Source organism: Evansella tamaricis (genome assembly GCF_019042215.1).
Lineage (GTDB): Bacteria > Bacillota > Bacilli > Bacillales > Salisediminibacteriaceae > Evansella > Evansella tamaricis.
Genome location: NZ_JAHQCS010000095.1, coordinates 1 through 57,469, shown reverse-complemented (window position 1 = coordinate 57,469; position 57,469 = coordinate 1). Strand labels below are relative to the sequence as shown.

The window sequence follows — 57,469 nt, the reverse complement described above, 5'->3', positions numbered from 1 at the left end:
TTCTGTTGCTAGTTTTGCTTTTAATGAGCATGTTTCTGCAGGAGCCAGTGGTGCAATATTCGGTTGTTTTGGTGCCTTATTATATTTTGGAGTTGTACACCGCAGGCTTTTCTTCCGGACGATGGGGATGAATGTCATTGTCATTCTACTAATTAATTTAGCGTTTGGTTTTGCAGTACCAATGGTAGATAATGGTGCACACATCGGTGGATTAATTGGTGGGTTCGCCGCATCAGCAATTGTAAGCCTACCTAAAAATAATTATTTCTTTAGACAACTTGGGGTATTGGTGGTAACGATTATTGGTATCTTCGGTCTCATAACATACGGGTATTCCCAAGAACTAACAGGACAATCATACGCCGTCTACTTTCAGGTGGGACGTGAGCATATTGAAAGAGACGACCTAGAAGGGGGAAAAACGTATTTTGAAAAAATCATTGACTCCACGAAAGACGTGTCTATGGACGATGAAATTGTTACGGGAAGTTATTTTACATTAGCTTATATTCAAGCAAATATAGGTGATCTTCATGAGGCGGAAGAAAATCTGTTAATTACAATCGAACGGGATCCAAATCTCCACGAAGCACTCTATAATCTATCATTAATATACTTAGAGAAGGGTAACTTGGAGGAAGCATATTACTATGTGGATAAAGCCCTTGAACTTCAACCCAACTCTGAAGACTATCAGAATTTGGAAAAGGAATTGAAAAGTGGGTTAGACCATTAATCGGACTTTGTTACTGGAGGAATTTGCTGCAAAAGCTGTTGGCTCGTCTGATCCGCCGTTTCGTATAATACGATTAAATGGGATGACCCTTTGTGTAATAGTATTAAAGGTAATGAGTTTCCCACAGGATCATAATCCTTATCGTTGAATGTATTTATACCTAAAATATAGTGTCGATACAGACCTTCCCATAATTTTCCAATGATCTCAGATGATTGTTCTTTGGAAAGCATAGGTAGTGGTTCATGAAGATAAGTCTCTAAACGGTTGAATGGAATCTTAATATATTGATCTGGATCAATGTTGTATTCCTCCATTAATCCATCCCACACATAAGTCAATTGTTGGTCAATAATCGAATCTAATAACTCTTTGTTTTTTCTTTCAATGGTGCTTGTTGCCTCTCGGAAGGTTTGTAATGGTGAAAGTGGTGAATCAATGACATATAAAATGTCAGAACTCATCGCTTTTTTACTTTTGATAATATCATTTGGATAATGAACTTCTCCATAGTGAAAGGTGATCGCTTCATGCCTGCCACTGTCATCTCCGTGATAAACACCATCCCCCTTCAAATGATCTGTATGCTGTTCCTGAATTTTTTGTTGGTCCACAAGTCTTCCATTTTCAAACAAGAGCGAAATATCCTGCCGTAAATAAACGGAGGAGTCAGTCGTTGATTGATAATCCCATGATAAATAGTATTCGTTTTCATCTTTAATTTCTAAAAGGTTAATCTTCGTTTCATACTGAGTAAAAGAAAGTTGGTCATCTTCTGGGAAATACACGAACGTTTCACTCATGGGAGAAGAAGAAAACCATGGTGTGTAGGAAAATAATACAATGGCAAATAACAATCCAGATGTAGTAATCAAGATAAATAGACGGTTTCTCCCGAAATGCATTTTTTTCACTCCTTCCCGCCATAGACAAGCGTTTATCTATTAGGTTATATGTTTGTTGTTAAGAACGTATGCTACTGAATTTTTTATGCATCGAATTCCTTAAAACGTGAACAATAACGTTTGAAGGGGGAATCACATTGGCGGAAATGGTAAAAAAACCTGCTTCAACAGAATTGGATAAAAACATCTCCTATCTAAAAGAGGAATTAGCAGTTGATAAAAGCTTTGATCTTATATACATAGATTTAGAATATGATGAAGTAAAAATGGCTTTATTTGCTGTGGATGCTTTCGCAAAGGATCAAGCGTTAACACAGATTCAAAGGGAATTAATCCAATTTAAGAAGGAAAAGGTGAAGGGGAATTTAATTCAACGGTTAACGAAAACAAGGATTCCTTTTATTGAAATTGAGAACACAACAGATTTGGATAATGCGATAGATCAAGTGTTAGCAGGACAAACCATATTTGTGGTGGATGGATATGAAGATATCATTCTAGTGGATACTCGGGAGTATCCCGTTAGGGGACCGGAAGAACCGGATACGGAGCAAGTGATTCGCGGCTCTAAGGACGGATTTGTAGAGACTCTCGTCTTTAATGCAGGTTTAATTCGCCGAAGGGTTCGGGACAGGACGCTTCGAAACGAGTATATTCAAGTGGGACGCAGGTCAAAAACAGATATTTGTGTCACATACATTGAGGACATTGCAGATCCAGATTCCGTGAACTATATAAAAGATAATTTAGAAAAAATTGATACTGACGGCTTACCGATGGGCGATAAGACACTAGAAGAATATATTTTCGGACAGCATCTCAATCCATATCCCCTCGTTAGGTATACAGAACGGCCTGATGTGGCCGCCTCTCACTTGTTGGAAGGTCATGTTCTAGTCCTGGTGGATGGTTCTCCAAGTGTCATTATAACCCCCACATCTTTCTGGCATCATCTACAACATGCGGAAGAATATCGGCAAAAACCGGTGGTGGGAACCGCCCTTCGTTTTGTCCGATTCGCTGCAGTGTGGGCATCAGTTTTTTTATTACCATTATGGTATTTGTTTGCCATGAATCCGGACATGCTTCCTTACGGGTTATCGTATATTGGTCCAAATGATGTTGGGCAAGTTCCTCTTATCGCTCAATTTATTCTGGCGGAGGCTGGTATAGAAATGTTACGGATGGCTGCGATCCACACCCCGTCTGCTTTGGCTACCGCATTAGGTTTGGTGGCGGCTATTTTAATAGGGGAAGTGGCCATCGAAGTGGGATTGTTTTCCCATGAGGTCGTTCTTTACTTGGCTATTGCTGCCGTAGGCTCCTTTGCAACTCCAAGTTATGAGATGAGTTTAGCAAACAGGATTGTACGAATCCTTCTTTTGATCGTGGTGTCCATTTTTCATGTGCCTGGTTATATGGTGGGCACTTTTGTCTTGATTTTGTTACTATCTGCAATGAAAGCTTATGAAACCCCTTATTTTTGGCCATTTCTCCCCTTTAATTATCGGGGATTAAGAGATGTTCTGCTAAGGGCGCCAATGCCACTAAAGAACCGACGTCCACGTGCTATTCATCCGATGGACCCTGACCGATAATTTAAATAAAAGGCTGGAACATAACTAAAGTGTTTTATTAAAAATCCGAACAATACACAACGATATCGAAGTATAATTCCGTAGCTAATGATTACATTAACTATCATTATTTCGTTCGGATTTTCATTGATTAAAACACTTTTGTTCCAGCCTCTTTCTATTTCAATTTAAAGTCCTCATCTTTAATAAAAAGCTCTCCTTGTTTGTCAAGTGCCTTGGAAGTAGACAGGACAATGCCGATGGGGGAGTCTTGATTATCACTTACGATAGTAAAGGGAACGGAATGTTTATTTGCAAATTGCACATAATTTGAATAACTTGGGTAATTTAAAGTACCGTTGATATACATATGAACGTCACGATTATTCCTCATAATTTCTTCCGCCTCTTTATATATTCCCTGTTTCCTGATTTGATTCGTCGTTAGTGCTAAATAAACTCGTTCTGAAATGGTCCCTAAAAACAATCTCCTCTCTTCAGGTAATGTTTCTGGTGTCCCGTATATTCCCCTATGGAGAATTTCCTCTAATTTGTTTTCAGACATTTGAGTCCCTCATTTCATGCTCTTTTAATCATTTTTGAATATTAAGAGTATACCAAACGAAAAACATCCACTTCAAATAAAATTCTTGTCCTAATCAGAATTTCCTTTCATAAAATCTAGTGGGGAGGTAGGTTTTGATGATGACTTTTTTTACAATACTCTTGTTTATTGCTGTTGCAGGTTTAGCAATGGGAACGTTGGCTGCTGTAAAAGTATGGTACTCCCTCACAACTTTATTTATATTACTTGTTTCCCTTTGTTTCAGTTCCCTTTGGTTTGGAATTATACTAGGGGGAATGCTTTTTGGTTGGTTACCCTTATTATTCACCAAAATAGTCATAGTATTGTGTTGTCTTGGATTAGCTTGGTTTTTCTTAAATAAATTTCACCCTTCCTATGGATACTTTCCCTATCGTGGGTGGATCCATTGGATATTCCTTGGAGCTTTTTTTCTGTTAATAGGAATTGACTATGCAAATTTAGGGATATCATCCTGGTTCCTCTTGTTGTTACTGCCTGTTTTTGCTGCCATGCTCTTTGCTGGAACGTTCATTATGTGGAAAATTAAATCCATGTTAAGGGGTGGCCCAGTATTTATTTACTTGCCACTTGTATTATTAGTATTCTTAGGTTTGATTAAACTGATATAATATAAAAAGTGAATTCGAATAATAGGTGGAATAAGAAATGACGTTCTTTGAATTACAACAATTCTTGAAAAGGCATGGTACGATTATCTATACTGGAGACCGCTTAGGGGATCTGGACCTGATGGCAGAAGAGTGGAAGGAATTGTATCAGTTAGGTTTACTGGAAAATGAATTATATATGGATGGACGTTTACTTCTTAAAAAAGAGAGTGAACTGGAAAAGACAAAGAGAAACAATGTCACAAAAAATCCGATTGATTTTCCAGAGTCATGATACAATAATGGAGTAGTAGAACTAGAAAAAAATGAGGTAGATAGCATGGAGAAAAAAATACTCGTAGGAATCGATGTTGGTGGAACCACAGTTAAGTTAGCTTTTATTGATGAAGATGGGGAAATTATAACTAAATGGGAGATTCCAACCAATAAATCAGAATCTGGAAGGTACATTGTAACGGATATTGGAGCAACCATCGTTAATAAATTGGAAGAAGAAAAAATTTCTATGTCGAATGTGAAAGCTGTCGGTATAGGTGCCCCAGGATTTATTGATGTGGAAAATGGTCTGATTTTTGAAGCTGTTAATTTAGGTTGGAAGAATTTTGAATTAAAAAAAGAGCTGGAATCGATTCTACATATTCCTACTTTCGTGGATAATGATGCAAATCTGGCTGCGGTAGGAGAAATGTGGAAAGGTGCAGGGAATGGATCCAAAAATGTGGTCTGTGTTACTTTAGGTACTGGTGTTGGTGGGGGAATCATTGCTGGCGGGGAAATTATTCATGGAGAAAGTGGAATGGCAGGCGAAATTGGTCATATTGCATCTGTTGTAGAAGGTGGGGCACCATGTAATTGTGGGAAGACAGGTTGTTTAGAAACTGTATCATCCGCAACTGGAATTGCAAGGCTAGGAATGGAAGCAGTAGAAAGTAACCCTACAGGAATTCTGAAAGAAAAGTGGGAAGCGAATGGTGTGTTAACTTCAAGGGATATTTTTGATGCAGCAATAGAAGGTGACTCATTGGCAGAATCTGTTGTGGAAACATCTACATATTATCTCGGGTTTGCCTTGGCGAATATGTCCAATACACTAAATCCAGAAACGATCGTTATTGGAGGCGGAGTTTCAAAAGCAGGGTCTTATCTTGTGGATTTAGTCCGTAAATCATTTAACCAATTTGCTATTCCGAAAGTGGCAAAGGAAACAAACATCCGAATTGCCACATTGGGAAATGATGCAGGTGTAATCGGAGCGGCTTGGTTGGGTAAGCAGCGAAGTCAATAATAGTGATCCTATTTGGAGTCTCAGGTTTCGGAGTGTAAACCGATAATGGGACTCCTTTATATTGTTTCTTTAATTAGCTGATAATAGACAGTATTAAGTAGTGGCAAAGTGAATATTTGGTCAGTGGTTAGTTGCAATAAAGGAGAGGTTGGGTTTATATGAAAGGGAAAACCATATTGTGCTTCTTTACCGCTTCCGGTTATGATTGTATTATATCAGTCAGTCCGGAGAGGAAGTTTTGATCATATTATTGATCATTCAAAGGATAGAAGTGTTTCCATAGGGGGAATCGTTTATGGTAAGGGGGATGTCGTTTCAGAAGGGGATTGTCTTTATTGGGAGAAAGCATGTTGCTTGTGCTTACAATGATAAAGGGGTTCAAAAAACATGGTTAAAGCCATTAAAGCCCAAAGTATTATTTGAAATTGCAAAACTGGTTTATACTTCTATGCCATGGTGGTTCCATGTTTTTTTCTTCATTTGGGTTACTCTAATCGTTTTACCCCTGCTTTTAAATCAATTAGGTTACAATGACGTCAAGGGATTACCACTTTTCACACTAATCTATTTCTTTTTTGGAACACACTTTTGGTTTCCGAAAGAATTGAAAAAGTATCATGGAGCAGAACATAAAGTCTTTAGTTATAAGGGTATTATCTCCATTACAAAACGTAATGGGATAAAAAAGGCAGAGATTACAAATCGCTACTGTTCCACGAACGGGATTCTCCTTTATTTTTTGACCGTATTATTCCTGTGGGCAGCGTTTCTTATTTATAATAGGAATTCTTGGCTTTTAAGTTTAGAGATGGCAACACTTATTTCTGTTCTTCTCTGGCCAATGTTGACTTACTGGTTAAATAGAATGAAAATGACATTTATTCAACGATGGATACTAAGTGGTTCTTACTGGCTACAAAAATATGTAACCACCAAGGAACCGGATGACTTACATATACGAACAGCTATTCGTTCCTATCGGCGACTGGCTTTAAAAGAATTTCCAGCGAAAGCACGAGTGGTTGTGCCTAGAAGGGAGAGGATATATTTGGCAATTGCAGATATTACCGTAATTCCGATTGGGTCTGAGAAGACAAGTGTTTCTCCTGTTGTGGCAGAAATTCACAAACTTCTACAGACAACGGATAAGAAAATTCAGTTTGAGTTAACACCAATGAGTACAATAATCGAAGGGGAAGTACCTGTGCTATATGATATTTTACAGGAGATTCATGAAGTTCCATTTCAATTAGGTTATAAGCGGGTAGCAATTAATGTTAGGATCGATGACCGTAGAGATAAGGAAAGCACAATGGAAGGAAAACGAAATGCTGTTCGGTCACGGTTGAACGGACAGAATAGTGATGAACAGTCTGAAGAGAGCCAAACACATGGACAAAATAGCGAATAAAAAAGAGTAAGAAAAAAGGAACGGAAATTTTTCCGTTCCTTTTTGATCTTTTAATCGATCGTTAGAATAAATTCCAGTTGGTCATCATCACAGCTTGAATGAAATGAAGTGCTTCATCTGTATTCGGGAATATTGTCTTCCAAATGGTCATTACTGAAAACCATCCTAATACGGTGACCGTAACGAACGCAAATCCAACTGCAAAGAAGTTTTTTCGCTTTAATTCCTGAACCAAACCAATTGCCGCTAAGATTGAAATTAAAAGTGTCATAATTGCTAATACCATATTAAAAATCCTCCTTTGAACCATTTATGTACTGGAATTTAACCAGTTCACTGCTTGTATGAACCGTTCATTCGTTCCAAAACTACCTGTTTATTATGTCCATAAAATACATATATTATTTTACTGGGTTTTCCCATGTTTGTCGAGAGAAACTCCTAAAAACAAGTGAATTCACTTTATACTCATAGTACAATAGTAAAATAAGCATTTTCATAGCTGTCAGGAGGAAGATTACATGAATTGGAAACAAATTGCTCTCGGTCCGTTACAGACGAACGGATATGTTCTTTATGGTGATAATAAGGAAGGGGTAATGATCGACCCGGGTGGAGATGCAAAAAGGTTACTTACCTTCATAGGGGAACAGGAAATTACGATAAAGGGAATCTTGTTAACCCATGCCCACTTTGATCATATTGGAGCAGTTGATGCAATCAGAAGGGCATTCCATGCACCTGTTTATTTACATACTAAAGAAAAGGACTGGCTGACAGATCCACTTTTAAATGGTTCAGGTCTTTTCGAGGGAATTCCTGAAATAAAAACAGACTCTGCTGATATCTTTATCTCTGATGAAACTCCAATAAAAATTGGTTCGATGGAATTTACGGTTTATGAAACACCTGGACATTCTCCAGGAAGTGTTTCTTTTTATGTTCCTGACGAGAATGTCATTTTTTCAGGGGACGTTTTGTTTCATGGAGGAGTTGGGCGTACCGATCTGCCTGGAGGAGATCAAGACACGTTATTGAATTCCATACACGAGAAACTGCTTACACTTCCTGATGAGACGATTGTGGCAAATGGACATGGACCGGTTACAACAATAGGGAAAGAAAAAGAAATTAATCCATTCATAAATGGGTTTGGTTGGTAAAAAAATGGCCTCCTATGGGGAACATAGGAGGCCGTTTGGGGAGTTAATCAAGTATCAATGAACTTTTGAGGGGGGAGGGGGAACTCCCGAAGATCATTGTTCTACTGACAAGTTCATTATAATTCTACATTAACACTATGTCAATGATGTTATCCTATTTTTTCACCGTGTAGATCTTATAGAAAAAGTTACAATTCCAATCCATAATATTGCTGCGAGAGGGGATTATTTACTAATGGGAGTTATTGAAAAACTTAAAAAGAAATCAGCATCACCTTGGAGTTTTTCCTTATATATGGAGACAGCATTATATGATCCCGAATATGGATACTATAAGAAAGATCACATTAAACTTGGCAAAGAAGGGGATTTTTACACGAGCAATCATGTTCACCCCGTTTTTGCAAAGACATTTGCCCGGTTCTTTTCCGATGTGATTAAGAAAGAAGGTTTATTTCCAGTAATTTGTGAGTGGGGAGCAGGTGACGGAAGATTTGCAAGGAATGTGTTGTCTTGTTTAAAGGAAAATGATGGAGATCTCTTTGAAAAAGTTCAATATTTAATCGTTGAAACAAGTCCTTACCATCAAAGGGGAATACAAGAGACGGTGGGGGAGTTATATGACAAGATCCAGATGTTTCAAGATTTTGAAGAAGTAAGACAAAAGTTGCCTTCCTTTAACGGAATTATTTTTTCCAATGAATTGATAGATGCCTTTCCAGTGGATGTTGTTGAAAAAACGGAATCTGGGTACTTGGAAGTGAAAGTGGACTTAGTAGAGGGGACATTAAAAGAAAAATTGGTTCCTTGTTCGAACAAGGATATAATACATTGGCTTGATCATTACGGACCAGAACTTCCATTACAACATCGAACGGAAATTAACTTATCGATGAAAGAGTGGCTAAGACAGGTGGCTTCATGGGTAAACCATGGAATCATCGTCACAGTGGATTATGGATATTCAAATAATGAGCTTATCGCACCAGAGAGGCGTGATGGATCATTAAGGGGATATTATCAGCATCAAATGATCAACAACCCTTTACAGTATCCTGGAGAAATGGACCTCACCTCCCACATTCAATGGGATGCATTTAGAAAAATATTACGGGAAAATAACTTTTCAGAGATTTTCCACGAGCGGCAGGATAAGTTTCTTTTAAAAGCAGGATTATTTACATTTTTAGAAGAGGTCAAGGATTATCACCCATTTAGTGAAACATTTAAGCTTAATCGGGCAATTCAAACTCTCGTGCAGCCTGGAGGAATCAGTTCGTCGTTTCAAGTGAACATTCAAGGGAAAAACGTAGTGCACTCGGAAAACTATGGTTTGTTCAATGAAGACCCTTACCAGATTAATAAATAAAAAAGTACAACATAAAAACCCCTTGGCTCGGAAACGCCAAGGGGTTTATTATAGGTGAATTGTTTTACATCACAGACTGTGAGTAAGAAGCTTTCACCTCAGTATTAGTGACCACCAATACCAGGTTGAAGAATAAATGTTGCATAGTAAGTAAATCCGACGAAGAATAATGTTAAATAGGCTCCAAAAATGTACATATATGCCCTTTCGGATAGTTTCAAATAGCTAAGTGCAACAAAAGCACCAGTTTGTCCGAAGAACAGGATTGACATTTCATGCATGTCACCTACCATAAATAAAACGGCCATTATTCCAGTCCAGAAGCCGCAAACACGGAACATACGATCCACGATGCTTCCCTCCTTTTATGTAACTGCATCTCTTTATAATATGTCATAAACAGTTCACTTTATTATAAAACGAAATACAGTTCAATGCAAAAGATAATTTATGTTTATGGTTGTGATAACACGACAGTAGTATACGTACAAGCCATTTCGTTCTTCTCAAGCATACTGGATTCCTGTTCTAAAACCGTACAATCAAAGAAATAATTAATGATACCTTGAATGAGGGCATGATGCATTCCACAGATGGCACGATTATTCATAACTAGTTCTTTATACGTACAATTATATATTCGAAATGTCATTTCGTTTTTTTCTTCATCATAAAATATTTCTGGATTTAGTCCTTGATTCAATGCGATCTTTTCGATATATTTTACCTTCTCTTTCGGGGAGAGTTGATCAATATTTTGGTCAAGGGATCCAACAAAGTCTCTCGCTGATTCCCGTCCAAATGTTTCTCCCGTTTCCACCAGAGCTTTTGCCCCTGCTTCTCCAAGGGAACAGAGCGTTTTAATTGCAATTTCTGATAAACGCTGATAGTCTCGGTATGGGAACTGTAAACTGACAACTTCCTGAGATAAGTTGTAATAACGACTGGGTCTCCCGCCCTTTCCTGTCTTTTTCGTATCAGATATAAGCATATTAACGTCTTCTAATTTTGTTAAATGGAGACGGGCCACATTTGCATGGATCTTGAACGTGTCCGCAATTTCCTGAACGGTAATATCCCGATGCTGACGGGCTACATATTGGTAAATGGAAAACCGCGTTGGATCCGAAAGTACCCCTGTAATCTTTAATGTTTGTTGTTCCATCATGATTCACTCCTCACGATAAGCTAATCCCATTATAGTATAGGACAAGTCAGAAATAAATGTATTTTCAATTTAGTTAAGTGGTAAAACTACTTAATTGGCGGTATTTAAGGGGACCTGGTCCCGCACAATTTTGTGAACATTAATTTAAATAGGTACATGTACAAAAAAATAGTGGTTTATAAGTACGGAAAAAGAGGGAATAGAAACAAATAATTAAAGGCATTTCAAAAGGAAATTAGGAGGTAGTAGAATGAGTAAAATGGATACGAAAGACTTTATTATTGGTGCTATTATCGGTGGTGTAATTGGAGCAACATCTGCCATGTTATTTGCACCAAAAGCTGGGAAAGAATTACGTAGTGATATTAATGAAAAGGCTACAGTTGCTAAAGATAAAACGATTGAGTTCACGAATGTTGCCAAGGAAAAAGGGACAGAGTACGGACAGTTAGCGAAGGATAAGTCAAGCGAATGGACAAGGGTTGCCAAAGATCAGTGGGATCGTCTCGCAGAGAAAACAGAAGAAGTCAGCAAAAAAGCGTCGGACTCAGGTAAAGAATTATTAAATGATGTAAAAGATACAATTGATTCCGAAAAAGAAGAAGGCAAAAAACTTGCTCAGAAGGTTGTAAGTGAAATTGAAGATACACGGGAGAAATTAAAAGAAGATGTGGAAGAACTGCGTACGAAATAAGAAATAATGAAAGTGCCCCAACTACTGATCAGTGGTTGGGGCATTTTATGTATGGCTGGGATGGCAGGATTCGAACCTACGCGTCACGAAGTCAAAGTCCGTTGCCTTACCGCTTGGCTACATCCCAATATGCTATAACTTTAAGGTTCCACAATGTTAACAAAATATACACATTTGACCGTGAAAAAGAAATGATTTTTTCGATAGAAAATGGAATAATGAAATTGCTAGAAAAAACCAAAGTATGGAAAGTTGGTGATAAATGACATGGAAGTTGAACGGAAAATGAAAGATATTTTACTCAGAGCAGTAGCTTTTCGCGCCTCAGATATTCACTTTGTCCCGATGGAGAAAATGGCTTCCATCCGATTTCGAATTGACGGTCAATTAGTGGAAATAGAAACTCTACCCGTTTTAACGATGACAAAAATTATTGGACATTTGAAATTCATCTCAGGTATGGATGTAGGTGAACGGCGAAGACCTCAAAACAGCGCACTGGAAATCCCCCTTACCACAAGAAGGTATTCCATTCGGTTATCCACATTCCCTTCCTCTTTTCATGAGACGTTAGTAATTCGATTATTTCCACATGATAACCACCAAACGATTCAACACCTTTCTTTATTCCCTTCTCAATCACGTCTATTACTTCAATTAACCCAACAATCCCATGGACTTGTTATTATTTGTGGCCCCACTGGATCAGGAAAAACATCCACTATCTATTCATTACTCCACAACAGTTTTCACAAGATGAAAAGGAATATTATTACCCTCGAAGACCCAATTGAACAAAAGTATGACGAATTTTTACAGATGGAGATTAATGAACGGGCTGGAATTACTTATGCCACAGGACTAAAAAGTTTATTGCGTCATGATCCAGACCTGATTATGATTGGAGAAATACGTGATAAGGAAACGGCAGAAATGGCTGTAAGAACCGCCATGACGGGGCACCTGGTCCTTTCCACGCTTCACTGTAACTCCACTATAAATGCTGTCAGAAGACTTCAGGAATTAGGAATTAACCCTGCAGATATAAAGGAGACAGTACGGGGAATCGTTGCTCAGCAATTAGTTGATATCGTTTGCCCACACTGCGGTTCAGCTTGTGAGCCCAATTGTAGAAAACAAAGGTCCAGAAGAAGAGGTGCTATTTATGAGATTCTCACAGGGGATAAGTTAGACGCAGTAACTTCAAGTTTAAGCAAGGGGGAAGTACCAGCAGTAAACATAATTACTTTATCTAAAATGATATTAAAAGGGATCGCTTTAGGTTATCTGAGTGAAGAGGAATTCCGTAAAATCGGTGGGAAAGGTGGTATTGAATGGAGTGGGAAAAAGAGTTTTTAGAAATAACTTAGCTAGGAGTGATTGGCTCCTCCAACTACATTCTTTATTTGATGAAGGATATAGTTTATCAGAGTCTTTGCAACTATTAATGGAATTTGAGAAAGGCAAACGTAAAGATTGGTGCAGGAATTTGTATTTGGCTTTAGAAGCTGGCGATGATTTGGCACCACAATTATCGGCGGGGGGATTCTCAAAAGAAGTAATAAACATTATCCATTTGTCGGAGAGATACGGAGATTTAAAAAAGGGATTAATGAATGGATCTTCTATCTTAAAAAAAAAGCATGAATTGTCCCATAAGGGCAAGAAAGTGTTAAGTTATCCGTTATTTTTGTTCGTGGGCTTAATCATAATGGGGAGCATTCTATCTGAAGGTGTATTTCCTCACTTTTTGGCTTTTTTTGAATCCGTGGACCAAGAATTACCGGTCATGACAAAACTTGTTATAGTCCTGTTGTCCATCTTTAAGTTACCGGTTTTATTAGTCCTCCTAGGAATAATCTTCTTAGTTATTATTTGGTTCCGTAGAAAAAGTGTTTATGAACAGATTCATTTTTGTATGAAAATTCCATTCATCCGTCCTGTAATGAAAACAATTTTAACGTATTACCTTGCCTCACAACTTGCTCCTTTATTGGTGAATGGTTTTTCTCTCCATCGTGCTTTAGTCATTTTACAAGAAGATTCCCAATTACCTTTTTTTCAAATAGAAGCAACAAGTATTATGCAGGACTTAATAAACGGAGATTTATTGTCTGAAAGTATAGAGAAACGTACGTATTTTGAAGGGCAATTGTCATCTATTATTGCCTTGGGAGAGGCTAAAGGGAGCATCGGGAAGGAATTGGAGAAGTATGCTAATTTCCTATTTCGAACAACATTTGATCGGATACAGCATGGTATGACAGTATTGCAACCTATGTTAATTGGTCTGATTGGAATTGTGGTTATGTTCCTTTTTTTATCGATGATGTTACCAATATTCCATATAGTAGATGGATGGTAGGTTAATAAAAAATTAAAACCCCTTTAGCAATGGACTAAAGAGGCGGAATAACAATATAATTATAGTTTTGTTTCCAGTGTTATTCCATTTAGACGGAATTCCTTGTAGCTAATCCAACGCAATAATTCTTTTTCTTCTGTAGTGAGCGACCTTTGTAAACCATTGTAAAAATCCTCTTTAAGTAATTCATAAAGCTGTTGATCTAGCAACAAAATTACCCCCATTTGATTAACATTTGGCACTGTTATCGTTCCATGCTGATGTGATGTATACTTCAATCACATTTCTGCTGTTTGAATGGAACCTTTAACAAAAGCGTAACAATTAATAGACATGTCCATTATATCGAAAGGTAGGCATTTATGATAGATTTTTTTACAAAGCTTATCGGATTAACCTTTAAAGGAGTATAGAAAATGAGGAAAATAAAAATGAGATATTTAAAAAATAGAAAGGGATTTACCCTAATTGAAATGATGATCGTTCTTGTGATCATTTCAGTCTTACTTTTAATTGCAGTTCCTAATTTAGGAAAAAATCAGGAAATGGCAAGGAGTAAGGGATGTGAAGCCACCATTGACCTTGTAAGTGCACAAATGATTGCTTATGAGATAGAAAAAGGACAGAAGGTAACGGATTTAAGTGTTCTAAAACCAGATTACGTGGATACACTTCAATGTCCAGATGGAACCGGATTAAAACTTTCCAATGGTAAAATCGTGAAAGATGAATCATAAAGGGAGAAGGATTAATGAAGAGTGGGGATATACATTGACCGAAACGTGTATGGTCTTATTTTTAATTACGACGATCCTCCTCATATCGTCACCTCAATTTAACGGCGTGGCACAAACAAATGATCTGGACTACTTCTTTGAACAATTGGAAAAAGATTTGTATGAAGCACAAATGACTGCTATTTCAAAAGGGATGCTTGTAAGTGTAGCGTTTTTCCCAACAACCAATGAGTACATTGTCCGCCATGGAACTACAGTGTTTGTAAGACGATCATTGCCCAAGGGATTAAGAGTAACGAAAGGATCCTTAGATATGGATAATATTCGCTACCTAACGAGTGGAAATTTACATTCAACTGGAACGATTCATTTTTACTATTCCGGAAAAAAGTATACCTTAGTTTTTCAGTTTGTCAGGGGGCGTTTTTACTTTGATAAATAATAAAGGGTTTTCGTATATTGAAGTAATGTGTGCTTTGCTCCTTTTTTCTATTGCTGTTTCAACGATTCTTCCAGCACTTGTGACAGTGCAACAGGAAAGGTTGACTATAAGGCAAGAACGGTATATCGAAGAATTCTTAAATAAGGAAATCTACGACCTCAAATCCAATGGGAATGTGGAAGAAGAACTCTCCATTGTCAATGATGGAGTGGAATATCAAATCCATTCCGTTTTCAGTAATGGTAGAACTGTCATTTGTGCTTACTGGGAAGGGGGAAATGGACGTTATTATGAAAGGTGCTTACTTGGTAAAAAAGAAAGAGGATGGAATGACTCTTATTGAGGTAATTATTAGTTTCTCTATCCTGCTAATTATTATCTCGGTTTTTCCACTTACCTTTGGTGTATTAAGTAAAGAAAATATTGAAACGATCCGACATGAAGAAAGAGTCTTATTTTTCTCGCAGCTTCAAATGGATTTTCGAAGAAGTGCCAATTATTGGACAAACCCTCAGCAAACGGTGCTGTTCTATGATAGACCAGAAGATGGTGCTACCATCCAATTTGAATTGTATGAAGATAAGGTTCGAAGAAGAGTTAACAGAACAGGCCATGAAGTGTTTTTGCAAAACGTTAAACAGTTCCAAGTGGAAGTGGTGGGGAATGGGATTAAACTAACGATTATTGGGATAGGTGATGAATGTTATGTTCGTAACATACCGCACCCTGATAGGAATCGAGGGAAATGGGATGACTAATGAACGGGGAATGGCATTGTTAGTTGCTGTTTTTATGTTGTTTCTCTTATCTCTAGTTTTTATCCACTATCTTAGTGTATACGAAAGTGAGAAACGTTTTTTACAATTGGAAAAGGAATGGAATACACTAGATAATTTGTTAATGACTAGCTTAGAGGATCTTCTTCATCAGTTATCACAGGAAGAAGAAAATGGTAGTTTAGTGGCTGGAAAAATTCAATATGAAACGGGAAGTGTAAATTATAAAGTAACTAAAGTAAAAGACGGGGAGCTAATTTTACTGGAAGCCTTCTCATCAATTGGAAAAGTACGCCGAGCAAAGTTCCACTTTAATAAAGACACCGGAGAAATATCTCTATGGATGGAAGGGGTAAATATCCAGTATTAAACTGGGTATAAGAATATATAATGGTGGAAATCCTTATAGTAGATTGGAAAAGTGGGTGTGAGGCTAATGAAAACAAATGATTATGTAAAGTTCATGACACAACAGTTTGTAACGTATACTAACCAACCAAAAGAAGAGCGGAAGGCGAAACGAGAAGAAAGAAAAAGTGTTCAACCGCCGAGAAGTCACCGCTGGTTTGGGTTGGTCCCATTTGCTATTTCACAATCTTTCCGTCGCACGAAAAAATAATTTTCCTTGAGGCTGGGACAAAAGTGTTTTGATAAAAGGAGAAATATGAACAAAATGATGATAGTTGATGCAATCATTAGCTATGAAATATACTTCGCTAAGGTTGTGTGTTGTTCGTATTTTTGATTAAACACTTTATTTATGTCCTAGCCTCTTATTGTTTGGAATGAACAGCTCTCCGTCCCATAGAAGTGGGAATCGGAGAACAAATCTTAATGAAAGGAATGTCCTTGGTGATGGTGCGGGTGATTGAAAAAATAAAATAACCCGCCATTAATGATTGAAATATTGATCGAAGGTTCATACTGAGATTTGATTGCTTTCTTCTCATCGTAATATGAATCCCCCTTCTCCTCTTGACCTTCATAAAAAGCTTCTAGAAGCTGTTCGTCTTGCTTTTGGCGATTTCGTGCATTTTCCGCCCACTGATGATCCTGTTGTTCGAGATCTTCTATTAACAACCGCTTTATTCGCTCAATTCCGGAAATTGGTCTGATGATTGGGGTCATTGTAAAACAGTAATTAGGGATTTGTTCTTGCAAATTTTTTGCTTTAATGAGTTCGTGGAAATCATGGATGACTTCCCCGGTTATGAGGCTTAGACCAATAGAAAAAAAATAGTCCTTCTTATGATCACAACAGTAGGAAACTGCCCCATTTAAGACGATCCATGGTTTTAATGGTACCGTGGATCCATTAGTATTTACTGATTCATAAAGGAGGGAATGGCTCCCCAATTGTTTTGCGGTTTGAAAGATCTGGTGTAGTCTAGGGGATCCAAAATGTATTTTTTCCCCCTTCATGTCTTCAGGCACTTTAGAAGAGTCCGTTATTAAATTCAATTGCATTGGATTTGGTACTCCCCCCATTTTTTCCACATAGTGCCAGTAAAATGGACGGTTCATTAATGCTTTATCCATTTCAACCGATAATTGAATGAACAAATGACCATCTGATTCTTCTGTTATCGTGCTTTCATTTTCAATAAAAAAATTTTTAATATACTGATGAATCTCTTGTTGTTGCATTAGAATCTCCTTTCTATCTTGCAAGAATGGAAGTGAGATTATCCAATTTCACTCGAATTTCCCCTTCTGATTCAGAGTCGAGAATAATTTTTGAAACATGATCCTCAAACTGGTTTTCCGAGAATTTCTCAAGGATATCATCCAATTCCCCGATAATCCCTTCAAATAAGCCGATTTTTTTATATAGGAGTTGCAAGATATGATCTTCCACGGTTCCCTTTACCGCAAAATTGTAGATTTTCACATCATGTTCTTGTCCTAGACGGTGAATTCTCCCAATTCGTTGTTCAATTCTCATGGGATTCCACGGGAGATCATAGTTAATCATTTTACTGCAAAATTGTAAGTTAATTCCTTCACCACCTGCTTCTGTTGCTATTAAAACTTGGGCATGGTCACGGAATAACTGCTTCATCCAATCCTTTTTTCCCCGTTTAAATCCTCCTCGAAATGGCACAGAACGGATACCATTTTGAGCGAGATACCATTGCAAATATAATTGTGTGGCACGATATTCTGTGAAAATGATAACTTTTTCATCAGACTCTTGAATAATAGATAAGGCTCTTTCCGCCTTTGAATTGGTTGTCACTTCATTGATTTGCTCTGCAATTTTATTCAATTCTTCCATGACATTAGGGTTCTCACCATATTGCTCCATGAGATTTTTAAGCGTCATAAAGACAGCTTCCCGACTGGAACACGCTTCCCTCTGCAAAGTTAAGGTCGTAAATGCTAACCCTTGGGCTTCTACACTGTTTGACCATCGGTGTTTCATTTCACTAACCAAGTCATAGAGATTTTTCTCCCCTTCAGAAAAAGAAATCGGAACTGTCTGTACGATTCTTTTGGGCCAATCCATCCCAGAGTCCGAACGGCGATTTCGTATCATCACCTTTTGGATTAATTGGTTTAACTGATCATGATCATTTCCTTCTTTATACTTTTGTTCAAAGCTAGTCTCATCCCCTAAATGGCCTGGTTTCAAAAGGGAAATCAGATGAAACACTTCACTCAAACGATTTTGAACTGGTGTGGCAGTTAATAGCAAGCAAAATTTCTTCTTTAAACTTCTGGCAAATTGATAGTTTTTTGTGTGTTTATTTTTTAGTTTATGTGCTTCATCAATAATGATAAAATCATAATCAATTTCTTTTATGACAGATGCATGTGGTTCCCTCTTGGCAGTATCAATGGAAGTAACCGTCACATCTATTTGCTCCCATGCCGGATTTTTGCGTTGTTCAATGGCAGGGATATAAAACTTTTCATTTAATTCCCGACACCACTGGGTAACGAGCGACGCTGGCACGAGAATCAGTACCTTTTTAACAAGCCCACGAATCATATATTCTTTTAATACTAAGCCTGCTTCGATGGTTTTCCCTAAACCAACTTCATCGGCCAAAATAGCTTTCCCATTCATTTTTTCAATAACAGCCTCCGCCGTTTCATATTGGTGAGGGTAAATATTTAATGTGGGCAAATATTTTGGCGCAACTAACCCTTGGAAATCACTCACAAGGCTCTGTTTTCCAGCTGTTAAAGCCATTTTGTATTTGGTCCAGTTCCCCCACCCTTTGTTGTTTTCAAGTGAATTTTCAAACTGATCTACCCATTCTTGGTCAAAGTGAATTTTAGGAATCACTATCGTTCTCTCCTTTCTTGAAAACGAAGTTACGTTTCTTGAAAAAAATGAATCTAGGTTACAGAAAAAAATCTTTATTGAATTTTAATTAAGTGGTACCATAATAACGTAGTTAAAAACCATTACTAATTGAAACGATAAAGATGACTGTTTCTTAGTATGAACGATTCCGTCACATTTCATAAGTATGGGATTACTAATAATGCAAATAAGCGAATGATAGCAAGGGGAGAGATCTTCATCAATCCATTTTTAAAAAGGGAATGATGAGGACGCCGAAGGAGCAAACTGTAATAATACCAGTGAATCTCTCAGGCAAAAAGACTCTTGTTGGACGCACCTCTGGAAAGATCCTGAAACCATTCGGGACACCCAAGGGGAAACCTTTACGGTTGTATTGGATGAGATGAAATGTCTCCCAATAGTCAACTTAAAAGGGAAACTCTCAGGTAATGACGACAGAGACATGCTCATTAAAGGGCACGTCTCTGTCTTTTTTCATGCCTTTTTTGAAAGGTAAGAATTTATAAGTTTTGCACCTTCGGGCATTGTCTAGTTCAATCGCCAACTCGCAAGGGAACTGAAAAAGTGGTGCTTTTCCACTTTTACAGTCCATTCCTACTCGCTACGGGGCACTTCGGAAGTGACAACTGAAGTCAAAGAGCGGACTTCTAGTTGTCATTCCTCCACTGCCCTACGTTCGTGACCATAGGCGCTTGCGCTTTTCTTACAGTAATCATTGTATTTTGATTAGCTTGGCAAAGTATGAAGGGTTGTAATCTTATAAACATTAATAGTATTTTATAGAAATCGGAGGTGGAAGCATTGTCAGGGAATAGAACACCGTTGTATGAAGTTTATGGGGAGCACAATGGAAAGACAATCGATTTTGGTGGTTGGGACCTTCCAGTGCAATTTACGAGTATTAAAGGGGAACATGAGGCAGTTCGTAAAAAAGCAGGCCTTTTTGATGTCTCCCATATGGGAGAAATAGAAGTGAAGGGTAAAGGTGCCCTACCATATCTTCAAAAAATGCTCACGAATAATGTTGGTAAGTTAAAGGACGGGGCTTGTCAGTATAATGCCATGTGTTATGAAACTGGTGGAACAGTGGATGACCTTGTTTTATACAAAAGGGGAGATCAAGATTTTCTCCTAGTTGTAAATGCATCTAATATTACAAAAGATTATGAGTGGCTTTTAAAGCATATGTCAGGATTTGATGTGGAAGTAACTAATGTATCAGATCAGTATGCCCAGCTTGCTGTTCAAGGACCGTTAGCAGAAAAAATTACACAACAATTAACAAAGACTGACCTTTCAGAGATCACATTCTTTAAGTTTCGGGAAGGGGTTGAACTCTCTGGAAAAGAAGTTCTTATTTCAAGAACAGGCTATACAGGGGAAGACGGATTTGAAATCTACTGTAAACCGGAAGATGCCGTTTCATTATGGAAATCCATTCTAGAAATTGGTCACGGGGACGGAATTCTACCATGCGGTCTTGGTGCAAGGGATACATTACGATTTGAAGCCCGTCTAGCTTTATATGGCCAAGAACTTTCAAAAGATATCTCCCCACTGGAGGCAGGAATTGGATTTGCTGTTAAAACGGATAAAGAAGAGGACTTCATTGGGAAAGAAGTATTGAAGAAGCAAAAGGAAGAGGGTCCCCCAAGAAAACTCGTTGGAATTGAAATGATTGATAAGGGCATTCCTAGAACTGATTATGAAGTTTTTAAAGATGGTGAGAAAATAGGTTTTGTCACAACAGGAACACAATCTCCCACGTTAAAAAAGAATGTTGGTCTTGCGTTAGTGGACCAACAATATAAAGCATTGAATACAGAAGTGGAAGTTCAAGTGCGTAAGAAACGTTTAAAAGCAAAAATTGTAGCAACACCATTTTATAAGCGAGCATAGTCAGCTAAGGGGGATGAAAAAATGAAATTTCGCTATTTACCAATGACAGAACAGGATCAAAGAGCGATGATGGAGACTATTGGGATTGATTCCATCGAGGAACTTTTTGCAGATATACCAAAGGAAATCCGATATAATGGTCAGTTAAAAATAGAAAAGGAACTAAATGAAACAAAACTTGTTAAAGAAATGTCCCGTCTTGCAGAAAAAAACATAAATGTTAAACAATACACTTCCTTTTTGGGAGCAGGAGTATATGAACATTATATCCCTTCTGTTGTAAACCATATGTTGTTACGTTCTGAATTTTATACGGCATATACACCATATCAACCGGAAATTTCCCAAGGGGAATTGCAGGCTATCTTTGAATTCCAAACGATGGTTTGTGAATTGACTGGGATGGACATTGCCAATTCTTCCATGTATGACGGGCCAACTGCACTAGCAGAAGCGGCAATGATGAGTGCCGGGCAGACGAAGAAAAAAACGATTCTTGTTTCAAAAACTGTTCACCCTGAGTCCCGTGAAGTTCTTAAGTCCAATGCAAAAGGTCAAAATTTAACTGTGGTGGAAGTGGATGAAAAAGATGGGGTAACAGATTTAGAAGATCTGGCGACAAAACACAATGGTGATATTGCGAGTGTCATTGTTCAATACCCAAACTTTTTAGGGAATATAGAAGATCTGGCTGCGATTGAAAAAATTGCCCATCAAGGGAAAGGTCTGTTTATTGTTTCTTCTAATCCATTGAGTTTAGGGATTATGCAGCCACCTGGGAAGTTTGGTGCTGATGTGGTTGTTGGCGATGTTCAGCCATTTGGTATTCCAATGCAGCTAGGTGGACCACACTGCGGTTATTTTGCCGTAACGAAAAAATTGATGCGTAAAGTTCCTGGAAGACTAGTGGGGCAAACGACGGATCAGCATGGAGCAAGGGGATTTGTCCTTACTCTTCAAGCGAGGGAACAACATATTCGTCGTGATAAAGCTACAAGTAATATTTGTTCTAATCAGGCATTGAACGCCTTAGGAGCTTCCATTACTATGACTGCACTTGGGAAACAAGGTGTAAAAGAAATGGCAGTACAAAACGTTCAAAAGGCAAATTATGCTAAGGAAGCATTAAGAAATAATGGAGTAGAGATCGTTTATGACAAACCATTCTTTAATGAGTTTGTGATACGTCTTCCGAAAAGTGTTACAGAGGTAAATAAGGAGTTGTTAAACCATAGTGTATTAGGTGGTTATGATCTTTCCCGTGATTACCCTGAAAAAGAGAATCTGATGCTCGTTGCTGTAACAGAGCTTCGTACAAAGGAAGAAATCGATCATTTCGCATCTGTATTGGGGGGAATCAAATGAAGTCACAAGATCAGTCGTTAATTTTTGAAGTGAGCCAAGAGGGAAGAATCGGACATAGTTTACCGGAATTAGATATTCCTGAGGTGGATATAAATGAATTAATTCCAGAAGAGTATCAGCGAGAAAAGGAAGCAGAACTTCCTGAAGTTTCTGAACTACAGTTGGTAAGACATTACACAGCATTATCAAGAAGAAACCATGGTGTGGATTCTGGTTTTTATCCATTGGGATCTTGTACGATGAAATACAACCCTAAAATTAATGAAGACGTTGCCCGTTATCCTGGGTTTGCTCACCTTCATCCATATCAGTCAGAAGAGACGATTCAAGGGGCACTGGAACTCATGTATAAATTACAGGAATCTCTTGGGGAAATCACAGGGATGGACCAAGTGACCTTACAGCCTGCAGCTGGTGCTCATGGAGAATGGACTGGGTTAATGTTGATTCGTGCTTACCATGAGGCAAATGGAGATTATCAACGGACGAAAGTCATTGTTCCCGACTCGGCACACGGTACAAATCCGGCGTCAGCTACTGTGGCAGGATTTGATTCTGTCACCGTAAGGTCCAATGAGAAAGGTCTCGTGGATTTAGATCATTTACGGGAAGTGGTTGGTGATGATACGGCTGCTCTCATGTTAACGAATCCGAATACATTAGGATTATTTGAAGAACAGATTGTGGAGATGGCAAAAATTGTCCATAAAGCAGGTGGAAAACTTTATTATGATGGAGCCAATTCCAACGCCATCTTAGGAATTACCCGTCCTGGGGATATGGGATTTGACGTCGTTCATTTGAATTTGCATAAAACATTCACCACACCACATGGAGGCGGAGGTCCTGGTTCAGGTCCTGTTGGCGTAAAAAAAGATCTCATTCCATACTTGCCGAAGCCATTGGTTGCCAAAGATGGAGATTGGTACTATTTCGACTATGATATTCCTGAATCCATCGGTCGAGTGAAGCCTTACTATGGAAATTTTGGAATTAACGTAAGGGCGTACACGTATATCCGTACGATGGGACCAGAAGGTCTTAAGAAAGTATCTGAATATGCCGTTCTAAATGCTAATTATATGTTCCGACGCTTAGAGCCATATTTTGATGCACCGTATACAAAACACTGTAAACATGAATTTGTTCTTTCTGGAAGAAGGCAGAAAAAACTTGGTGTTCGTACGTTGGATATTGCAAAGCGTCTTCTTGATTTCGGGTACCATCCGCCAACAATATACTTCCCCCTAAATGTGGAAGAGTGTTTAATGATTGAACCAACAGAAACAGAGTCGAAGGAGACGTTAGATGAGTTTGTGGATGCGATGATTCAGATCGCGAAAGAAGCGGAGGAAAATCCCGAGATCGTTCAGGAAGCTCCACACCATACCGTGATTGATCGCTTAGATGAAACAACTGCTGCCAGAAAACCAATTTTACGATATACAAAGGAAATCAACGGAGTAATTTAATAGAAGATACAAAAGGCTGTTGAGACTTTCTCAACAGCCTGAATCATGTCCCGCAGGACATCTTATTTCACATATAAAAAAAGCCGTTTTAGAGTTATTAGATATCCTACTCAAAAACGACTTTTACCTTTTTCCGGTTATTTTTTAACCTTACCAGACCATTTACGGAATCCGCCTTTAAGCATGATGACTTCCTCCACACCGCGCTTTTTTCGGAGAAGTTTCGCTGCCTGGATACAACGTGTTCCATTTTGACAATAAAGATAAACAGGCTTGTCCGGACGTATTTCAGTGGCTCGGTGGCGCATTTGAGAAAGTGGAATGTTTCTCGCACCTAAAATATAGCCAGTTTTAAATTCCCTTTCTTCCCTTATATCAATCAATTGCGCTTTTCGGTAGTCCTTTTTAAAATCTTCTTGAACTAAAGGTTTTAAATAGCTAGGCTTTTTTAAGCGGATAACGATGAAAATAATTAAAACGATTGTTGTAGCAATTAACAACCAAGGCATGTAGCTTCCCACTCCTTTTTTCTCTATCTATTCTCTTTCTTCCATATTAAATGATATACGGAAAAATCAAAACGTGCAACGCCAATAAATCCCTTTCTTGAAAATTAAGCAAGTGATTTGGAGGATTATCTTTTTTTTTGTATGATAGAAGTTGTTCAAACATTTTGATGATGATGTCACACGGAATAAAAAAGCATTACGCTGACGAGTATAGACTGATCATCCTAAAATTTATTAACTGTATTAAAAATCGTATCACGTGCGCTTAAGATAATTTAAATTTTGAAATTATAATCCATTTTTCCGGTGGATGGATACGAACAGCTTTATCACAATTTCAGGAGGAAATACATAATGGAAACTTGGTATTACTTAGATTCCGGTCTGAAGGGACCAGCGTATAATATGGCTTTAGACGAGAAATTGATGGATTGGCACCGCGAGAAAAAAATTCCACCTGTGGTAAGGTTTTATGGATGGGATCCGGCAACATTGTCCGTCGGTTATTTTCAAAAAGTTGAGAAGGAAATTGACTTGTCAGCCGTGGAAAAACACGGGTTAGGTTTTGTTCGGCGACCAACAGGGGGGAGAGGTGTACTCCACGATGATGAATTAACTTATAGCGTCATTGTGGAAGAAGGACATCCTAAAATGCCTGGAACGGTGACCGAGGCATACAGGGTCATCTCGGAAGGCTTACTTGAGGGGTTTCGACTACTTGGTCTTCAGGCAGAGTTCTCAATTCCAAGAACAGAGGAGGAAAAGGATCGCTTAAAGCGTCCACGTTCAGCCGTATGCTTTGATGCACCGTCATGGTATGAGCTGGTGGTGGAAGGAAGGAAGATTGCAGGAAGTGCACAAACAAGACAAAAGGGTATAATACTTCAGCATGGTTCCATTATCCTTTCTCTTAATGAAGATAAACTCTTTGATGTCTTTCAATATCCGAGCCAAAAAGTTCGGGAAAGAATGCAACGAGCTTTTAAATCAAAGGCTGTTGCTATAAACGAATTAACCGATAAACATATTCATCTGGAAGAAATGAAGCAGGCAATGAAAAAAGGTTTTGAGAAAGGACTGGATATTCAACTGGAACCAATCCGCTTAACCGAGGACCAGGAAAAGGAAGTATCTCAACTTGTGGAAACGAAGTATGGTACAGATAGATGGAATTTTAAAACTTAACCTATAACATGCCGTAAATACGGCATGTTTTCATTTGGAAAAATGAGACTTTTTTCCTGTGCAGACTTGTTGAAATTTAGGAATTTTTGATTTGATTTTTAATGGTTTTTTGTTATTTTAATCTAGTAATCTATTATATGATAACTGAGTTGGGATAGAACCTTCCTCACTTAGGTCAAAGAAATCCAAGTATATCAACGTTCGACTATTTTTTATTAAAAATGACAAAAACGGTCATAACTTCAAAGGAATCGGTCATTATCTTAAAATATCTCGTTTATTCATGGAATTAACTGTACATATAGTAGTTGACAAAACAAGTAACACATCACCATTTATCAATATATAGTATTTTTTAATCTAATATACACACTATATATTGATGAACACATCGAATTTATGCTATAGTAAAACAAGCAAACTAAGAAGTTGGTATATGTTGCCAATACATCTATAGATTGATCTACGACAACTAGATTTAGAGATAAAATCTCAAAGTTGAGGTGCTAAAACGACATTTTTTTTATGGAAGGGGACGTATGCCTATGACTACGTTTATGTCTGAAAAGACGATCAACGTAGCGGAACTGAACCGTGATATTGAACAGTTTCCGCAAGTATTTCCGATTACTCCTGATATGAAGTTGAAACAAAGTGGAGTATCACGATTGGTCATGTTAGACCGCTATACGTTTAAAGACACCGAGAAGAAAACCTTAAAGGAAGGGGACTTTGTTGTTTTAACTGTTAAACCAGATCCAAAGTTTCCCGCCCGTGGATATGGGTTTGTCGTTGAGTTGGATTGGGAGGAAAACCGGGCAAAGATTGCTGTGGAGGAAGAATTCCTTGGTGTTTTAGAAGATCCAGAAGAGAAAAAAACTGGAATGGTCTATCGTTCCCTTGACACAATCGACAAACCTCTTGAAATCTATTACGAACAAATCGCAAAGAGAAATGCCCGAGGATTAGCTGAGGTTGAAACGAACCGTGAAAAACGGGAAGAATCCTTTGAAAAATTCTATCATGAGCTTGTAAACATGAACTTTGTTCCAGCAGGAAGGGTTTTATACGGAGCAGGAGCAGAAACGGACGTGACGTATTTTAATTGTTATGTGATGCCGTTTGTTGCAGATTCCAGAGAAGGAATCTCGGAGCACCGGAAGCAAGTTATGGAAATCATGAGCCGCGGTGGTGGAGTAGGAACAAATGGTTCTACGCTAAGACCACGAAATACATTGGCACGTGGGGTCAATGGTAAATCTTCCGGTTCCGTGTCATGGTTAGATGATATTGCGAAGCTTACTCATTTAGTGGAACAGGGTGGAAGCAGACGTGGAGCTCAAATGATTATGCTGGCCGATTGGCATCCTGACATTTTAGAATTTATCATCTCTAAAATGCAGAATCCGAGAATTTTACGATACTTACTTGAAAATACAGAAGATAATCATATTCAACGCCTCATTAAGGAGAAATTGAAATTTACTCCATTAACGGAGCTTGAAGAAGCCATGTATCAAAGTATTCTTAACTATAAGCACATCCCCGGAAACGGTGGCTTTGATGCGAAAGTTATTCATGAGGCGGAGGAAAAACTCCGAACTGGTGGTACTTATACAGTAAACAACTCCGAATTTTTAACAGGTGCAAATATCTCTGTTTGTATCACAAAAGATTTTATGGAAGCTGTGGAAAAGGATGAAGAATATGCCCTCCGTTTCCCTGATGTGGAAAACTACAATAAAGAGGAAATGGAAGCCTACAATCGCGAATGGCATGAATATGGTGATGTTCGTGAGTGGCAAGCTTTAGGGTTTGGTGTCCGGACATATCGGAAAATAAAAGCGAAAGAACTTTGGAATCTCATTAATATATGTGCTACGTATTCAGCTGAGCCAGGGATCTTCTTTATTGATAATGCAAATGAAATGACCAATGCAAAAGCTTATGGTCAAAAGGTTGTTGCAACTAATCCTTGTGGAGAGCAGCCACTTGCCCCTTATTCTGTCTGTAATTTAGCAGCTGTAAACTTAGCTGAAATGGCAGATCGGGAGAAAAGGATAGTAGATTACAAGAAACTGGAACAAACTGTTGCAACTGGGGTGCGTCTTCAAGACAACGTTATTGATGCAACTCCTTATTTCCTTGAGGATAACACGAAACAGGCAAAGGGAGAGAGACGTGTTGGTCTTGGTGTAATGGGCTTACATGACCTTTTGATACACACAGAAACGGTATATGGTTCTGAGGAAGGTAATGAGCTTGTGGATAAGATTTTTGAAACGATTGCTACAACAGCTTATCGTACAAGCATAGAACTGGCGAAGGAAAAGGGGAGTTTCCCATTCCTCGTTGGAAGTAATGATCAGGAAACTCAACATCTTAGAATGAAATATATTAATACCGGATATATGAAAAAGATGCCAGAGGATATTAGGCAGGGAATCTTGAAATATGGGATTCGAAATTCTCACTTACTAACTGTGGCACCTACTGGAAGCACAGGAACCATGGTTGGTGTATCCACAGGACTTGAGCCTTACTTTTCTTTTTCCTATTTCAGAAGTGGTCGTTTAGGAAAATTTATTGAAGTAAAGGCTGAAATTTTACAGCAATATCTTGAAAAATATCCAGAAACGGACCCAAATAATCTACCAGAATGGTTCGTATCAAGTATGGAACTCTCACCAGAAGCACACGCAGATGTTCAATGTGTGATCCAACGGTGGGTCGATAGTTCATTAAGTAAAACAGTAAATGCCCCACGTGGATATACAGTAGACCAGGTTAAGAAGGTTTACGAGCGACTTTATAATGGAGGAGCAAAAGGTGGTACAGTTTATGTGGACGGTAGCCGTGATTCCCAAGTATTGACTTTGAAAGCGGAAGAGAATGATATGTATGCTGTGGAACTTGCCGGTGATCCAATTGAGGATACAAAAGGAACAAAGAAACCAGTTGTCCTTGTGGAAACGATCTCTGACTTAAGAAGTACTTCGGTTACTTACGGAAGCGAAGTTGGGGACACATGTCCTGTTTGCCGTAAAGGAACAGTGGAAGACATTGGTGGTTGTAATACATGCACAAACTGTAACGCCCAATTAAAGTGTGGTTTATAAACGGATAAAGGGATGTCCTTCATGGACATCCCTTTATTGTCTTACGATAACGTTTCAATACTTCTTAACAACGCCTATTCTGCCAAAATAGGCAACAAATTTCCCATGTTAGTAGTAACGTATCTTTATTTATAGTATAATTTTCACTAGACAAGCAACATTTTTGCAATCCGTTGGAATTTTGGAGGGAATAACATGCCTACACCAAGCATGGAGGATTATTTGGAACGAATCTATTCATTAATTGAAGATAAAGGGTACGCGAGAGTTTCAGATATAGCAGAAGCATTAGAAGTTCATCCATCTTCTGTTACAAAGATGGTACAGAAGTTAGATAAAAACCAGTACCTTGTGTATGAAAAATATCGGGGACTTGTGTTGACACCTAAAGGAAAAAAAATTGGTAAGCGTTTGGTATACCGTCACGAATTGCTTGAAGAGTTTATGAAGATTATAGGTGTAAATGACGAGAATATTTATGTAGATGTGGAAGGGATTGAGCATCATTTAAGTTGGGATGCCATTGACCGGATTGGCGATCTCGTTCAATATTTTGAAGAAATTCCAAATCGATTGGAAGAACTCCGTGAAGTACAAAAGAAAAACGAACAACTGGAAGAGCAATCCTAATCATACAGATTAGGTTGTTTTTTTTAAAAGGAAAGTATAAGTTTTTGCACCTTCGGGCAAGTTGTCTAGCTCCAGCGCCTACTCGCTGCGGGGCACTTCGGAAGTGACAACTGAAGTCATAAAGCGGACTTCTGTTGTCATTCCTCCACTGCCCTACGCTCGTGACCAAAGGCGCTTACGCTTTTCTTAGAAAAAAAAGTTTATTCAATTAAGTAAAGCAAGTCGTTTCTTCAACGGACAGGACGTCCTAATATCGGGCATGCCACAGGACGTGGCGTTGTGCCCGATGAACGGACAGGACGTCCTAATATCGGGCATGCCACAGGACGTGGCGTTGTGCCCGATGAACGGATAGGACGTCCTAATATCGGGCATGCCACAGGACGTGGCGTTGTGCCCGATGAACGGATAAACAACGGAGCGTTATCTAGTAGAGAAAGTGGCAGCACGGCTGCGGGGAACTTTGGTAGGTCAACCGAACACGAGTGCAAATGAGCAAGGAATTGTCAGGCTGGATTGGGGAACTGATGTGGAATTCAAAGTAAAATTCATGAAATATCATTACCATAAGCATGAATGACAATATACAACACTAAGATATATTGTAGGAGGGGAAATCATGCTTAAAGTAGATGGAGTTTTTGCAGGTGGAGGTATAAAAGCATTTGCATTCGTTGGTGCAATACAGGCCTTAGATCGGCGGAACATAACCTTTGACAGGATTGCGGGAACAAGTGCAGGGGCTATTACTGCTTCATTAGTAAAAGCTGGATATAAGAGTTATGAAATAGCCCAATTATTTGAAGAATTAGAATTACCCTCACTCTTAGATAAAAACACATTTCAATTTTTTTACCCATTTTACCGTTGGCTAAGATTATACCGTAAAATGGGGCTGTATCAGGGAGAAGCTTTGGAAGAGTGGCTCCAGAAAAGACTTCAGGCAAAGGGAGTCAATACTTTTAGGGATTTACCACCTGACTCTCTAAAGATGGTTGCCTCTGATTTGACAAATGGCAGTTTGGTAGTTATTCCGGACGATTTGCCTAAGTATGGAATTATTCCTGAGAACTTCTCTGTCGCAAGGGCGATAAGGATGAGCTGTAGTTTACCCTTTTTCTTCGAACCTGTGAAACTGAAGAATAAAGTTGGGAAAGAATCGATTATTGTGGATGGTGGAGTACTGAGCAACTTTCCAATTTGGTTATTTGCAAGCAGGTATAAAAGAATGAAACGTCCTGTATTAGGTTTTCGCCTTGCACCAACACAATCTAAACTAGAACCAAAGGAAATAAATAACGCATTAACAATGCTTACGTCCATGGTGGAAACAATGAGAACAGCACATGATCAACGATATATATCAAAACATGATGCGAAAAATATTGTTTTTATTCCAGCCCAGCATGTTTCAACAACAAAGTTCTCCATTGGGGAAGATGAAAAAAAGGAGCTAATAGATGTGGGGGAGAATAGTACAGAGACTTTTTTAAGGACCTGGACTTACTAGGAAAACTTAGTGAACTACTCAGCACTTCATTTCTACGAAAATTTGAAGGGGGAGCTTCTTAGTTCCTTGACGAATGCAACCTTTCCTCTCCCCTTATCGTCGCTGTAATTACACCTTCACAAGCTTGAAAAGGGAGAATTATTTTAAAGGAAGGAAAAAAGTCGAGTTATACAAACACTCGACTTCTTCCTTCCTTTTGATAGAGTTTTAAACCTGTTAAGAGTAAAGGTACAATAAAACTAATCCAGAGACCGAGGAATAAGCCACTAGCCATATGAGGAATTGGAATCCAAGGATAAATTAGTTGATCCAATCCATAAAATAACATTAAACCTGTTCCTCCTACTAATAGTGCAATCACTTTTTTATAAGAATGCTCTTCGGGGACACTCATCCTCACTTTAAAAGCTTCCCAGGCTGCACCAATTCCTGTACCTAATAAGATTCCAGGATAGATGAGATACGTTTCAGAAGGATAGATCAGTGCTGCCAAAAATACTGGTATTATGATGGAAAAAGTAATCAAGTATGGTTCAGGCATGGAACCGATCCAATCTAATGTCCGGTAGAAGGTATAGATAATAAAACCTCCGAGGAATATACTCCCAACAATGGAAAACACAGGTGTTCCCCAAAAAACCACTAAACTTAAGCTCATGGCCACAGGTGGTACTAGACAAAAGAAAATTTGAAGACGATTTCGGGTCAAAGGGATAAAAAAAGCAAAGAAAGTCATCGTAACTTGAACTTGAGGATGGATTACAGGTAATAGAGCATCTACTGTATAAAGATAGGGGAAGTACAGGATGATCACATGGGCCAAGGATATGGATAAAAGGGTTAGATAAAGGAGCTGAAATCCTATTCGTTTATCATAATTCCAATAAATTGCACCAATAAAAATAAGGAAGAAAAACACAAGCCATGCAGTAGGAATGGCAGATACGACGATTCCTTGATACCCCTCCATCTTTGATCAACTCCTTTATTTACCTATAGCCTAAAACCCATGTTTGTAAACAAAAGAACCAAGCATTAAAATAAAGCTCGGTTCTTCTTTTTGTTCTTTTTTCCCTCAATGACAGTAAGTTTAACATTAGATTGTCGCTTCACAAGTGGTCTAGTAATTCTCTTTTTCTTATCTTTTTTCTTTCCGGGGAAAGGTACAGGTCGTTTGCTGGAGTTGGCAGCATGCGATTTCTGTGCATACATACCATTCTGCTGCAACCCACTTTGTCTTCTCATAATCCATGGAATCAGAAATCGCTTAAAGAGAATTATCATGACAGCTACTATACCAATTGTAATTAAGATTTGGGTTATAAAAGCCCCAGGTCGAGAGATGAAACTTACCCCTATCCCAAGTATAGCTAATCCTATAATTGTAAGTACGAGGGGGTGGTATGAATGACGAAGCATTTTCGAACACCTCCTACCAATAATTTTTTAAACCGACTTTTTGGTAATTAAATGTATAAATAGTGGCCACTGAAAAAGTATCTTACAACTTTTTCAGTTCCTTTTATTTGTATGGCAATGGTTAGCTCCACCGACTACTCGATGCGGAGCACTTCGGAAGTGACAACTGAAGTCAAAGAGCGGACTTCTGTTATCATTCCTGCACTGCCCTACGCTCGTGAGCCTAGGCGCTTGCGCTTTTCTTCTGTCCTCTATAATACGTGGTTTTTTTATCTAGTGGAATGAAAATCTTTTATGGAATATGCCTCTGATACAAAGCTTTAAAGGTAACTGCATTGAAGCATCTGTTTGTTTATTTATTCTATTCTACATTAAAGTAGATATTCCCTCCATCAAAAGCACTTATTTGTAAATTGATATTCATACATTTATTATTCCCTATTTATTAGTAATCTAACACAGTTATATATCAAAATATTTAAAGTTATTAAGTTTTCTTTTCTTTATAGTACGGTAGATTCTGGACATACTACCTTTTGAGGTGATGTAAAGTGAAACAAGAACAACAAAAATCAGAAGAGAGTATGACATTTAATTCAACCGTCGCATTAATTGGGGTATTTGGAGGTTTAATCTGGAGCCTTGTTGGCTATCTAGCATTTTATTTAAATTTTACTCGAGTAGGGCCAGCACTTGCTTTAATGCCGTGGGCACTGGGGGAATGGAAACATGGGTGGTTAGGTCAACTAATTGGTATTGTATTTATATCCTTAGTTTCAATAGGTGCAGCTTTTATATACCGACTTATTTTTGCTAAAATCAATAAAACGTGGCCTGGAATGTTGTTTGGACTCGTTTTGTGGATACTAATCTTCGGCTTATTTAATCCTATGTTTCCGGAACTAAAACCGTTAACCCAATTGGATCTAAACACAATTATTACAAATATCTGCCTATATCTTATTTATGGCCTTTTTATTGGTTACTCCATTTCCTACGAGTACCAGGAACGTAATACACAGGACGGTGAAGCTATTCAAAGCTAAATACGTGTGATAGAATGTTCTTTGGAACATTCTGTTTTTTTTAGTAAATGTAATGGATGGATTAGGAGGAGAGCGGATGAAACGACTTGATAAATTAAGAGAACAGCTCGCGGGTTATGAAATTGATGGCTTATTAATTACAAGCAGTTATAACCGACGCTACATGACAGGATTTACAGGGACTGCAGGAGTTGCCCTCGTTTCCGAAACTGGCGCAAAGTTTATAACCGATTTTCGATATGTGGAACAGGCGAAAGAACAGGCAAGCGGATTTGACATTGTTCAACATACAGGACCAATCCACGATGAAATAGCTCAACAGGTAAAAACATTAGGAATTAAAAATTTAGGATTTGAGAAAGACCATGTTACCTATGGGACGTATGATACATATTCTCAGGCTATTAAAGCTAAATTAGTTCCAGTTAGCGGTTTAATGGAAAAGATGCGAATGATTAAAGACACAGAGGAACTTCAAATCATTCAAGAGGCTGTGGATATAGCAGATGCTGCGTTTTCCCACATTCTTAATTATATTCGTCCAGGGGTAAAAGAAATTGATGTATCCAATGAACTGGAGTTTTTTATGCGAAAAAAAGGTGCTGTCTCCTCTTCTTTTGATATTATTGTGGCTTCCGGATTTCGTTCTGCATTACCTCACGGAGTTGCAAGTGAAAAAGTTATTGAAAAGGGAGAGTTGGTTACTCTTGACTTCGGTGCTTATTATAATGGATATTGTTCCGATATTACAAGAACCGTTGCTGTGGGAGAAATAAGTGAAGAACTGAAAAATATATATAATACTGTTTTAGAAGCACAGTTAAAAGGTGTTGCAGGAATTAAAGCAGGGATAACAGGCAAAGAAGCAGATGACTTAACAAGAGACTATATTAAAGAAAAAGGTTATGGTGATTACTTTGGACATTCCACAGGACATGGACTCGGCATGGAAGTTCATGAAGGACCGGGGTTATCATTTAAATCAGATACGGTCTTAGAACCAGGTATGGTGGTTACAGTGGAACCTGGAATTTATATAGCAGGTCTTGGTGGTACTAGAATCGAAGACGATGTTGTTGTTACAGAGGAAGGTAACAAAATCCTTTCATCGTCCACTAAAGAATTATTAATTTTAGCAGATTCTTAATACCATTTCTAAAGGGATACGATTAATTTATATATACAGGAGGAAATTGAAATGATTTCAGTGAATGATTTTAAAACTGGTTTAACGATTGAAGTGGATGGAGATATTTATCAAGTGATGGAGTTTCAACATGTGAAACCAGGAAAAGGAGCAGCATTTGTACGTAGTAAATTGCGAAATATGAGAAATGGAAATGTCCAGGAGAAAACCTTCCGGGCAGGGGAAAAGGTTGCTAAGGCTCACATTGAAAATCGTCGGATGCAATATCTTTACGCAAGTGCTGACGTACATACATTTATGGATAATGAATCGTACGAGCAATTGGAATTGCCGGAGATTCAAATTAAAGAACAATTAAGATATCTGAAAGAAAATATGGAAGTTCAAGTAATGACTTATCAGGGGGAAACACTTGGTGTAGAAATACCTCTTAATGTTCAGTTAAAAGTAACGGATACAGAACCTGGTATTAAGGGAGATACGGCATCTGGTGGAACAAAACCAGCAACGTTAGAGACAGGCTTAACAATTCAAGTACCGTTTTTTGTTAATGAAGGCGATGTTTTAATCGTAGATACTCGAAGTGCTTCTTACGTGTCTAGAGCATAAAAAAATAAGGTGTCACAGTCAATTTGGGGGTCACATTAAAGTATGAAAGTGCCCTCCAATTTGGCTGTGATTTTTTCTTGTATTGTTAAAAAATCTAATTTTTTAGAATTTTCTGTTACTTTTGATCTATTTTCTTTGAAAATAGCCTTTTTTCTGTACACACCCCTTTTCTCGTTAGTCATTATATTGTATTGTGTAATGTAATAAAGGAAAAGGAGGGGTGCTCAAAATGGAACAAAGTCCAGTAGTTTTTTCAAATGGTGTTTCTGCGCGCTGCTTTTCGTATTCAGAAGATATTGTTTGTGTCGAAGTGGAGAAAGATGGAAAAGAGTTTGGCTCATTTTGTTCGGATGTGAAACAATTCGAAGAATGGGATGAAGAGGAATTGGTTCTGCTTGTTGAACAACATATTAAGCAGACTGAAAATGCATTACGACAGAAAAAGAGAAGACACCCCCTATACGAAGATATTGAAATGCAATATTACACCCATTCCTCTGATGTATACTGCATTAATATTTATGAAGGTGACTTAGAAGTGAGTTCTTTCTGTACAGACCGCTTAACATTTGAAGAGTGGATGGAAGATAAAGATAGCCTAATAGATGTTGTCAAAAAACTGATCACAAAAGAAAATTAGTTCTACCAGACCCTATCGATTGTATAGGGTCTTTTTTATGTTTTTTACGAGACCTTCCTCCACTCCCTCAGACTTTAAAAAGGACTTCTTATATTTTTGTTGTCCTCATGTCATAAAAAGGACACGCCCTCATATATTCAGAATAGACACAACCTGTCCTTTAATGGGAGGAGGAAAATATATGAAAGAAATCCTTCATGTACTTCCAGAAAATGTCCGGGCGTTAACTTTAAAACTGCCAAAAGATATTTTAAATGAAGTAGAGGAAATTCGCCTGAGGGTGAACCGTCCTGTTGAAGTTCGTACTTACAAAAGGACATATGTACTGCCAAATGAGGCAGCACCATTTGTTTTCTCAGAAAAAGAATCCATCTTAATGATGAGCTTACTCAGTAAACATTCCGTTTACCGATTAGAAGAAGAACTAAAGCGGGGGTATATCACTATTACAGGTGGTCATCGGGTTGGATTAGCTGGAAGGGTTGTGATGGAAAAAGGGGAAGTGAAAGGAATTAGAGATATTAGTTCCTTTAATATTCGAGTAGCTAAACAAAAAAAAGGTGTATCAAAACCTTTTTTAAAGCAACTTCACCAAGGTGGGAATTGGTGTCATACGTTAATTATCGGTCCACCAAAGACAGGGAAAACAACGCTTTTGAGGGATTTGGCAAGGGAAATGAGCTTAGGAGTAAAAACAGAGAATATGCCATCAAAAAATGTTGGAATTATTGATGAACGCTCGGAAATCGCTGGGTCTGTTAAAGGTGTTCCACAACATGATTTTGGTGTGAAAGTAGACATTTTAGATTCGTGCCCGAAGGCGGAAGGTTTAATGATGATGATACGGTCCATGAGTCCTGAGGTACTGGTAGTGGATGAAATCGGCAGAAAAGAAGATGGTGAGGCCATTATGGAAGCTGTTCATGCCGGGGTAACGATTTTTGCATCAGTTCACGGTTCGAGTCTCGAAGATGTGAAAGCACGGCCCACAATTGCAAGTCTAATTGATCAAAGTTTTTTCCAAAGGGTGATTGAGCTTAATCCCCATACCCGTCAAGGGATTGTCCGTAGGCTTGAATGGAAAAGACGAAATCCAGGGGTCGTGAAGGTATGAAACTTATAGGTGCAATATTAATTATCATTGCTTCGACGGTTTTTGGTTGGGAATTCTCAGGGAGGTTGGCGAGGAGAACGAAACAAATTCGTTATTTAAAAATTGCATTTGAATCACTGGAGACAGAAATGGTTTTTGGAATGACTCCATTACCGTATGCTTGCGAAAAAGTAAGTAACCAAGTTCCAACTCCAGTTGGTAACCTATTTAAAGAGGTTGCCACAAGGTTGGAGTCAGAGGAAAATTCTGCACCTGATATATGGAATACTGCTGTACAGAATTGGAAAAAACGTACCGATCTATATATGTCGGAGATTAATATATTGCATCAGTTTGGACAAACGCTGGGACTTCAGGATCTAGAAAATCAACGGAAGCAGATTCGGTTAGCGATCTCTTATTTTGATCAAGAGGAAAAACAAGCGATGGAATCCCAGAAGAAATTCGAATCCATGTATAAAAGTCTTGGTTTTCTCGGGGGAGTATTGATCGTAATCATTATGCTGTGAAGAAGTGCGAGGGGGAATAATTGTGAATTATGACGTTGGATTAATATTTCAAATAGCAGGTGTTGGAATTGTTGTGGCAATGATCCATACCGTCTTAAAACAAATGGGTAAGGAAGAGATTGCGAATTGGGTGACTTTGATTGCCTTTGTTGTTGTGTTGTATATGGTAGCAACAGTCGTGGATGATTTATTTCAAAAGATTCGTAGTGTATTTCTTTTCCAAAGCTAATCAGGGGGTGATGACCTATTGAAATCATCCAAATCGTAGGCTTAGGAATGATCGCAACGTTTTTGGCATTAGTAGTTAAGGAACACAAACCAATGTTTGCCTTTCTACTAACCGTTTTTGTTGGTGTCATTATCTTTATTTTTCTCATTGATAAAATCGCAACAATCATCACTATGCTCGAGGACCTCGCGAGCAGAGCCAATATTAATCTTATTTATGTTCAAACTGTATTGAAGATTATTGGAATAGCTTACATCGCAGAATTTGGAGCACAAATTGCGAAAGATGCAGGGCAAGGGGCCATGGCTTCAAAAATTGAAATGGCAGGCAAGGTGCTTATCATGGTGATGGCCATCCCAATCATATCTGTCATTATTGAAACGATTATTGGATTTATTCCAGGCTAATTGGGAGGAGAAAAAATGAAGAAGTTGTACATTTTCATTGGAGTAATAGTCTTTTTCCTCCTGCCGCAGCCTGTATTTGGAGAAGAGGGGGTAACTTCAAATCAGGACGAGCTTTTTGATAATCAAATAGAACGACTTGGACTAGAGGAGATTGGTGAATTTTGGGAGGATGTTTTACATCAATATGGTGGCTACCTCCCCGAAAGCCAAAGGGGAAGTTTTATGGAGTTTGTCCGTGGTGACAAGCAATTTTCCCCTGGAGAATGGATCGGTGGTTTTTTAAAGTTTCTGTTTCATGAAATATTTGCAAATGGGAAATTACTTGGAACTCTCGTCTTATTAGCTGTGTTTAGTATGATTCTTGGCCAATTGCAGCAGGCGTTTGAAAAACATGCCATTAGTAAAGTCGCCTATGCCATCACGTATATGGTACTCCTGATTATTGCATTAAATAGTTTTCATATAGCGATTCAGTTTACACAGCAGACGATTGAAATAATGAGTAATTTTATGATTTCCCTTGTTCCTCTATTACTAGTATTAATGGCTACTACAGGGAGTGTCACGTCAGTTGCCCTTTTTCATCCTATAATCATGTTTCTCGTCCATACTAGTGGTGTTTTTGTTCAGTATGTAGTACTACCATTACTTCTATTATCTACCCTTCTGTTTATAGTTAGTACTATGAGCGATCATTATAAAGTAACCAAGTTGGCTACCTTTATCCGAAACATTGCTGTCGGCAGCTTAGGAATCTTTCTGACAGTGTTCTTAGGTGTATTATCCGTTCAAGGGGCAACTGCTGCAGTCGCTGATGGAATTGCAATTAAAACTGCGAAATTTGTAACAGGGAACTTTATCCCTGTAGTTGGAAGAATGTTTACAGATGCAGCGGATACCGTCATGGGTGCATCCCTTTTGGTGAAAAATACAGTGGGAGTTGTTGGTCTGGTCATTTTACTTCTTGTTTGTGTCTTTCCGGCATTAAAAGTATTATCCCTTGCCATTATTTACAGTTTTACAGCTGCAATTTTACAGCCACTTGGAGGGGGTCCCATTGTTCAGTGCCTATCAATTATCGGGAAATCCATGCTTTTTATATTTGGGGCACTAGCAGCGGTGTCACTTATGTTTTTCTTATCCATCACAATAATAGTCATCTCTGGAAATCTATCCTTAATGATGAGATAGATTAAATGGAAAGGGGGAGATTGCTTTGGGAGTAATTACCGCTTGGATCACAAATATTATTTTACTAATCTTATTTGCATCGATTTTAGAACTTCTCTTACCAAATTCGAAAATGCAGCGTTATGTTAAGTTAGTTGTCGGTTTGATGTTACTGATGGTAATGCTTCAGCCCCTTTTGTCTATCTTTCAGGAAGATCCAGAAGAATGGCTGGCGGAAATATCAAATTGGACAGATGATACATCAATAGAGGAAACAGCTGCAATGGAATCAAAGAAAATGGATATAGAACAGGAATATCTTGCATATACTTCAGAACAAGTGGCTGTCCAATTAAAGGAACAAGCTTCTGTTGAATTAATGGAACGTTTTGAGGTGGTGCTATCAGACGTGATAATTACATTTGAATCAATGGATAACTTTGAGCAAGTGCTAGAAAACCCTCTAGAATACCTTTCGGCTGTTTATGTAAAGTTACATCCCGAAGGGGAAGAAAAACAAGAAGATGAAGTGGGCATCGTTTCGATTGAGCCGGTGAAAATTGAAAGGGAAGCTTCTAACGAAGATAAGGATAGCGAATCCCATGAAGAAATCACCTCGTTTTTATCAGAACACTGGGCAATCCCAAAGGAAATACTACATGTAGAGATGAAAGGAGGGGAGGCATGAAGTGGGTGAAAATAAACAAGGGAATAATCAATTGTTCCATGCATTTAATTTAAAAGGGTCAACTAAAAAATTGAACATAAAATACGTGGCAATTCTACTATTACTTGGTGTTATGTTCATGATAATCGGTTCACAATTTACAGGTGGAGATGGTCCTTCTTCAGTACCAGCAGTTCAACAAGAGGTGAATGATGAAGCTTCCTCCGAAGAAGTATTTAAATCAGATAATCAGCCCAAAGAATTAAACAGTATGTCAGACTATGAAACCTACTATGAATCTCAACTAAAAAGATTACTAGAAACCGTGGTAGGGGTTTCTGATGTTGAAGTTGCTGTTAACTTGGCGGAAACTGAAAAGACAGTATATAAGAGTAATCAGAGTATAAGGGAACAATATACAAATGAGACGGACCGTGAAGGGGGGACAAGGGAGGTCGAAGATAGGACAAAGGATGAAGAGGTAGTAATCATCCGTAGTGGTGACAAGGAAGAACCTCTTATCATAAAAACAGAAAAGCCAGATGTCAGAGGTGTTTCTGTTGTCGCTAAGGGTGTAGATAATATACAAGTGAAATCATGGGTTGTGGAAGCGGTGAGCAGGTATTTGGATGTACCTTCGCATCGAGTGTCTGTACTGCCAAAGAAAACAGAGGAGGAATCGTAAATGGTACTTAAAAGACAAACAGTTTGGTTATTAACAATGCTTAGTTTAATTGTTGTGCTTTCAGTTTATTACATTTCAATGGATCGAATTGATAATCAGCATGCACTTGACGGTGAGATGGAAGAAACGGAAGAACAGCAAGGTGATTTAGAAGAGTTAGAAGATTGGTTTGACAGTGAGGACGTGACATTTATTGAATTGGATGATGTGGAAGATGTTCTCGGAGATGGATCTTTGACCCAGTTAAGTGTTGATGAAATGTTTACTCAAATCCGCCTGCAAAGGCAAGATTCCCGTGGTCGTATGAGGGAAGGAATTGTGGATGTTATTGCATCATCAGAATCAAACCCGGAACTTCAAAGCCAGGCTTTTGATCAATATTCCGTTTTAGAAACATTAGCCCAGAAGGAAGAAATGATAGAAACAGTTCTCCGGTCAAAGGGATATGAAGATGCTTTAGTTATTGCTGATGAATCGGATGTTAAAATTTACGTAAAAGCAGACGAGCTTTCCAGGGAGCAAACAGTTGAAATTATGTCATTAGCCTATGACCACCTCGGAGACCGTCGAGTAAGGGTAGGATTTCAGCCTGGAAATTAAATAATGATGATAAAATATACAATACGAGAAACGCCCTGTTCAAATGGGGCGTTTTTTTAATATAAATTCAAATACATGATTTTCTTCTCTTTTGGTGGTATAATACGCAATTGGAACAGAAAACCTTAAAAGTAGTATTACAGGTTACATACAGGTAGATAAGGGAGAGATGACTCATGGAATGGTCGGATCTGACTGAAGGAGCAAAAGCGGTCCTTGAACAAACGAGAAACATGAAAAATGACAAGATTCAAATTGTGGAATTTGAAGTTGGTTATGAGCAAAGTCAAGAGGGTGCTGGAGATAATGACCCAATTTCCATTCAGGAAGAGGATTATCAAAACTTAAAGAGGTTTACGCAAGAAAATGAGTATGGTGATAAATTTCATATGGCTAGAAATAAAAACATCGTTAAAATTATTCTGCTGGAAAAGGGAAAAATACCAGATAATTTATCGGACATACCTGTTTTCAGAGAGTATAAAAACGAAATTGTAACAGATTAAGAAGAAGGAAACATCCTAGGCAATATGATTAGAAGAGATGAAAGGTAATGCAAAAGGTATTTGTGTTACCTTTTTGTTGTTTATAAATTCCCCTAATTTCCCAATCCATTAATAGATAATTGAAATAATTTCAAGTTTAAAATGATTAGGTCTTGAAAAAATGTAGAAAATAGTAGATAGATTCTTTCGAAGGAAAATAAAAAAAGGTTTTCATTTTGGGGAAATTGATGTAGCATATTTTTTAGGACTAACTCATAATACATGCTAAAAATAAATTAACTTTTATGAGTATTAAAAATATGATAAAGCCTATTATCATGTTAGGAGTGACTAAAATGTTAAAGATTCAAGAAATTAGAGAATTAATTAAATTGATTGATGATTCCACTATTAACGAATTTAAGTATGAACAAAATGGTTCTAAAATTACAATGAGAAAACAAGTAGAAACAGTACAAGGACCTGCGGTAAGGGAACAGTATTCTCCACAGCAAGTATCTGCCCCTGTTGTAACAGAAGTAACAAATACACAACCAAAGGCAGTAAATACTGTGACAGAAGGTTCAGGTCAAGAGGGCAATATCTCATCATCGGAAGTTCGAGGCAATGTTCATACGATTACTTCTCCAATGGTTGGAACGTTTTATGCTGCCCCATCTCCTGATTCAGATCCTTATGTGAAATTAGGTGACAAGGTGGCAAACGATTCGATCGTTTGTATTGTGGAAGCGATGAAATTAATGAATGAAATTGAAGCCGAAGTCAAAGGTGAAGTCGTTGAAATTTTAGTAGAAAATGGCCAGTTGGTGGAATATGGTCAAGAACTATTCTTGGTCAAGCCTGAGTAGGGGATGAAAAAATGATTAAAAAAGTACTTATTGCGAACAGAGGAGAAATTGCTGTTCGAATTATTAGAGCTTGTAAAGAACTAGATATTGAAACAGTAGCCGTTTTTTCTACGGCAGATAGTGATGCGTTACATGTTCGTTTAGCAGATGAAGCATATTGTATAGGGCCGACGTCCTCCACTGACAGCTATTTAAACTTCACAAACATTATGAGTGTTGCAACGTTAACGGAAGTGGATGCCATTCACCCAGGCTATGGATTCCTGGCAGAAAATGCGGACTTTGCAGAGATCTGTGCCGCATGCAATATAACGTTTATCGGGCCTGGACCAGATGCTATCAACCAAATGGGGACGAAAGACGTTGCAAGAACGACGATGAAAAAAGCAGGTGTTCCAGTCGTTCCAGGATCAGAAGGTATTATTGATTCTGTGGAAGAAGGAGTACGAATTGCACAAGATATAGGATATCCAGTCATTATTAAAGCAACTGCTGGCGGTGGTGGAAAAGGAATTCGGGTGGCGTTAAATGAGGCGGAACTGAGAAAAGGAATCTCCGTTACACAGAAAGAAGCAAAAGCTAACTTTGGAAATGCTGGAGTGTATCTCGAAAAATATATTGAGGATTTCCGTCACGTGGAAATACAGGTCCTGGCAGACACACACGGCAATGTCATTCATCTTGGTGAAAGGGATTGTACCATTCAGCGGAGATTGCAAAAGTTAGTAGAAGAAACCCCATCCCCAGCGTTAGATGAGAAGACGCGCCAAGCCATGGGAGAAGCGGCAGTGCGAGCGGCAGAAGCGGTTGATTATGTTGGTGCAGGTACGATTGAATTTATATTTGATCATCGGAATAATACGTTTTATTTCATGGAAATGAATACGAGAATTCAAGTGGAGCACCCTGTAACAGAAATGGTAACAGGAATAGATTTAATAAAAGAGCAGATTTTAGTTGCGTCTGGACAAAAGCTTTCCTATACTCAAGAGGAAGTTACTTTTAAAGGATGGTCCATTGAATGTCGTATAAATGCAGAAAACCCTGACAAAAATTTTATGCCTTCTCCTGGAAGGGTTGAAATGTACTTACCACCAGGCGGATTTGGTGTGCGGGTAGACAGTGCCGTATTTCCAGGTTATGTTATTTCTCCATACTATGATTCTATGGTTGCAAAGTTAATTACCTATGGAGAAACAAGGGATGAAGCAATTGCAAAGATGAAACGTGCTTTAGGAGAGTTTGTCATCGAAGGTGTGGAAACAACGATTCCATTCCACATGCGGTTGTTTGATCATGAAGTATTTGTCAGTGGTGATTTTAATACGAAATTTTTGGAACAATACCCTTTAAAGCCTGATAATGAGGATTGATCTTCTAAAAAGGAGGAGAACACCATGAAAGAAAATCATTTAATTCATATGGCTGACGATAAGGAAGAACTGGGAAAAGTAGAAATATCACCGGAAGTTATCGAAGTTATAGCAGGGTTAGCAGCTTCTGAAGTGGATGGCGTAGGTACGATGAGAGGGAATTTCGCCTCTGGAGTAGCTGAGCGCCTTGGCAGAAAAAGTCTACATGGTAAAGGTGTTAAAGTGGAGTTGACCGAAGATGGAATTGTAGTAGATGCTTATGTTGTTACGAATTACGGAGTTTCTATACCTGATGTTTGTAAAAAAATACAGGAAAATATTTTTCAGACTTTAAACAATATGACTGCCATTCAATTAACTCAGGTGAATGTACATGTTGTTGGGGTTCAGTTAGAACAAAAAAATGACCCAGAACAATCGAAGAAAGAGCAAGGTGCTTAGCCAAAGGATTTCCTTTGGCTTTTTTCATATTTGTTTTTGTAAACCATTGAAAAGTTGTGCTATCATCAACAATGTATGGAAACAATAGATAGTAAAGTAGTCAAAGGAGACGTTTATTGATGAATCGACGAGTTGCACGAATAAAAGCAGTTCAATCTCTTTATCAAGTGGAGATGACAGCAGTAGATCCAGATGAGGCAATAGAAACGGTTTTAGAAGAAGGGGAACAGAAAACGGAATTTCTCTCTCAATTAGTTCATGGGACATTGGAGCATATAACAGAAATAGATGAATTGTTAAAACAGGCACTAGAACATTGGGCCATTTCGAGAATCTCAAGGGTGGACAGGGCTATTTTAAGAATGTCAACGTATGAAATGAATTGGCTGGATGATATACCTGTAAATGTTTCTATTAATGAAGCCATTGACCTTGCCAAAGGGTTCACAGGAGAAGAGGAACCAGGTAAATTTGTTAATGGTGTCTTATCCAAAATAGCAAAAATTTTAGAAACGAAATGAAGTTTATTTGATAGAGACGAAAACGTTAAGGGGGAATACTCGTGTCAGCAATAATTATCTCAGGAAAAGAATTGGCCAAAGAAAAAAGAGAGCAAATGAAAGTAGAAGTGGATGAATTAAAAGCAAAGGGAGTTACACCTGGATTAGCTGTTATATTAATTGGAGATGATCCAGCATCCCAATCTTATGTACGTTCAAAACAGAAATCTTGTCACGAGATAGGGATACATTCAGAACTTGACACCTTACCGGTTACAACATCGGAAGAAGAGTTGTTATTAAAAATTAATGCACTGAATAATGCGGAACATATTCATGGAATCCTCGTTCAACTTCCATTGCCAGATCATATCTCAGAAGAAGCGGTAATTGAAGCTATTGATCCAAAGAAAGATGTGGATGGGTTTCATCCCATCAATATCGGAAGGATGATGACTGGTCAGGAAGCTTTTCTCCCTTGTACCCCATACGGTATTGTTGAAATGATTAAATCAAAGAATATTTCCATAGAGGGTAAACACGTGGTCGTCGTTGGAAGAAGCAATATTGTGGGCAAACCAGTTGGACAACTTCTCTTAAATGAAAATGCCACAGTAACCTATTGTCATTCTAGAACGAAAAATATGAAAGAATATACCTTAAATGCAGATATTTTAGTAGTGGCAGTGGGAAAGGCCCATTTTCTTAATGCTGAATACATAAAAGATGGGGCTGTTGTGATTGATGTGGGTGTTAATCGAAATGATGAAGGTAAGCTAGTTGGAGATGTAGATTTCGAACAGGCGAAAGATGTGGCATCTTATATTACACCTGTCCCTGGGGGAGTGGGTCCGATGACAATAACCATGCTGCTACATAATACGATTATTTCTGCCAAACGTTCGTTAAAATAAGGGGTTTTCCATATGAATCAAGATTTTATGTCTGTTAGTGATTTAAACAGGAGAATAAAGCACCTTTTAAATAATGATTCCTATTTACAAAACCTTTGGTTAAGGGCGGAAATTTCCAATTTCAATCATCATAGTCGAGGACATATGTATTTCACTTTAAAGGATGACCGATCCAGGATCAGTGCGGTTATGTTTGCCGGAAATAACAAGTATTTAAAATTCCGCCCGGAAAATGGTATGAGTGTCTTTATTAGAGGAGATATCTCAGTCTATGAACCTAATGGCCAATATCAAATATATGTAAAAGAAATGCAGCCTGATGGTATTGGTAATCTTTATCTTGCCTATGAAGAGTTAAAGAGAAAGCTAGAGATGGCAGGGTATTTTTCCGAGACAAGCAAGAAAGAGATTCCCCTTATACCAAACTCAATTGGAGTAATAACATCACCCACTGGTGCAGCGGTTCGGGATATCATTACGACCATTGAGAGGAGATTTCCTATTGCTAGAGTTACTTTACTTCCCGTTCTTGTACAGGGACCTGAAGCGGCACCTTCCATATCTCGAGCAATCAAACAGGCAAATGAAGCAGGATTCGATGTATTAATTGTAGGGCGAGGTGGAGGTTCACTAGAGGAATTATGGGCGTTTAACGAACAAATCGTGGCAGAGGCAATTTTTCATTCCGTTATTCCTGTGATCTCAGCAGTTGGTCACGAGACAGATATAACCATCAGTGATTTTGTTGCCGATTTAAGGGCACCTACGCCTACAGCAGCAGCAGAACTAGCGGTACCAGATATTGGAGAATTACGAAGAGGTGTACAAGAACGGAAACATCGGATCATGAGGGCAATGCAGGCTTCCTGTCAGGTTCACAAAGATAAACTAAATTATTTACAGAAGTCTTATGCGTTTCGGTACCCGAAGCAATTAGTAGAACAAAAAGAACAAGATTTAGATCGATTAGTAGAGTCATTACGAAAAGAAACCGTCCGTGCCATTGAACGAAAACAGGATCAGCATCGTGAGGTAATTACCCGACTTTCACGGGTACATCCTCATGTTAAATTGGAATCAGAAAAGACAAGATATAAAAACATGTCTGACTCATTAATGAAGACGATGACCCAGTTGAAAGGTAATAAACAAACGGAGTTTTCCCACTTGTTGTCAAAACTGAAAGTTCTTAGTCCGTTAAATATGATGGATAGGGGATATAGTCTTGTTTATAACCCGAATAATCAATTGGTTAAAAAGGTTTCTGATGTACAGGACAAGGAAGCTGTTACAATTCGTATGCAAGATGGTTATTTAATGTGTGATGTAACAGGACATAAATATGAGGAAATTCCAAATGTAAATTGGAGTGATAAGGATGAGTGAAAAGATGACGGAACTAACCTTTGAAAAAGCAATGGAAAAACTAGAAGCAGTTGTGGGAAAATTAGAAGAAGGGGATGTCCCATTAGAAGAGGCTATCACCATGTTTCAAGAAGGAATGAAATTATCAAAATACTGTCATGACAGATTGCAGCATGTTGAGAAACAAATGACACAGGTACTATCAGAAGATGGAGAGATAAAACCATTTACAGTAGAGGAGCAATCGAAGTGAATACATTGTCCTTACAACAGTTTTTAGATCAGGAGAAGCGCCAAATAGACGATAGGTTACCTCATTTTATTGAGAACCTGGAAGCACCATCCTCCCTTAAAAAAGCAATGGAATATTCTTTAAGAGCAGGTGGGAAAAGGTTAAGACCAATGCTCCTTTTAGCAACTCTCCATGCTTTTCAAAAACCATTTCACCTTGGTTATGAAGTGGCTTGTGCTATTGAAATGATTCATACTTATTCCCTTATCCACGACGATTTGCCTGCAATGGATGATGATGATTTAAGGCGGGGGTTACCAACAAATCACAAAGTATTTGGTGAGGCTATGGCTATTTTGGCAGGAGATGGTCTTTTAACCCAAAGCTTTCAAATTATTTCTTCCCTAAAATCGGTGGATGATATTACTAAAATAAAGCTGATCCAATGTATTTCCAAAGCAGCAGGTCCAGAAGGTATGGTTGGTGGGCAGGTGGCCGATTTAGAAGGGGAAGGTAAACTTTTATCTGTAGAAGAATTACAGGAAATTCATCATCATAAGACTGGTGATTTACTTGCAGTATCAGTGGAATCAGGTGCGATCTTAGGAAAAGCCACTGAGGAGGTAGTCCATGCCCTCGGAACCTTTGCTAAGCATTTGGGACTAGCGTTTCAAATAAAAGATGACATTCTAGATGTGGAAGGGGACGAGGAAACGATTGGTAAACCGGTTGGAAGTGATGAGGGAAATGATAAAAGTACGTATCCTAGAATCTTAGGAATGGAAAACGCCAAAGATAAACTACAATTCCATTTATCAGCAGCTAAAAAATGCTTATATGAATTGGATATAAATCATACATTATTACTGGAGATCACAGAATATGTCGGGGCTAGGTCAAACTGAATTCCCACCTGAGGAAATATTATACCAATTTTGAAAAGGTTCCCGTTGTATCCCTAAAATTAGTCATGTTATAATATATTTCTACCGAGTGGTGCAGTATTCTAGTCAGTTCTCCATTTTTGAAAACGGGCCTAAAAATCCGTTAAAGGGCACATCGATGAAGTTCCTAGTTGTGGCTTGAGGCGCCCAGCCTTGGGTCATCATTGGGAGTAAAGGTAGTAGGGCGATCCACAATGGCATGTGGGCGAGGACCCTGCACCGCGGAGGCCTTTCATGAAGTGAGCGTTCCCGCGTAAGCGAACATGAAAGGTATGAACCTGCAATGCAAGTTGGGGAACTTGTGAGCAGCGTAGCCTGCCTTGAGTGGAGTTAGAGGGGATTATGGATGCTAGGTTGTAACAGCAATCATCCACATGAAATCTACTCTGCAAAAGAGGATAGAAAGTGGTTAGGAACTGTTGAGGAAAACTCCTAGACTGTTCTACTTTAGGACATTTAAAGGGGATTATAGTGCGTGCTAAGTGGTAATCCAGTCTGACGATTGGCGACAACGTCAAGTTAGGTTTAATGGGAAACCGTCACAGCGGCGACGCTGCGGCACCTAATTGGGAAAACCTACTGGACCTAAGACGCAGTTTTTACTCTTTAAATGACCACTCGGAATACATATAAGCGAAAGGCATCTGATTTTTTCATAGAATATATTAACAGATGCCGATTCCATTTTACTTTGGAAAAGATAGGATACGATTTTAATATGAAAGAATCGATAAAGAAATCTTTACATTGGAGTTTTATAATAGCCGTGATAACCCTAGTGTTAGCGGCTCTTTTTGCGATTGTCTCAACAGCAATACTCAGTGGTGTATCTTGGTCAATGGGGATGTTTATCGTTATCATAATTGTACTTTTGGGAGTGCTTTTTGATACGATTGGAGTAGCAGCGACAGCAGCAAACGAAAAACCATTTCATGCCATGGCAGCTGAAAAACTCCCTGGGGCAAAGCATGCCGTTCAGATCACAAGAAATGCGGACCGATTTGCAAATTTTTGTAATGATGTCATTGGAGATATTGCAGGTATCGTAAGTGGAACAGCATCTGCATATGTTGTGATAAGATTTTCCATGCAATTGGGATATGAGGAAGGCACTACTTTCCAGTTTCTAATTTCTATATTATTTACCAGTATTGTAGCAGCACTGACAGTAGGAGGAAAATCAGTAGGCAAAACTCTAGCAATTCAGTATTCTACGCAAATCATCTATCATGTGGGTAGATTATTTTACTTTTTAGAGGTAAAATTGAAATTAACCATATTTAATGGTAAGAAACGTAAAAAGAACGGAAATAATAATAAACGAAAGTGAGGGTTTTTCTTGGATTTGTCTAGCATTAAAGATCCATCCTTTTTAAAGAAATGCAGCAAAACCGAATTGGAAGACCTTGCACAGGAGATTCGCGATTTTTTAATTGCAAAATTATCAGTTACTGGTGGACATTTAGGTCCCAATTTGGGTGTTGTAGAATTAACATTAATTTTACATCAATTATTTGAGAGCCCGAAGGACAAATTCCTGTGGGATGTGGGACATCAAGCATATGTTCACAAAATACTAACTGGCCGTGCAGACCAATTTGATCAGTTAAGACAGTATAAAGGATTATGTGGTTTTCCAAAGAGGTCGGAGAGCAAACATGATGTATGGGAAACAGGGCATAGCTCCACCTCCTTATCTGCTGCGATGGGAATGGCCGCAGCGCGTGATATTAAAGGAGGAGAAGAGAATATTGTCGCCATTATAGGGGACGGCGCCTTGACCGGAGGTATGGCATTGGAAGCGCTTAATCATATCGGTCATGAGCAAAAGGATTTGATTGTTGTTTTAAATGACAATGAAATGTCCATAGCCCCCAATGTTGGAGCTCTTCATAGTGTACTAGGAAGATTAAGAACTGCTGGGAAGTACCAAAAAGCTAAAGAGGAATTAGAAATGCTAATTAAGAAAATTCCAGCTTTTGGTGGGAGATTGGCAGCGACTGCAGAACGGGTAAAGGACAGTCTTAAGTACTTACTTGTTTCTGGTATGTTCTTCGAAGAATTGGGATTCACTTATTTAGGTCCTGTGGATGGTCATGATTTAGATGACCTAAATACGAACTTAAAATATGCTAAGAAAACAAAAGGACCTGTCCTTATTCATGTAATCACAAAAAAAGGAAAAGGCTATGCACCTGCAGAGAATGATGCAAAAGGAACTTGGCATGGTTTAGGTCCATATAAGATGGAGTCTGGAGAAGTTGTGAAGAAGCCAGGTCCACCGAGTTACAGTGGAGTATTTGCGGATACTTTAAAAAAGATTGCCAGGCAGGACGAACGAGTTGTAGCTTTGACAGCAGCGATGCCCGGTGGAACAAAATTGGATCTCTTCGCCAAGGAATTTCCTGATCGTATGTTTGATGTGGGAATTGCCGAACAACATGCAACAACAATGGCGGCTGGTTTGGCAACCCAAGGTTTAAAACCAGTATTTGCTGTATATTCCACTTTTTTACAAAGGGCGTATGATCAAGTTGTCCACGATGTTTGCCGTCAAAATTTGAACGTATTTTTTGCCATCGATCGTGCTGGTTTAGTCGGAGCCGATGGGGAAACACATCAAGGGGTATTTGACATTAACTACTTAAGACATCTTCCAAACATGAAGATTTTAATGCCAAAGGATGAAAATGAGTTGCAGCATATGGTTTATACTGCAGTATCTTATGATGATGGTCCTATTGCCGTCAGGTATCCACGTGGTAATGGTTTTGGTATTAAAATGGATGATACATTAAAACAACTCCCAATCGGGAAGTGGGAAGTTTTAAAACAAGGTACAGATTTATCAGTATTAACTTTTGGTACAATGATTCCTGTGGCAATGGAAGCGGCTGAAAGGCTAGAAAAGGAAGGAATTCATTTGGAAGTCATTAATGCTCGCTCCATAAAACCGTTGGATGAAGAGTTACTTACAGGATTGGCAAATGAAAACCGTAAAATAATTACTTTAGAAGAAGCAGCTATTCAAGGGGGATTTGGAAGTGCGGTGTTAGAATTCTTCCATGACAACAATCACCATTCTATGTTTGTGGAACGTATGGGAATTCCCGATCGTTTTATAGAACATGGAAGTGTGTCTAGCTTGTTGGAAGAAATTGGACTTACATCCGATGAACTGGTTCAACGGGTTAATGAAATTGTTCCTAGAAAGAGGCAGCGAGCTTAACTAATGGACAAAAAAGAGAGAATTGATGTTCTAATTGTTGAAAAAGGTCTTGTGGAAACAAGGGAAAAAGCAAAACGAACGATAATGGCAGGGTTAGTCTATGCAGATGGTGATCGTGTTGATAAGCCTGGAACAAAAGTGAAGATCGGTAGCCACCTTGAAGTGAAAGGTCAAGTTATTCCTTATGTTAGTCGAGGAGGACTTAAATTAGCCAAGGCGATCGAAGCCTTTAGCATTAACTTAAAGGATTTAATTGTCCTTGATATTGGGGCATCCACCGGTGGCTTTACTGATTGTGCTTTACAGAATGGTGCTAAACTTGTTTATGCTCTTGATGTTGGTTACAATCAACTTGCATGGAAGTTACGACAAGATGATCGAGTGATCGTGATGGAGCGTACGAATTTCCGACATGCAAATCCAGAGGATTTTGCTAAAGGGACACCTGACTTTGCAACGATCGATGTTTCCTTTATTTCACTGAAGCTAATCTTACCTCCACTGAAAAAAATCTTAAAAAATGGTGGTCATGTCTCCGCTTTAATAAAACCTCAATTCGAAGCGGGAAAAAATGAGGTTGGAAAGAAAGGAATCATTCGTGATCCGATGATACATCAAAGTGTTCTTCAAACCATCATTCCTTTCGCAGAAAAAGTGGGCTTTACCGTGAAAGGTTTAATACCATCCCCAATTCGTGGTGGTGAAGGGAACATAGAGTTTTTAATGTACTTAGAAAACACAGAATCTGATTCTGATTTTTGCAAGACGAATGATATTTATTCGATAGTAATGGAATCCCATCGTGAAAAGTGAGATGAGGAAAATAGTAAAGAGACGAATGATTTTCCTCGTCTCTTTTCTTTTTGCCAAAATAAAAAATAAAGTGGTAATTGTATAAATATAAAAAATCGTTTATTATCGAAGTAGAATAAATCGAGAGAACGATAAAACGGAGGACTACAAATGAACAAGGGTCAAAGACATATTAAAATCAGGGAAATCATCACGAACAATGAAGTAGAGACGCAAGATGATTTAGTAGATCATTTAAGGAATTTAGGTTTTAATGTTACTCAGGCTACGGTAAGCCGAGATATAAAGGAACTCCACCTTGTAAAAGTTCCAATGATGGATGGAAGGTATAAATACAGTTTACCAGCGGATCAACGTTTTAATCCCTTACAGAAATTAAAACGATCATTAATGGATTGTTTTGTTTCCATTGATCATACAGATAATTTAATTGTTATGAAAACGCTCCCAGGTAATGCCAACGCAGTAGGAGCATTAATTGATAATTTAGATTGGAATGAAGTAATGGGTACCATTTGTGGGGATGATACAATTTTAATTATTTGCCGTGAAAAAACACAAACAGAAAAAATTAGTGAACGCTTTTTAGAAATGCTATAACTATCATCGTAAAGGATGTGAAGACCATTGTTAATGGAGCTCTCAATCCGTAACTTCGCAATTATTGATAATATTACAATTTCATTTGATGAGGGATTGACCGTTCTTACGGGTGAAACAGGTGCAGGTAAGTCAATTATTATCGATGCAATTGGACAACTTATAGGAGGAAGAGGATCTGTAGACTTCGTTAGACACGGGAGTAAACGGGCGGAAATAGAGGGATTGTTTTCGGTAAATAATTCAGAAGAATTAAGCCTGCTTTTTCGGGAAATTGGTATTGAATATGATGAAGATGATACGGTTATTTTAAAACGGGAAATTACTACGCAAGGAAAAAGTATATGCAGGATTAACGGTAAATTAGTAACGTTAGCAACACTGCGTCAAATCGGACAAATGCTCGTTGATATACATGGGCAGCATGAACACCAACACTTATTACAAGGGGACAAGCATATATTCCTGTTAGACCGTTTTGCAGGTGAATCGATCAAGTCGGCGAAATGTGAATATGAGGAGTTATATCGTGCTTATCGTAAAAAAAGGCAAAAGCTGACACAGCTAACAGAGAATGAACAGGAAATAGCTCAAAGACTCGATCTCATCCAATATCAATTTCAGGAGATTATCGATGCAGAACTAGAACCTAATGAGGATTCTCAATTATTGGAAGAGAAGAGACGACTCGATTACGGAGAAGATTTATATAAATCTGTCCATCATGCTTATCAGGCACTCTATGGAGAAAATAGGGGATTAGAATGGACAATGGTAGCTATGAATCAGCTCGAAGAAGCAGCGGCTATTGATGAGGACCTTCTACCTTTAAAAGAAACCATTTCAAACAGTTACTATATACTAGAAGAACTGGCATTTTCATTGCGGGATTATTATGAAAAAATTGAATTTGATCCAGAACGATTAAATGAAATAGAAGCAAGAATAAGTGAAATTAATCAACTGAAACGTAAATACGGCAATTCTGTCAATGAAATATTGGAATATTGTTCAAGAGTGGAAGAAGAAATTGATACATTAAAAAACCGTGATGAACGACTTCATCAATGGATTAAAGAACTGGAAATCATTGCAAATGACCTCTTTGTTGAAGGAAAACACTTAACTGAGATAAGAAAAAAGGAAGCCATAAGACTAAAAGCCGAGATCCAAAAAGAACTTGAAAACCTTTATATGAAAGACACAGAGTTTGAAGTTCATTTTGAAGATTCAGAAATAAGCCTTGATGATTTAATGAACATTAATAACCGCCTTTCGATAGGTAAATATGGTTTGGAGAATATATCATTTATGGTTGCCACAAATAAAGGTGAACCTCTTAAGCCTTTAGCAAAAGTTGCTTCTGGAGGAGAAATTTCTAGAATGATACTAGCGCTAAAGACGATTTTAGCGGATCATGAAGGGGTAACAGCACTTATATTTGACGAAGTGGATACTGGGGTTAGCGGTCGAGTAGCTCAGGCTATTGCGGAGAAAATACATCAAATATCCATTGGTTCTCAAGTGCTATGTATCACCCATTTACCACAAGTGGCTGCCATGGCTGATACTCATTTGTTTATTTCAAAGGAACAGGTGGATGGACGTGTTGCTACAGTGGTAAAGGCAATGAATAAGGAAGAACAAATTGAAGAAATTAGCAGAATGATCTCTGGTGTAGAAATTACTGATTTAACAAAGAAACATGCGGAAGAATTGCTGGAGCAAGCCAAAAGTATGAAATAAAATGTTTAAACTTTGATGTTCCTATTTGTTTTTACTTACATGTATAAGAAAAGCTAACCAAATAAGGTTAGCTTTTTTCTTCTCTGCCTGTTATAAATGATGCCGTTCAAGGCTAAATTAGTAGTACAGCCATGGTGGAGGTGTAGGTTAGAGACGAGGAGAGTGAATGGGCTTGAGTAAAAATATCTTAAGAAAATGTATTGGTGTAATTCTCCTTGTGTTACTGTTCTCCGCTGCTTTTTATCCTCCGGTTCAGCAATTCGTTCAAATACCACATAATCTTGTGGTTTTTGAAGGACAAGAATACAGTTTACCAACTGCAATACCAGCACTTGCATCTGATGATTCATCTATTGAAGTATCAACCAATAAAGGAGAGACCGTATTAAAAGGACTTGGGGCTAACAAGACTTCCGTCCAATTTGGTATAGGTGGTTTCCCCTTAAAATCAATGGATGTTACCGTTATTCCTGATCTAAAAGTTATCCCAGGAGGTCAATCAATAGGTGTAAGAGTTCAGACTGATGGTGTTTTAGTCGTTGGTCATCATTTAGTGGATACGTCAGATGGCAGCGTATCACCAGGTGAAGTGGCAGGGATTGACGTTGGGGACATGATTACAAAGATGAACGGGGTAAAAATAGAAGAAATGACTGATATTAATCCCGTTGTTCAAGAATCAGGAGAGACGAATAAACCAATTAAAGTTGAAGTAAAACGAGATGGGGAATTTTACGAAAAAGAGTTATTGCCTGTAAAAGGAAAAGGTGATCAATCATTTCGTTTAGGTTTGTATATTCGAGATTCAGCAGCAGGTGTGGGGACACTGACATTTTATGAACCAGGTTCAAAAAAATATGGTGCATTAGGCCATGTAATATCAGATATGGATACACGAAAACCAATTGAAGTGGATACTGGAGAGATTGTAAGCTCAAAAGTAACTTCTATAGAAAAAGGGATGACCGGGGAACCAGGTGAAAAACTGGCAAGATTCTCTAATGACCGTAAAGTATTAGGTGACATTACCAAGAACAGTTCGTTCGGTATATTTGGTACACTTCATGATCATTTAGAAAATAATGAAGGCATCAAACCAATGGAAGTTGGTTTATCTCACCAAGTAGAAGAGGGACCTGCACAAATTCTTACGGTTGTTGAAGGAGACGAAGTAAAACGGTTTGATATTGAAATAATTAGTAGTACGGAACAGAAGTTTCCTGCTACTAAAGGGATGGTCATAAAAGTTACAGATGATGATCTGATTGAAGCTACTGGTGGTATTGTTCAAGGGATGAGTGGTAGTCCGATTATACAGAATGACCGAATTATCGGTGCAGTGACACATGTTTTTGTTAATGACCCAACAAGTGGATATGGATGTCACATTGAATGGATGTTACAAGAAGCAGGTATTGATATATATGGCGAAGAAGAAAAGGCGAGTTAATCTCGTCTTTTTTTATTTGAAAAGTTTTTACCCATTCAGTAAAAAAACTTCCATTTTTTGATAATTATAGTACAATGAAAACAGATAAAGATTTTTCGACAAAAGAAAGTTTAAGTTGTTGTTTAAAATCGAACATGGTCGAAAACGGGAGTAAATGAAAAAAAACTAAAGAAAAACTATGTTTTTTTAGAAAAAATAAAAATATTAAAAGGAATTCAATTCACATTGTCGAATATGTGAAAGACGATAAATATAAAGAGTGGGAGGAACAACTTGTGGAAAACGTAAAAGTGTGTGTTGCAGACGATAATCGTGAATTAGTAATGTTATTAGAGGATTATATTAATTCTCAAACGGATATGGAGGTTGTGGGAAAGGCCTTTAACGGTCAGGAATGTTTACAGCTTGTGGAGGATAAAGAGCCGGATGTCCTTATTCTTGATATCATTATGCCTCATTTAGACGGGCTTGCAGTATTAGAAAAATTTAATGAAAGACAGTTGGCTAAACGGCCTAATATTATTATGTTAACAGCATTTGGTCAAGAAGATGTAACAAAAAAAGCTGTAGAACTTGGAGCCTCTTATTATGTGCTAAAGCCATTTGATATGGATACTTTAATGAACAAAATTAGGGACGTAAGTGGAAAAACATCTTCTTATGTAAAAACATCGTCAACATCTTCAGTCATTCGCAAAGAAAATAAGCCGTTAAATCTAGATGCCAGTATAACTAGTATTATTCATGAAATAGGTGTCCCTGCCCATATAAAAGGCTATATGTACTTAAGGGAAGCTATTACGATGGTATATAACGATATTGAACTCCTTGGGTCAATTACTAAAGTTCTTTACCCGGATATTGCAAAGAAATATAATACAACAGCAAGCCGTGTAGAGCGTGCCATCCGTCATGCCATTGAAGTTGCCTGGAGCCGTGGAAATATTGAGTCAATCTCTAAAATGTTTGGTTATACCGTTAGCGTAACTAAAGCAAAACCTACAAATTCGGAATTTATTGCGATGGTTGCTGATAAATTAAGAATTGAACATAAAGTTAGCTAATATATCAAATCACATATAAATCCTCCACAAATATTATTGTGGAGGATTTTTTGGTTCGCCCAGCATGGGCTATAACTTGGTTGTGAAAGTCCACTACAGGCTTTGCGGTAGGAATTGTACGTCCTAATATTGGTATGCCACAGGACGTGGCGATTTGCCTGATGGACGGATAAACAACGTTGCGATGCTTGTAGAGAAAGAGGCACTGCCCTACGCTCGTGACCATAGGCGCTTGCGCTTTTCTTAAAAGGTAAGCATAAGTTTTTGCACCTTCGGGCAAGTTGTCCAGCTCCAGCGCCTACTCGCATGGGAACTGAAAAAGTGGTGCTTTTCCACTTTTACAGTCCCTAA

General features: G+C 38.2%; 64 protein-coding genes, 1 tRNA gene, 1 pseudogene and 2 riboswitches (1 of these 68 cut by a window edge). Of the genes and pseudogenes, 54 read left to right on the top strand and 12 right to left on the bottom strand.

Going from position 1 to position 57,469, the window contains the following annotated elements:
* Positions 1 to 736, top strand: partial view of a rhomboid family intramembrane serine protease gene (locus tag KS419_RS10920; RefSeq protein WP_217066438.1) — the end only. It extends 845 nt beyond the left edge of the window; 736 of the gene's 1,581 nt are visible here — the last part of the coding sequence; the start codon falls outside the window, past its left edge; it ends in the stop codon at positions 734 to 736.
* On the opposite strand, the gene KS419_RS10915 is transcribed toward KS419_RS10920, so the two are convergent.
* On the bottom strand, positions 733 to 1,641 hold the full coding sequence (locus KS419_RS10915) for a hypothetical protein (protein ID WP_217066437.1): 909 nt from the start codon (positions 1,639 to 1,641) through the stop codon (positions 733 to 735). The genes KS419_RS10920 and KS419_RS10915 overlap by 4 nt on opposite strands.
* 146 nt (positions 1,642 to 1,787) lie before the next feature.
* Here KS419_RS10915 and KS419_RS10910 point away from each other — a divergent pair, with 146 nt between their 5' ends.
* The gene (locus tag KS419_RS10910; RefSeq protein WP_217066452.1) at positions 1,788 to 3,239 is read left to right on the top strand and encodes a spore germination protein; all 1,452 of its coding nucleotides are present in this window, start codon (positions 1,788 to 1,790) and stop codon (positions 3,237 to 3,239) included.
* 157 nt (positions 3,240 to 3,396) lie between these two features.
* On the opposite strand, the gene KS419_RS10905 is transcribed toward KS419_RS10910, so the two are convergent.
* On the bottom strand, positions 3,397 to 3,783 hold the full coding sequence (locus KS419_RS10905; protein WP_217066436.1) for a YueI family protein: 387 nt from the start codon (positions 3,781 to 3,783) through the stop codon (positions 3,397 to 3,399).
* 137 nt (positions 3,784 to 3,920) lie between these two features.
* Between KS419_RS10905 and KS419_RS10900 the strand changes: the two genes are divergently transcribed.
* The 5 genes and pseudogenes from KS419_RS10900 to KS419_RS24890 all read left to right on the top strand — a co-directional run bounded on the left by KS419_RS10900 (position 3,921) and on the right by KS419_RS24890 (position 7,129).
* Positions 3,921 to 4,433, top strand: a complete 513-nt coding sequence (locus KS419_RS10900) for a hypothetical protein (protein ID WP_217066435.1) — start codon at positions 3,921 to 3,923, stop codon at positions 4,431 to 4,433.
* A 37-nt stretch (positions 4,434 to 4,470) separates the two neighbouring features.
* The gene (locus tag KS419_RS10895; RefSeq protein WP_217066434.1) at positions 4,471 to 4,707 is read left to right on the top strand and encodes a YqgQ family protein; all 237 of its coding nucleotides are present in this window, start codon (positions 4,471 to 4,473) and stop codon (positions 4,705 to 4,707) included.
* Positions 4,708 to 4,752: 45 nt separating this feature from the next.
* Positions 4,753 to 5,718: an ROK family glucokinase gene (locus KS419_RS10890; RefSeq protein ID WP_217066433.1), complete on the top strand. Its 966-nt coding sequence runs from the start codon at positions 4,753 to 4,755 to the stop codon at positions 5,716 to 5,718.
* A gap of 295 nt (positions 5,719 to 6,013) precedes the next feature.
* A pseudogene (locus KS419_RS24895) lies at positions 6,014 to 6,694 on the top strand (DUF1385 domain-containing protein); the annotation flags it as partial.
* Positions 6,695 to 6,766: 72 nt separating this feature from the next.
* Positions 6,767 to 7,129, top strand: coding sequence for an MTH1187 family thiamine-binding protein (locus KS419_RS24890; protein WP_246593790.1), 363 nt, complete (start codon positions 6,767 to 6,769; stop codon positions 7,127 to 7,129).
* A gap of 61 nt (positions 7,130 to 7,190) precedes the next feature.
* On the opposite strand, the gene KS419_RS10880 is transcribed toward KS419_RS24890, so the two are convergent.
* A complete protein-coding gene (locus tag KS419_RS10880) occupies positions 7,191 to 7,415 on the bottom strand; it encodes a DUF2759 domain-containing protein (protein ID WP_217066431.1) in 225 nt (74 codons plus the stop codon).
* Between the two features lie 235 nt (positions 7,416 to 7,650).
* Here KS419_RS10880 and KS419_RS10875 point away from each other — a divergent pair, with 235 nt between their 5' ends.
* Both KS419_RS10875 and KS419_RS10870 read left to right on the top strand, forming a co-directional pair.
* Positions 7,651 to 8,292 carry an MBL fold metallo-hydrolase gene (locus KS419_RS10875; protein WP_217066430.1) on the top strand — a complete coding sequence of 214 codons (642 nt, stop codon included), beginning with the start codon at positions 7,651 to 7,653 and terminating at the stop codon, positions 8,290 to 8,292.
* Positions 8,293 to 8,527: 235 nt separating this feature from the next.
* Positions 8,528 to 9,661, top strand: coding sequence for a class I SAM-dependent methyltransferase (locus tag KS419_RS10870; protein ID WP_217066429.1), 1,134 nt, complete (start codon positions 8,528 to 8,530; stop codon positions 9,659 to 9,661).
* Positions 9,662 to 9,765: 104 nt separating this feature from the next.
* Here the strand turns inward: KS419_RS10870 and KS419_RS10865 are convergent, their stop codons facing one another.
* Positions 9,766 to 10,011: a DUF2626 domain-containing protein gene (locus KS419_RS10865; RefSeq protein WP_217066428.1), complete on the bottom strand. Its 246-nt coding sequence runs from the start codon at positions 10,009 to 10,011 to the stop codon at positions 9,766 to 9,768.
* Between the two features lie 104 nt (positions 10,012 to 10,115).
* Complete coding sequence (locus KS419_RS10860) at positions 10,116 to 10,826, bottom strand: helix-turn-helix transcriptional regulator (RefSeq protein WP_217066427.1); 711 nt, start codon at positions 10,824 to 10,826, stop codon at positions 10,116 to 10,118.
* 253 nt (positions 10,827 to 11,079) lie between these two features.
* On the opposite strand from KS419_RS10860, the gene KS419_RS10855 reads away from it, so the two are divergent.
* Entirely contained in the window at positions 11,080 to 11,523 is a 444-nt protein-coding gene (locus KS419_RS10855; protein ID WP_217066426.1) for a YtxH domain-containing protein, read from the top strand.
* 52 nt (positions 11,524 to 11,575) lie between these two features.
* On the opposite strand, the gene KS419_RS10850 is transcribed toward KS419_RS10855, so the two are convergent.
* Positions 11,576 to 11,650 (bottom strand) — tRNA-Gln (locus KS419_RS10850).
* A 140-nt stretch (positions 11,651 to 11,790) separates the two neighbouring features.
* Here KS419_RS10850 and comGA point away from each other — a divergent pair.
* Both comGA and comGB read left to right on the top strand, forming a co-directional pair.
* The gene (comGA, locus tag KS419_RS10845; RefSeq protein WP_217066425.1) at positions 11,791 to 12,882 is read left to right on the top strand and encodes a competence type IV pilus ATPase ComGA; all 1,092 of its coding nucleotides are present in this window, start codon (positions 11,791 to 11,793) and stop codon (positions 12,880 to 12,882) included.
* Positions 12,863 to 13,888: a competence type IV pilus assembly protein ComGB gene (comGB, locus tag KS419_RS10840; RefSeq protein WP_217066424.1), complete on the top strand. Its 1,026-nt coding sequence runs from the start codon at positions 12,863 to 12,865 to the stop codon at positions 13,886 to 13,888. Before comGA ends, comGB begins: the two co-directional genes overlap by 20 nt.
* Positions 13,889 to 13,947: 59 nt before the next feature.
* On the opposite strand, the gene KS419_RS10835 is transcribed toward comGB, so the two are convergent.
* Positions 13,948 to 14,166, bottom strand: coding sequence for a hypothetical protein (locus tag KS419_RS10835; RefSeq protein WP_217066423.1), 219 nt, complete (start codon positions 14,164 to 14,166; stop codon positions 13,948 to 13,950).
* A gap of 138 nt (positions 14,167 to 14,304) precedes the next feature.
* On the opposite strand from KS419_RS10835, the gene comGC reads away from it, so the two are divergent.
* The 6 genes from comGC to KS419_RS10805 all read left to right on the top strand — a co-directional run bounded on the left by comGC (position 14,305) and on the right by KS419_RS10805 (position 16,462).
* Positions 14,305 to 14,625, top strand: coding sequence for a competence type IV pilus major pilin ComGC (gene comGC, locus KS419_RS10830; protein ID WP_246593783.1), 321 nt, complete (start codon positions 14,305 to 14,307; stop codon positions 14,623 to 14,625).
* Positions 14,615 to 15,067 carry a competence type IV pilus minor pilin ComGD gene (comGD, locus tag KS419_RS10825; RefSeq protein WP_217066422.1) on the top strand — a complete coding sequence of 151 codons (453 nt, stop codon included), beginning with the start codon at positions 14,615 to 14,617 and terminating at the stop codon, positions 15,065 to 15,067. Before comGC ends, comGD begins: the two co-directional genes overlap by 11 nt.
* A complete protein-coding gene (locus tag KS419_RS10820) occupies positions 15,057 to 15,410 on the top strand; it encodes a type II secretion system protein (RefSeq protein ID WP_217066421.1) in 354 nt (117 codons plus the stop codon). Before comGD ends, KS419_RS10820 begins: the two co-directional genes overlap by 11 nt.
* Positions 15,346 to 15,825: a ComGF family competence protein gene (locus tag KS419_RS10815; RefSeq protein WP_217066450.1), complete on the top strand. Its 480-nt coding sequence runs from the start codon at positions 15,346 to 15,348 to the stop codon at positions 15,823 to 15,825. The genes KS419_RS10820 and KS419_RS10815 overlap by 65 nt, the downstream gene beginning before the upstream one ends.
* Complete coding sequence (gene comGG / locus KS419_RS10810) at positions 15,818 to 16,213, top strand: competence type IV pilus minor pilin ComGG (protein WP_217066420.1); 396 nt, start codon at positions 15,818 to 15,820, stop codon at positions 16,211 to 16,213. The genes KS419_RS10815 and comGG overlap by 8 nt, the downstream gene beginning before the upstream one ends.
* Before the next feature lie 66 nt (positions 16,214 to 16,279).
* Positions 16,280 to 16,462 carry a YqzE family protein gene (locus KS419_RS10805; protein ID WP_217066419.1) on the top strand — a complete coding sequence of 61 codons (183 nt, stop codon included), beginning with the start codon at positions 16,280 to 16,282 and terminating at the stop codon, positions 16,460 to 16,462.
* 212 nt (positions 16,463 to 16,674) lie between these two features.
* Here the strand turns inward: KS419_RS10805 and KS419_RS10800 are convergent, their stop codons facing one another.
* Positions 16,675 to 17,490: a YqhG family protein gene (locus KS419_RS10800; RefSeq protein ID WP_217066418.1), complete on the bottom strand. Its 816-nt coding sequence runs from the start codon at positions 17,488 to 17,490 to the stop codon at positions 16,675 to 16,677.
* Between the two features lie 13 nt (positions 17,491 to 17,503).
* Positions 17,504 to 19,138 carry a DEAD/DEAH box helicase gene (locus tag KS419_RS10795; protein WP_217066417.1) on the bottom strand — a complete coding sequence of 545 codons (1,635 nt, stop codon included), beginning with the start codon at positions 19,136 to 19,138 and terminating at the stop codon, positions 17,504 to 17,506.
* 216 nt (positions 19,139 to 19,354) lie between these two features.
* Positions 19,355 to 19,475: riboswitch (glycine riboswitch) on the top strand.
* Between the two features lie 3 nt (positions 19,476 to 19,478).
* A riboswitch (glycine riboswitch) is annotated at positions 19,479 to 19,602 on the top strand.
* Between the two features lie 361 nt (positions 19,603 to 19,963).
* Here KS419_RS10795 and gcvT point away from each other — a divergent pair.
* Genes gcvT through gcvPB form a run of 3 tightly spaced genes read left to right on the top strand, consistent with a single transcriptional unit; the run spans position 19,964 to position 23,898 of the window.
* The gene (gcvT, locus tag KS419_RS10790; RefSeq protein WP_217066416.1) at positions 19,964 to 21,061 is read left to right on the top strand and encodes a glycine cleavage system aminomethyltransferase GcvT; all 1,098 of its coding nucleotides are present in this window, start codon (positions 19,964 to 19,966) and stop codon (positions 21,059 to 21,061) included.
* Between the two features lie 21 nt (positions 21,062 to 21,082).
* Positions 21,083 to 22,426 carry an aminomethyl-transferring glycine dehydrogenase subunit GcvPA gene (gene gcvPA, locus KS419_RS10785; RefSeq protein ID WP_217066415.1) on the top strand — a complete coding sequence of 448 codons (1,344 nt, stop codon included), beginning with the start codon at positions 21,083 to 21,085 and terminating at the stop codon, positions 22,424 to 22,426.
* Entirely contained in the window at positions 22,423 to 23,898 is a 1,476-nt protein-coding gene (gene gcvPB, locus KS419_RS10780; RefSeq protein ID WP_217066414.1) for an aminomethyl-transferring glycine dehydrogenase subunit GcvPB, read from the top strand. The genes gcvPA and gcvPB overlap by 4 nt, the downstream gene beginning before the upstream one ends.
* A 137-nt stretch (positions 23,899 to 24,035) precedes the next feature.
* Here the strand turns inward: gcvPB and KS419_RS10775 are convergent, their stop codons facing one another.
* A complete protein-coding gene (locus tag KS419_RS10775) occupies positions 24,036 to 24,407 on the bottom strand; it encodes a rhodanese-like domain-containing protein (RefSeq protein ID WP_217066413.1) in 372 nt (123 codons plus the stop codon).
* A gap of 354 nt (positions 24,408 to 24,761) precedes the next feature.
* Between KS419_RS10775 and KS419_RS10770 the strand changes: the two genes are divergently transcribed.
* The 5 genes from KS419_RS10770 to KS419_RS10750 all read left to right on the top strand — a co-directional run bounded on the left by KS419_RS10770 (position 24,762) and on the right by KS419_RS10750 (position 30,851).
* The gene (locus tag KS419_RS10770; protein ID WP_217066412.1) at positions 24,762 to 25,592 is read left to right on the top strand and encodes a lipoate--protein ligase family protein; all 831 of its coding nucleotides are present in this window, start codon (positions 24,762 to 24,764) and stop codon (positions 25,590 to 25,592) included.
* A 545-nt stretch (positions 25,593 to 26,137) separates the two neighbouring features.
* On the top strand, positions 26,138 to 28,711 hold the full coding sequence (locus KS419_RS10765) for a vitamin B12-dependent ribonucleotide reductase (RefSeq protein ID WP_217066411.1): 2,574 nt from the start codon (positions 26,138 to 26,140) through the stop codon (positions 28,709 to 28,711).
* Between the two features lie 195 nt (positions 28,712 to 28,906).
* Complete coding sequence (gene mntR, locus KS419_RS10760) at positions 28,907 to 29,341, top strand: transcriptional regulator MntR (protein ID WP_217066410.1); 435 nt, start codon at positions 28,907 to 28,909, stop codon at positions 29,339 to 29,341.
* Between the two features lie 279 nt (positions 29,342 to 29,620).
* The gene (locus KS419_RS10755) at positions 29,621 to 29,836 is read left to right on the top strand and encodes a hypothetical protein (protein ID WP_217066409.1); all 216 of its coding nucleotides are present in this window, start codon (positions 29,621 to 29,623) and stop codon (positions 29,834 to 29,836) included.
* A 124-nt stretch (positions 29,837 to 29,960) separates the two neighbouring features.
* Complete coding sequence (locus KS419_RS10750) at positions 29,961 to 30,851, top strand: patatin-like phospholipase family protein (RefSeq protein ID WP_217066408.1); 891 nt, start codon at positions 29,961 to 29,963, stop codon at positions 30,849 to 30,851.
* A gap of 166 nt (positions 30,852 to 31,017) precedes the next feature.
* Here the strand turns inward: KS419_RS10750 and KS419_RS10745 are convergent, their stop codons facing one another.
* A complete protein-coding gene (locus KS419_RS10745) occupies positions 31,018 to 31,821 on the bottom strand; it encodes a hypothetical protein (RefSeq protein WP_217066407.1) in 804 nt (267 codons plus the stop codon).
* 65 nt (positions 31,822 to 31,886) lie between these two features.
* On the bottom strand, positions 31,887 to 32,270 hold the full coding sequence (locus KS419_RS10740) for an SA1362 family protein (RefSeq protein WP_217066406.1): 384 nt from the start codon (positions 32,268 to 32,270) through the stop codon (positions 31,887 to 31,889).
* A gap of 551 nt (positions 32,271 to 32,821) precedes the next feature.
* Between KS419_RS10740 and KS419_RS10735 the strand changes: the two genes are divergently transcribed.
* The 28 genes from KS419_RS10735 (at position 32,822) to spo0A (ending at position 57,118) form a co-directional block, all read left to right on the top strand.
* On the top strand, positions 32,822 to 33,316 hold the full coding sequence (locus KS419_RS10735; protein WP_343215055.1) for a YqhR family membrane protein: 495 nt from the start codon (positions 32,822 to 32,824) through the stop codon (positions 33,314 to 33,316).
* 76 nt (positions 33,317 to 33,392) lie between these two features.
* On the top strand, positions 33,393 to 34,463 hold the full coding sequence (locus tag KS419_RS10730) for a M24 family metallopeptidase (RefSeq protein WP_217066405.1): 1,071 nt from the start codon (positions 33,393 to 33,395) through the stop codon (positions 34,461 to 34,463).
* A gap of 51 nt (positions 34,464 to 34,514) precedes the next feature.
* Positions 34,515 to 35,072 carry an elongation factor P gene (gene efp / locus KS419_RS10725; RefSeq protein WP_217066404.1) on the top strand — a complete coding sequence of 186 codons (558 nt, stop codon included), beginning with the start codon at positions 34,515 to 34,517 and terminating at the stop codon, positions 35,070 to 35,072.
* A gap of 229 nt (positions 35,073 to 35,301) precedes the next feature.
* A complete protein-coding gene (locus tag KS419_RS10720) occupies positions 35,302 to 35,712 on the top strand; it encodes a hypothetical protein (RefSeq protein WP_217066403.1) in 411 nt (136 codons plus the stop codon).
* Between the two features lie 181 nt (positions 35,713 to 35,893).
* Positions 35,894 to 36,826, top strand: coding sequence for a stage III sporulation protein AA (spoIIIAA, locus tag KS419_RS10715; RefSeq protein ID WP_217066402.1), 933 nt, complete (start codon positions 35,894 to 35,896; stop codon positions 36,824 to 36,826).
* A complete protein-coding gene (gene spoIIIAB / locus KS419_RS10710; RefSeq protein ID WP_217066401.1) occupies positions 36,823 to 37,335 on the top strand; it encodes a stage III sporulation protein SpoIIIAB in 513 nt (170 codons plus the stop codon). Before spoIIIAA ends, spoIIIAB begins: the two co-directional genes overlap by 4 nt.
* 22 nt (positions 37,336 to 37,357) lie before the next feature.
* A complete protein-coding gene (gene spoIIIAC / locus KS419_RS10705; protein WP_088074884.1) occupies positions 37,358 to 37,564 on the top strand; it encodes a stage III sporulation protein AC in 207 nt (68 codons plus the stop codon).
* A 17-nt stretch (positions 37,565 to 37,581) separates the two neighbouring features.
* Complete coding sequence (spoIIIAD, locus tag KS419_RS10700; protein ID WP_217066448.1) at positions 37,582 to 37,971, top strand: stage III sporulation protein AD; 390 nt, start codon at positions 37,582 to 37,584, stop codon at positions 37,969 to 37,971.
* Positions 37,972 to 37,986: 15 nt separating this feature from the next.
* The gene (gene spoIIIAE / locus KS419_RS10695) at positions 37,987 to 39,162 is read left to right on the top strand and encodes a stage III sporulation protein AE (protein ID WP_217066400.1); all 1,176 of its coding nucleotides are present in this window, start codon (positions 37,987 to 37,989) and stop codon (positions 39,160 to 39,162) included.
* 25 nt (positions 39,163 to 39,187) lie between these two features.
* Positions 39,188 to 39,829, top strand: a complete 642-nt coding sequence (gene spoIIIAF, locus KS419_RS10690) for a stage III sporulation protein AF (protein ID WP_217066399.1) — start codon at positions 39,188 to 39,190, stop codon at positions 39,827 to 39,829.
* 1 nt (position 39,830) lies between these two features.
* Entirely contained in the window at positions 39,831 to 40,493 is a 663-nt protein-coding gene (gene spoIIIAG / locus KS419_RS10685; protein ID WP_217066398.1) for a stage III sporulation protein AG, read from the top strand.
* Positions 40,494 to 41,093, top strand: a complete 600-nt coding sequence (locus KS419_RS10680) for a SpoIIIAH-like family protein (protein ID WP_217066397.1) — start codon at positions 40,494 to 40,496, stop codon at positions 41,091 to 41,093.
* A 176-nt stretch (positions 41,094 to 41,269) separates the two neighbouring features.
* Positions 41,270 to 41,599 carry a hypothetical protein gene (locus KS419_RS10675; RefSeq protein ID WP_217066396.1) on the top strand — a complete coding sequence of 110 codons (330 nt, stop codon included), beginning with the start codon at positions 41,270 to 41,272 and terminating at the stop codon, positions 41,597 to 41,599.
* A 335-nt stretch (positions 41,600 to 41,934) separates the two neighbouring features.
* Complete coding sequence (accB, locus tag KS419_RS10670; RefSeq protein WP_217066395.1) at positions 41,935 to 42,447, top strand: acetyl-CoA carboxylase biotin carboxyl carrier protein; 513 nt, start codon at positions 41,935 to 41,937, stop codon at positions 42,445 to 42,447.
* An 11-nt stretch (positions 42,448 to 42,458) separates the two neighbouring features.
* Positions 42,459 to 43,820 carry an acetyl-CoA carboxylase biotin carboxylase subunit gene (gene accC, locus KS419_RS10665; RefSeq protein ID WP_217066394.1) on the top strand — a complete coding sequence of 454 codons (1,362 nt, stop codon included), beginning with the start codon at positions 42,459 to 42,461 and terminating at the stop codon, positions 43,818 to 43,820.
* 24 nt (positions 43,821 to 43,844) lie between these two features.
* On the top strand, positions 43,845 to 44,261 hold the full coding sequence (locus tag KS419_RS10660) for an Asp23/Gls24 family envelope stress response protein (RefSeq protein WP_217066393.1): 417 nt from the start codon (positions 43,845 to 43,847) through the stop codon (positions 44,259 to 44,261).
* A gap of 119 nt (positions 44,262 to 44,380) precedes the next feature.
* Positions 44,381 to 44,782 (top strand): transcription antitermination factor NusB, encoded by a 402-nt coding sequence (nusB, locus tag KS419_RS10655; protein WP_217066392.1) that lies wholly within the window; start codon positions 44,381 to 44,383, stop codon positions 44,780 to 44,782.
* Positions 44,783 to 44,823: 41 nt separating this feature from the next.
* A complete protein-coding gene (gene folD / locus KS419_RS10650; protein WP_217066391.1) occupies positions 44,824 to 45,675 on the top strand; it encodes a bifunctional methylenetetrahydrofolate dehydrogenase/methenyltetrahydrofolate cyclohydrolase FolD in 852 nt (283 codons plus the stop codon).
* A 12-nt stretch (positions 45,676 to 45,687) separates the two neighbouring features.
* Positions 45,688 to 47,061 carry an exodeoxyribonuclease VII large subunit gene (gene xseA / locus KS419_RS10645; RefSeq protein WP_217066390.1) on the top strand — a complete coding sequence of 458 codons (1,374 nt, stop codon included), beginning with the start codon at positions 45,688 to 45,690 and terminating at the stop codon, positions 47,059 to 47,061.
* On the top strand, positions 47,054 to 47,293 hold the full coding sequence (locus KS419_RS10640) for an exodeoxyribonuclease VII small subunit (protein WP_217066389.1): 240 nt from the start codon (positions 47,054 to 47,056) through the stop codon (positions 47,291 to 47,293). The genes xseA and KS419_RS10640 overlap by 8 nt, the downstream gene beginning before the upstream one ends.
* Complete coding sequence (locus tag KS419_RS10635) at positions 47,290 to 48,177, top strand: polyprenyl synthetase family protein (RefSeq protein ID WP_217066388.1); 888 nt, start codon at positions 47,290 to 47,292, stop codon at positions 48,175 to 48,177. The genes KS419_RS10640 and KS419_RS10635 overlap by 4 nt, the downstream gene beginning before the upstream one ends.
* Positions 48,178 to 48,934: 757 nt before the next feature.
* A complete protein-coding gene (locus tag KS419_RS10630) occupies positions 48,935 to 49,546 on the top strand; it encodes a CNNM metal transporter family protein (protein ID WP_217066387.1) in 612 nt (203 codons plus the stop codon).
* A 9-nt stretch (positions 49,547 to 49,555) separates the two neighbouring features.
* Positions 49,556 to 51,445: a 1-deoxy-D-xylulose-5-phosphate synthase gene (gene dxs / locus KS419_RS10625; protein WP_217066386.1), complete on the top strand. Its 1,890-nt coding sequence runs from the start codon at positions 49,556 to 49,558 to the stop codon at positions 51,443 to 51,445.
* Between the two features lie 3 nt (positions 51,446 to 51,448).
* On the top strand, positions 51,449 to 52,258 hold the full coding sequence (locus KS419_RS10620; protein WP_217066385.1) for a TlyA family RNA methyltransferase: 810 nt from the start codon (positions 51,449 to 51,451) through the stop codon (positions 52,256 to 52,258).
* A gap of 150 nt (positions 52,259 to 52,408) precedes the next feature.
* The gene (gene ahrC / locus KS419_RS10615) at positions 52,409 to 52,858 is read left to right on the top strand and encodes a transcriptional regulator AhrC/ArgR (RefSeq protein ID WP_217066384.1); all 450 of its coding nucleotides are present in this window, start codon (positions 52,409 to 52,411) and stop codon (positions 52,856 to 52,858) included.
* 27 nt (positions 52,859 to 52,885) lie between these two features.
* Positions 52,886 to 54,604 carry a DNA repair protein RecN gene (gene recN, locus KS419_RS10610; RefSeq protein WP_217066383.1) on the top strand — a complete coding sequence of 573 codons (1,719 nt, stop codon included), beginning with the start codon at positions 52,886 to 52,888 and terminating at the stop codon, positions 54,602 to 54,604.
* A 172-nt stretch (positions 54,605 to 54,776) separates the two neighbouring features.
* Complete coding sequence (gene spoIVB, locus KS419_RS10605; protein ID WP_425514153.1) at positions 54,777 to 56,054, top strand: SpoIVB peptidase; 1,278 nt, start codon at positions 54,777 to 54,779, stop codon at positions 56,052 to 56,054.
* A 275-nt stretch (positions 56,055 to 56,329) separates the two neighbouring features.
* A complete protein-coding gene (gene spo0A / locus KS419_RS10600; RefSeq protein ID WP_217066381.1) occupies positions 56,330 to 57,118 on the top strand; it encodes a sporulation transcription factor Spo0A in 789 nt (262 codons plus the stop codon).
* The last annotated feature ends 351 nt before the right edge of the window (positions 57,119 to 57,469 follow it).

Excerpts from the sequence above, each read along its gene's own strand:
- accC (WP_217066394.1), top strand. The coding sequence starts at position 42,459 with ATGATTAAAAAAGTACTTATTGCGAACAGAGGAGAAATTGCTGTTCGA.
- KS419_RS10870 (WP_217066429.1), top strand. The coding sequence starts at position 8,528 with ATGGGAGTTATTGAAAAACTTAAAAAGAAATCAGCATCACCTTGGAGT.
- mntR (WP_217066410.1), top strand. The coding sequence starts at position 28,907 with ATGCCTACACCAAGCATGGAGGATTATTTGGAACGAATCTATTCATTA.
- KS419_RS10620 (WP_217066385.1), top strand. The coding sequence starts at position 51,449 with ATGGACAAAAAAGAGAGAATTGATGTTCTAATTGTTGAAAAAGGTCTT.
- KS419_RS10675 (WP_217066396.1), top strand. The coding sequence starts at position 41,270 with ATGGAATGGTCGGATCTGACTGAAGGAGCAAAAGCGGTCCTTGAACAA.
- KS419_RS10900 (WP_217066435.1), top strand. The coding sequence starts at position 3,921 with ATGATGACTTTTTTTACAATACTCTTGTTTATTGCTGTTGCAGGTTTA.
- KS419_RS10805 (WP_217066419.1), top strand. The coding sequence starts at position 16,280 with ATGAAAACAAATGATTATGTAAAGTTCATGACACAACAGTTTGTAACG.
- KS419_RS10915 (WP_217066437.1), bottom strand. The coding sequence starts at position 1,641 with ATGCATTTCGGGAGAAACCGTCTATTTATCTTGATTACTACATCTGGA.
- KS419_RS10770 (WP_217066412.1), top strand. The coding sequence starts at position 24,762 with ATGGAAACTTGGTATTACTTAGATTCCGGTCTGAAGGGACCAGCGTAT.
- KS419_RS10775 (WP_217066413.1), bottom strand. The coding sequence starts at position 24,407 with ATGCCTTGGTTGTTAATTGCTACAACAATCGTTTTAATTATTTTCATC.
- comGC (WP_246593783.1), top strand. The coding sequence starts at position 14,305 with ATGAGGAAAATAAAAATGAGATATTTAAAAAATAGAAAGGGATTTACC.
- xseA (WP_217066390.1), top strand. The coding sequence starts at position 45,688 with ATGAATCAAGATTTTATGTCTGTTAGTGATTTAAACAGGAGAATAAAG.
- comGA (WP_217066425.1), top strand. The coding sequence starts at position 11,791 with ATGGAAGTTGAACGGAAAATGAAAGATATTTTACTCAGAGCAGTAGCT.
- KS419_RS10765 (WP_217066411.1), top strand. The coding sequence starts at position 26,138 with ATGACTACGTTTATGTCTGAAAAGACGATCAACGTAGCGGAACTGAAC.
- KS419_RS10910 (WP_217066452.1), top strand. The coding sequence starts at position 1,788 with ATGGTAAAAAAACCTGCTTCAACAGAATTGGATAAAAACATCTCCTAT.
- nusB (WP_217066392.1), top strand. The coding sequence starts at position 44,381 with ATGAATCGACGAGTTGCACGAATAAAAGCAGTTCAATCTCTTTATCAA.
- KS419_RS10630 (WP_217066387.1), top strand. The coding sequence starts at position 48,935 with ATGAAAGAATCGATAAAGAAATCTTTACATTGGAGTTTTATAATAGCC.
- spoIIIAA (WP_217066402.1), top strand. The coding sequence starts at position 35,894 with ATGAAAGAAATCCTTCATGTACTTCCAGAAAATGTCCGGGCGTTAACT.
- KS419_RS10875 (WP_217066430.1), top strand. The coding sequence starts at position 7,651 with ATGAATTGGAAACAAATTGCTCTCGGTCCGTTACAGACGAACGGATAT.
- gcvPA (WP_217066415.1), top strand. The coding sequence starts at position 21,083 with ATGAAATTTCGCTATTTACCAATGACAGAACAGGATCAAAGAGCGATG.
- KS419_RS10640 (WP_217066389.1), top strand. The coding sequence starts at position 47,054 with ATGAGTGAAAAGATGACGGAACTAACCTTTGAAAAAGCAATGGAAAAA.
- KS419_RS10660 (WP_217066393.1), top strand. The coding sequence starts at position 43,845 with ATGAAAGAAAATCATTTAATTCATATGGCTGACGATAAGGAAGAACTG.
- KS419_RS10745 (WP_217066407.1), bottom strand. The coding sequence starts at position 31,821 with ATGGAGGGGTATCAAGGAATCGTCGTATCTGCCATTCCTACTGCATGG.
- spoIIIAE (WP_217066400.1), top strand. The coding sequence starts at position 37,987 with ATGAAGAAGTTGTACATTTTCATTGGAGTAATAGTCTTTTTCCTCCTG.
- KS419_RS10895 (WP_217066434.1), top strand. The coding sequence starts at position 4,471 with ATGACGTTCTTTGAATTACAACAATTCTTGAAAAGGCATGGTACGATT.
- KS419_RS10720 (WP_217066403.1), top strand. The coding sequence starts at position 35,302 with ATGGAACAAAGTCCAGTAGTTTTTTCAAATGGTGTTTCTGCGCGCTGC.
- KS419_RS10740 (WP_217066406.1), bottom strand. The coding sequence starts at position 32,270 with ATGCTTCGTCATTCATACCACCCCCTCGTACTTACAATTATAGGATTA.
- comGG (WP_217066420.1), top strand. The coding sequence starts at position 15,818 with ATGACTAATGAACGGGGAATGGCATTGTTAGTTGCTGTTTTTATGTTG.
- ahrC (WP_217066384.1), top strand. The coding sequence starts at position 52,409 with ATGAACAAGGGTCAAAGACATATTAAAATCAGGGAAATCATCACGAAC.
- KS419_RS10815 (WP_217066450.1), top strand. The coding sequence starts at position 15,346 with ATGGACGTTATTATGAAAGGTGCTTACTTGGTAAAAAAGAAAGAGGAT.
- KS419_RS10750 (WP_217066408.1), top strand. The coding sequence starts at position 29,961 with ATGCTTAAAGTAGATGGAGTTTTTGCAGGTGGAGGTATAAAAGCATTT.
- KS419_RS10860 (WP_217066427.1), bottom strand. The coding sequence starts at position 10,826 with ATGGAACAACAAACATTAAAGATTACAGGGGTACTTTCGGATCCAACG.
- comGD (WP_217066422.1), top strand. The coding sequence starts at position 14,615 with ATGAATCATAAAGGGAGAAGGATTAATGAAGAGTGGGGATATACATTG.
- KS419_RS10880 (WP_217066431.1), bottom strand. The coding sequence starts at position 7,415 with ATGGTATTAGCAATTATGACACTTTTAATTTCAATCTTAGCGGCAATT.
- KS419_RS10680 (WP_217066397.1), top strand. The coding sequence starts at position 40,494 with ATGGTACTTAAAAGACAAACAGTTTGGTTATTAACAATGCTTAGTTTA.
- KS419_RS10905 (WP_217066436.1), bottom strand. The coding sequence starts at position 3,783 with ATGTCTGAAAACAAATTAGAGGAAATTCTCCATAGGGGAATATACGGG.
- accB (WP_217066395.1), top strand. The coding sequence starts at position 41,935 with ATGTTAAAGATTCAAGAAATTAGAGAATTAATTAAATTGATTGATGAT.
- KS419_RS10890 (WP_217066433.1), top strand. The coding sequence starts at position 4,753 with ATGGAGAAAAAAATACTCGTAGGAATCGATGTTGGTGGAACCACAGTT.
- gcvPB (WP_217066414.1), top strand. The coding sequence starts at position 22,423 with ATGAAGTCACAAGATCAGTCGTTAATTTTTGAAGTGAGCCAAGAGGGA.
- spoIIIAB (WP_217066401.1), top strand. The coding sequence starts at position 36,823 with ATGAAACTTATAGGTGCAATATTAATTATCATTGCTTCGACGGTTTTT.
- KS419_RS10730 (WP_217066405.1), top strand. The coding sequence starts at position 33,393 with ATGAAACGACTTGATAAATTAAGAGAACAGCTCGCGGGTTATGAAATT.
- efp (WP_217066404.1), top strand. The coding sequence starts at position 34,515 with ATGATTTCAGTGAATGATTTTAAAACTGGTTTAACGATTGAAGTGGAT.
- KS419_RS10855 (WP_217066426.1), top strand. The coding sequence starts at position 11,080 with ATGAGTAAAATGGATACGAAAGACTTTATTATTGGTGCTATTATCGGT.
- KS419_RS10800 (WP_217066418.1), bottom strand. The coding sequence starts at position 17,490 with ATGCAACAACAAGAGATTCATCAGTATATTAAAAATTTTTTTATTGAA.